Below are 47,783 nucleotides of genomic sequence, written 5' to 3' on the forward strand. Positions count from 1 at the left end.
GAGAGACCCAGGTCACAGACGCACGGTCAGAGGGTGTGCACCGGTCCGGTCAGCAGGTCGGCGAGGAGGGCGAGCACGTGCGCGGCCTCGTCCGGTCCGGCGACGCGGTGCCGGGCGACGGTCTCGCCCGGCCCCACCCTGACCGACACGTCTCCGTCGTGAAGGACGGCGAACGCGCGCTCGTCCGTCACGTCGTCGCCCATGTAGAAGACGGCCCGGGCGCCGGTCTCGGCGCGCAGCGTGTCGAGCGCCTGTCCCTTCGACGTCGCGACGACCCCCGTCTCCACGACGTCCTTGCCGCGCATGGCCGACAGGCCGAGCGACGCGGACGCCGCGACGGCGTCCAGAGAGGCACGTGCCGCGTCGTCGGGCGAGGCGAGGCGGACGTGGAGGACCGCCGCGGTCGGCTTGTGCTCGACCCACGCCCCCTCTGCGCCCTGCGCGATCGCCTCGAACGCGGCCGTGAGACGTGCCAGCCGCTCTGCCTTCTCCGTGTCCAGGGTGACCGGTGAGTGCTCGAGGCCCTCGGCGGTCATGTGTCCCCGCTCGGCTCCGTGGCTGCCCACGAGCAGCGTTCCCGCGGGGACGCGGGACACTCGCGCCAGGTCCTCGAGGCGGCGTCCGCTCACGAGGGCGAGGCGTGCCACCTCAGGAGCGCACGCCGCGAGGCGCGCGAGCGCGGCCGCAGCCCCGGAGGTCGGGCGGGACGCGTCGGGCTGGTCCACGAGCCGCGCGACGACGCCGTCGAAGTCGGTCGCGACGAGCACGGGGCCGCTCGCGACCCCGGACAGGCCGCGAGCGTCGGCCGCGAGTCGGAAGAGATCGCGCTCGAGACCGTCAGGGAGCTGGCGTGCTGGGTCAGGCACCGGCGTGCTCCAGCGCTTCCTCGGTCGTCGCCTCCGGGTCGGGCGCGCCGAGCGACTCTGCTGCGAGCTCGCGCGCAGCAGCGGGGGAACCCGGCTCGGGGACCGCCCTGAGCGTGTCGAGGAAGCTGCTCGCCCACGCGGCGACGTCCTTCTCCATGACGACGCGCCGCAACCTGCGCATGCGGCGACGCATCTCGCGCGGGTCCATCTGCGCCGCGCGGACCAGGATCTCCTTGAGCCCGTCGATGTCGTGCGGGTTGCACAGGAGCGCCCCCTTGCCGAGCTCGTCGGCGGCACCCGTGAACTCCGAGAGGACGAGCACGCCGCGGTCGTCCGAGCGTGCGGCGACGTACTCCTTCGCGACGAGGTTCATGCCGTCGCGCAGCGAGGTCACGAGGAGGACGTCAGCAGCCAGGTACAGCGCCGCCATCTCCTCTGCGGGGTAGGAGTGGTGCATGTAGTTGATGGCGCTGTGCCCGATCTCGCCGTAGTCGCCGTTGATGCGGCCGACGAGGCCTTCGACGTCTTCGCGGAGCTGCTGGTACGCGTCGACGTTCTCCCGGCTCGGGCTCGCGACCTGCACGAGGGTCGCGTCCTTGACGTCGAGGCGCCCGTCCGCGATGAGCTCCCCGTACGCCTTGATGCGGTGACGGATGCCCTTCGTGTAGTCGAGCCGGTCGACGCCGAGCATGACCACCTTGGGGTTGCCGAGCTCGGACCGGATCTCGCGGGCGCGCTCCTGGACCTCGGGCGTGCGGGCGAGCGCGTCGAACCGGGCGGAGTCGATCGAGATGGGGAAGGCCTGGACGTGGGCGAGGCGGTAGGCCGGGCCCGGGAGGGGGCCAGACGAGCTGCGCGGGGCCTTGGCCGGGACCGTAACGACCCGACCGCGGACGTTGTGCCCGGTGAGCCTGCGCGCGACGCGCAGGAAGTTCGCGGCGTCGCCGGCGCGCTGGAAACCGATCACGTCCGCGCCGAGGAGGCCTTCGATGATCTGCGTGCGCCACGGGAGCTGGCTGAAGATCTCGAGCGACGGGAACGGGATGTGGTCGAAGAAGCCGATGCGCAGGTCTGGGCGCAGCGTCCGGAGCATCGCCGGGACGAGCTGGAGCTGGTAGTCGTGCACCCACACCATCGCCCCCGGGGCGGCTGCGGCCGCGGCCGCGCGCGCGAAACGGTGATTGACGCGGCGGTAGGCGTCCCACCACTGCCGGTGGTAGGACGGCGTCTCGATGACGTCGTGGTAGAGCGGCCACAGCGTGTCGTTCGAGAAGCCCTCGTAGTAGCTCTCGACGTCCTCGGAGGTCAGCGTGACCGGGACGCAGCGGATCCCGCTCGCGTCGAACGGGTCGTGCTCGACGTCGGCCGTGCCGGACCAGCCGACCCAGGCGCCGTCGGCGCCCTCCATGACCGGCGCGAGCGCGGTCACGAGGCCGCCGGGGGACCGCTTCCAGGAGACGGAGCCGTCCTCGGCGGCGGTGAAGTCGACGGGCAGACGGTTGGCGACGACGACGAGGTCGTACTCGCCGGGCTCAGCGACGTCCGACGGGGACGGGGCAGAGCGGGGCGTCAGAGCGGTGCGCGGGTGCCCGGGGGCCGCCGGACCGCTCGGGGAGTCTCCCAGCGGGGTGGCGTTGTCGCTCGGGCTCGGGCGGGTCGGCATCAGTTCTCTCCCTGTCTCAGGTCCGCGGGTGGCGCGGCGGCGCTCCGCGGCCGATCTGCTTTGCGTGAAGTTGACCTGACTTTGCTCGCTTTTGGCGCTCCACGAGCATACCTGCGCCCTGTCGCCCCCGCCCGGCGAGAGGAAGAGGAAGCGGGGAGCGTCACACTCTTCGACGCCGGCGGGTCTTCTGCCTGCGGCTCCCCGCCGTTCACCCGGCAGGAGACGCGACCCCGCAGCGAGCCGCAGCGCGCGCCGCCCCGCGGGCGCCCGAGGACTCGACTACCGTGCCGTTATGGAGCGCAGCGAGAGGACTCCCGGCGACGACGTAGGCGGCTACACGATCGTGCGGCCGCTCGGCACAGGTGCGACCGGGACGGTCTACGTCGCCGAGGACGGCGGCGGCACCCAGGTCGCGCTCAAGGTCCTCCACCCCGCCTACGCGGCCACGCCCGACTCCCGCGACCGCCTCCTGCGCGAGGTCGCCTCGATGCGCAAGGTCCGCGACGACGCGTTCGTCACCGTCCTCGACGCCGAGGCGGACGGCCACGAGGCGTTCATCGTCATGGAGCTCGTCGACGGCCCGAGCCTCGAGGACGAGGTCCTCGGCGGCGGCCCCTTCGATGCCGAGGACCTGCTCGAGCTCGCCGAGAAGCTCGCGCGAGCACTGCGGTCGGTCCACGCGGCGGGACTCGTCCACCGGGACGTCAAACCGTCCAACATCCTGCTCGCCGAGCACGGCCCCGTGCTGATCGACTTCGGCATCGCGCAGGCGACCGCCGACTCCCGGCTCACCTCGCACGGGTTCGTCATGGGCACCCCGGGCTACCTCGCGCCGGAGCTGCTCGACGGCGCCGAACCGTCCCCCGCCGGGGACTGGTGGGGCTGGGCCGCGGCGCTCGCGTTCGCCGTCACGGGCCGTGCGCCGTTCGGCGTCCGCCCGCTCGAGGCCGTCCTCGGCCGGGTGCGTGCCGGCGAGGTGGACCTCGCGGGAGCAGGGCCCCTCACCGCGGAGGCGCTGCGCGGCGCGCTCGATCCGGACCCCGCTCGGCGGACCTCGCCCGACGAGGTCATCGAGGCGTTGCGTGACGCCGTCGGCACCGGCGAGGAGCACGAGCTCGTCCCGACCGCCTCCCCCGGCGTCCCCCGCCCGGTCGTCGTCACCGTCCCCCTCGACGCGGCGTCGGACCTGCCCGCGGACCTCGTCGAGCGCGAAGGTGTCGGCCCGTACGGCGAAGGGGTCTCCCGCGCCCCTCTGACAGGCGACGTGCCCGTCGAGCGGACCGCGGTCCTGCGCGTCCCCACCGGCGTGTTCGAGCAGCCCGCGGCCGACGACGAGGAGGACGCGGCCGAGCCCGGCACGGTCAGCGCGCTGCCGCCCTGGCAGGACATCGTCGACCGCGACCGCGTCCCGACGACCGCGCTCCCCGCAGACGGCCCCGGGCGCACGCTCGCCCTCCCGCAGCACGACGACACGGGTGCGGTCGCGCCCCCGGCCGGTCGCGTCGAGCCGGACCCGGACGAGCACGGCTCCGACGAGCGCGGCACGGTCGAGCCCGAGCCCGAGCCCGAGCACGACGGGTACGAGCGGCCGCACCACGGGCGCCGCCCCGTCGCCCTCCTGGCGCTCGCCGCACCGGTCTGCGCGCTCGCCGGGCTGTTTCCCGTCGCGACGTTCATCGGAATCGGCGTCCTCGTGCTCCTCCTGCGGTCGGTCTCCGTCACGACCGACGCCCTGCACACGCGCCGCGAGGATCGCGGTGTGCGCCGCGGCGATGCGATCCGGGCCGCAGGCGCCTACCCCTGGTACCTGCTGCGCGCGCTGACGACCATGACCCCCGGGCTGCTCGTCGCGGCGAGCGTCACCGTGACCGTGCTCGGCACGCTCTGGTGGCTGCTGCAGACCAACCGCTGGGTGCCCGTGCCGCGCGGTGAGGCGCCCGCCGCGGTGCTCACCGGCGGTGTGCTGCGCGGCCCGGACGGAGAGGTGGTCGCGGCTCTCGGCACGCAGAACGCGAGCTGGGTGTTCGTCGTCGCGCTCGCGGTCACCGCGCTCGTGACCCTGCTCGTCCTGTGGTTCGGACCCATGTCGTGGCCTGCGCGCGACGGCGCCCGCACGCTGCTCGGGCACCTCGCGCCCGGCCGCGGCGGGACGGTGTTCGCGGTGCTCGTCGGTATCGCGCTCACCGCCCTCCTCGTGCTGTGGGCGGTCGTCGACAAGCCGATCGTCTGGTGGCCGTTCGGCGGACCGCCCGACCTGTCCTGACGCCGACCGCCCGCCAGTCCGTGCCGGGTCGCGCTGGCGCAGGGGAGTGCCGTCTCCCAGTGCCGTGGGCTACCCTCGGCGCGTGGACCTGCGACTGCTCTTGACCGCGACGCGCGCCGTGCGCGTCGTGACCGCTGCGGTCTTCGTGCTGGTCGTCGTCGGGCAGACGTGCGCGAACGTCGGCGTCGCCCTCTCGCAGCGGGGCCTCGCCCTGACGAGCGGCTGCCTCTCCGACCAGCTCGGTCTCGGCTGGTGGGGAACCCACCTCGCGATGGTCCGGACGTCGGCCGAGTGCCCTGAAGGGACGCTCGCCGTCGGCGGCGAGCCTGGCGTCGCCGCCGCGGTCGTCGTGTCGGTCGCGCTGCCCGCCCTCCTCGCCCACGCCCTCGCCGCGCTCGTCAGCGCGGGAGCGCTCGGCGCCGTGCGCTCCGCCCTCCACGCCGTCGGGTACCTCCTCGGGCGCGCCACGGCGCGCCTCCCGCGCCCCGCCACCGTGCCCGACGTCGAGGCGCGGCCCGCCTTCGTGCGCACGGTCCACGAGCAGATCGCCCACACGTTGCGTCTCGCGCTCGCCCCCGTGCGCCGAGGCCCCCCGGTGCTCGTCCCCGCCTGACGGCCTCGCCGTCCCGGACCGACCACCCCAGCGCCGTCCCGGCGCCCCCAGACCTGAGGAAGATCATGGCCAAGAGCTCCAGCAACACCAACAAGCAGACTGCGCGCCAGCTGTCCGCGCAGATGCGCCAGGACGCAGCCCGACGCGAGAAGCGGTTCCGTCTCATCTCGATCGGCGTGCTCGTCGCCGCAGTCCTCGGCCTCGGCATCGCCGCCGTGCCGATCGTCAAGGGCTACCTCGACGAGAAGAACAAGTCCGCGCCCACGCTCGGCGACGTCACGCGTCCCTCGGTCGTCAACGCCGACGGCGGCATCACCGTCGGTGCTGACGGCGCCGCAGGCTCGACCGGCGGCGCGGACGCCGTCGAGGTGGCGACGTACGTCGACTACATGTGCCCGGCGTGCGGCGCGTTCGAGGACGCGACGGTCGGCCAGATGGACCAGCTCCGCGAGGCAGGCCTCATCACCCTCGTCGTGCAGCCCGTCGCGATCCTCAACCGCTACTCGCAGGGCACCGAGTTCTCGACGCGCGCCGGTGCCGCTGCCGTGTACGTCGCCGCGAACGCCCCGGAGCAGTTCCTCGCGTTCCACACGGCGATGTTCGCCAACCAGCCCGAGGAGAACTCCAAGGCGCTGACCAACAAGGAGATCGGCGCGATCGCGCTGACCGCGGGCGTCCCTGCCGAGGTCTCCGACGCGATCGCCAGCGACAAGGCGGAGGACGAGTACGCCGACTGGATCGACGCGCAGACGGCCGACGTCGCGGAGCGTCCCGAGCTCCAGTCCGAGCGGGGCTTCTCGACGCCGACCGTCACGATCGCGGGCAAGCGCTGGGACGGCAACTGGACCGTCGAGGGTGCGCTCGTCCAGGCCGTCAACGAGGCCTCCGGCTCGACCGAGGGCTGACGCAGGACGGTCCCGCACGGAGGCGGTGGTGCCGATCACCGCCTCCGTGCGGGCCCGCCCGTTTGGTAGTCTCGGCTCCGCGCCGCCTTAGCTCAGCTGGTAGAGCACCGCTCTTGTAAAGCGAAGGTCGTCGGTTCGAACCCGACAGGCGGCTCCGACACGAGAAGACCCCTGACCTGCGGCGACGCTGGCAGGGGTCTTCTTCGCACGACGTCGACCGTTCCCGCCGCACCCTGAAGGAGCACACGATGGCTACGACCGCACTCATCGTCGTCGACGTCCAGAACGACTTCTGCGAGGGCGGCACGCTCGCCGTCGCAGGCGGCAACCAGGTCGCAGCCGATGTCGCCGAGCTGCTCCGCACGAGCAGCTACGACCTCGTCGTCACGACGCAGGACTGGCACGTCGACCCGGGCTCCCACTGGTCGACCGAGCCCGACTATCGCGACACGTGGCCCCGGCACTGCGAGGCAGGCACCCCGGGGGCTGAGCTGCACCCTGCTCTCGCCGCCGCCGTCGCCGAGCTTCCGACCGCGCCGGTCGCCGTCCGCAAGGGCATGTACGAGGCGGCCTACTCCGGCTTCGAGGGCACCACGCCGACCGGCCGGTCTCTCGCCGACGTGCTCAGTGAGGCAGGCGTGACCGACGTCGACGTGGTGGGCCTCGCGTTCGACCACTGCGTGCGGGCGACAGCGATCGACGCGGTCGACGCGGGTGTCCGCAGCCGCGTCCTGACGAACCTGACGGCTGCTGTCGCGCCCGAGACCGCCGCGCTCGCCCGCGACGAGCTCACGGACAAGCACGTCGAGCTCGTCTGACGGCACGATGCTGGCAGGCAGGTCGACGCCCGTCCGGGCCAGGACCGCGTCGGTGCAGCAGCGTCAGGCGGGGCCTGTCTCCTCGATCAGCCGCAGCGCCGCGCTCACGCGCGGGTTCCGCTCGGGCGAGGCGTCGATGCCGAGCGTCGAGTAGATCGCGTTGACGTGGTTCTGCACCGACTTCTCCGCGATGCCCAGCTCGTGAGCGATGCCGCCGTTCGAGTAGCCAGCCGCGAGCAGGCGGAGCACCCCGTACTGGCGGTCGGTCAGCTGGGCGACCCGTGACCCCGCGCGGGGCTTCATCCGGTTGAGCAGGGCAGGGTCGAGCGTGGAACCTCCGGCAGCCGCGATGTGGATCGCGCGCAGCAGGGCGGCCGAGTCGTTCGTCGACGTCTTGGACAGGTAGCTCCACCCGCCGGCGATGTCCCGCGGCAGGTCGAGCATGAGGTCCATCGCGTCCTGCGCGCTGAGCAGCACGACCTTGATGTTCGGGTCGGCGCGGCACAGGATCACGCCGAGACCGATGCCGTTGCCGTCGGGGAGGTCGACGTCGAGCAGGACGACGTCCGTCGAGCCCGGCGTGATGCGGGCGCGAGCCTCGGTGACCGTCGCTGTCGAGCACGTCAGATCGAGGGCGTCGTCGTCCCCCAAGATCTTCTCGAGCATGCTGCGGAACAGGGTGTGGTCCTCGACCACAGCCACGCGAATCCGTGCGTCATCACTCGTCATCTTCCTAGTATTGCCGAAGATCGGCGCAATACTGGGTGGATGGACAGCACGCGCGGACTCGCGGCTTGGATCCGGCAGTCTGACGAACGCCAGGACAAGTGGGCGCTCGCGGCCTCGACGTTCGCGATACTCGCGCTCTTCTTCGTCGTCGGCGGGTTCTACGTCGCCACCGTCGCGGTGCTCTCAGACCCGGGGACGCTCGTGGGAGCGGGCGTGCGGGCGCTCGCCAACCTCGTCGTCTCGCTGTTCTTCTGCTTCCTGCTGTGGTTCAGCGGCGTCGTCCGGTTCCGGGCGTCGTGGCGCTCCGCAGGCAGGGTGCTGACTGCGGCCGCGATCGCCGCGCTCGCGCGCAACTGGGCGTTCGTCGCGACGGGCGTCGTCGACGAGCACAGCGGGCAGCTCCATGTGGCAGAGCTCGTCGCGGGGGTCGCCTTCTTCACGACGTCCGCCCTGCTCGGGCTGCGCTACATGGTCTCGCAGCACCAGCTCAGGCTCGAGGAGCGCCGACGCGCCCACGAGAACCTGCAGCGCGAGCTCGCCCTGCGCGCGCTCGAGAAAGAAGAGATCAAGGTCCGCCGGTCGATCGCCGAGGGGCTCCACGGGAGCCTCCAGCAGCGGCTCGTCATCCTCGCGGTGCGGCTCGACCAGCTCATCGAAGCAGCGGCGGAGCACGACGCCCCGCCCGGGATCGCGGAACAGCTCGCGGAGATGCGCGCCGACCTCGACCGCACGCGTGAGGACGACGTGCGCGTCATGAGCCGCATGCTCTACCCCGAGGGGCTCGAGATCGGCGTGGTCGCCGCCGTCCGCATGCTCTTGCGCCGCCTACCGACGGGTATCGCGACGCACCTCGAGGTCGGGGAGGCGCTGCGCGAGATCGACGAGCCCGGCAACTCGATGATCAGCGAGTCGGACCGGCTGCTCATCGTGCGCATCGTCGAGGAAGGCGTCACCAACGCGCTGCGGCACGGGCACGCCACCCAGTTCCACCTCGAGCTCGACGTCGTCGACGGGGCGGTGCTCGTGCACCTGTCCAACAGCGGCGACACGGTCGACAAGGCGCGCCTCGGTCAAGGATCCGTGCTCGCCCGCCTCCGCGAGCGCCTCGAGCTCGTGGGGGGGACGGTCGTCCTGACTGACGACCTGCACCGGCCGGGAGCCGACCTGACGCGCACCGAGAGGCTGCACGTCCATCTGCGTGGCGTCGTCCCGCTCGACCTCGAAGGGCACGACCGCCTCACGGCGGTCGAGGCGATCGATGTCCTCGAGGGTTGGACCGTGCGGGGCTTCCTCGACCCAGCGCGGCGCGACGCCGTCCCGACGCCGACGAGCCCGAGCGAGCCGGCCGCGGAGGCGCCCGAGGTCACGCGGGCCGACGACGCCCGGGAGCCGCTCGCATAGTCCGGGCGCTGCCGCTAGTCCTGGGAGCGGCGCACGGCACCGGGCACGGGCTGCTTCGCGACCCGGGAGTCTCCCGACGACTGGTGGCGCACCCGCCGCTGGACCCACGGGTACGCGTGCTCGCGGACCCACTGCGCGTTCTGGCGCACGCGGTCCGCCCACGCCTCGGCGTCGGGCGGCGGGAGCGGCGTGTCCCACTCGGGGTCGTCAGGGACGAGACCGAGCGCCTCGAGCGCGCCCTGCGCCATGCGCCGGTGGCCCTCGGGGGTCAGGTGGATGCGATCCTCCGACCACATCCGCCAGTCCTTGAGGAACCGCATGCCCCACAGGTCGAGGACGTACGCGTCGTGCCGGCGGGCGATCGACCAGATGTGCGAGTTGAAGATCGCGGTCTTGGACCGGGTCAGCTTGATGACGGGAGACTCGGCGGTGTCGACGCCTGTCGAGATCAGGACGTCGGCGCCGGTCTCCCGGATGCGCGCGACCGTCGACTCGAGGCGGTCGGCGAGGAGGTCGACGTCGGACCCGGGCCGCAGCACGTCGTTGCCACCGCCGATCACCGAGACGAGGTCAGGCTCGGACCGCAGCGCGGCTGGGACCTGCTCGGTGAGGATCGGCCGCAGGAGGCGGCCGCGCACGGCGAGGTTCGCGTACTCGAGGTCGCCGCCGCGGCGGGCGTCGAGGATCTCCGCGAGCCGGTCGGCCCAGCCGCGGCAGCGGTCCTCGTCGCCGGGGGTCGGGTCCCACAGGCCTTCGGTGAAGGAGTCGCCGACGGCGACGTAGCGCCGCCAGCGCGGGGTCGGGGCGCTCTCGTGGGCGGGGACGGGCCGGGCGGAGTCTGCAGCGGTCACAGGAGAGTCTCTCTCTGCTCGTGGGCGAGGGTCCAGTCGACCGGTGCGCTGCCTGCAGCCCGCAGGTGTGCGTCGACGGCGCTGAAGGGGTGCGACCCGAAGAATCCGCGGCGTGCGGAGAGGGGGCTCGGGTGCGCGCTCGTGAGGACGGGGTGCGGTGCGAGGCGCGGGGCGAGGCGTGCGGCGTCGGCGCCCCACAGCACGCCGACGAGCGGGGCGGGCCGCGCGGCGAGCGCGTCGACCGCGACCTCGGTGACCTCTTCCCAGCCGTGGCCGCGGTGCGAGCCGGCCTCGCCGGCGCGCACCGTGAGCACGCGGTTGAGCAGGAGGACGCCCTGGTCCGCCCAGGCTGACAGGTCGCCGTCGGGCGGGGGCGGCAGCCCGACGTCGTCGTGCAGCTCCGTGAGGACGTTGCGGAGCGATCGTGGCAGGGGGCGCACGGGGCGGTCGACGGAGAACGCGAGGCCGTGCGCGTGGCCCGGGGTGGGGTAGGGGTCCTGCCCGACGACGAGGACGCGCACGTCGCGGAACGGACGGCGGAACGCCCGCATGATGTCGGCGCGCGGGGGCAGGACCTGGTGGCCCGCGCGTTCCTCGGCGACGAGGAACGCGGCGACGCGGTCGAGCGCGTCCGTCGCCGGTGCGAGCGCGCGGGCCCAGCCGGGGTCGACGTCGTCGAGCAGGTGTGCCGCGGTGAGGTGTGCCACGGTTCGTGATGCTACGGCGCCCACCGGGGAGGGGGCGAGGGGAGCGGGCGAAGTCCGGACCAGCATGAATGACACGCGTGTCATTCGCGCCTACGATTGGACGTACGCATGCCGGAGACCAGGGAGGGGCGCGTGATGAACGACGAGCACGAGACGCACGAGGCGGCGGCGCCGCCAGCGTCCGGCATGTCGGACCGCGACCACAAGATCCTCGCCTTCGAGCGGCAGTGGTGGAAGTACGCGGGCGCCAAGGAGCAGGCCGTCAAGGAGCTGTTCGACATGTCCGCGACGCGCTACTACCAGGTGCTCAACGCGATCATCGACACCCCCGAGGCGCTCGCCGCCGACCCGATGCTCGTCAAGCGCCTGCGCCGTATGCGCGCGAGCCGCCAGAGGGCGCGCACCGCGCGTCGGCTGGGCATGGAGGCCTGATCTTCCGCCGACGGCGGTAACCTGTCCACCGTGACCGACTACCCGTACCCTGCCGACGAGTTCGACGAGGCGCCGGCTGGCGGCCAGTCCGCAGGCATCCACCGAGCGCCCGTCTCGCGCTGGAGCCGCGTCTGGCCCTTCCTCGCTGTCGTGCTGATCTTCGCGGCGCTCGCCACAGGTCTGTACGTGTGGTTCACGAGCCAGTCCCCGTCGACGCCCGCCTCCGCGCCGACCGTCACGGCGCAGGAGACGACTCCCGAGGAGCCCGCGACGACCGAGGAGCCGGCGACCACCGAGGAACCGACGACTCCCGACGAGACGACGACGGACGACGCGACCACGGACGACGAGACCACCGATGACGCGGCAGGCGACGACGAACCTGCCCAGGAGCCTGACCGCACGATCACGGTGCGCGTGCTCAACGCGACCCGCACGCAGGGCCTCGCCGCCGGGGCGGTCGCCGACGTCAAGGCGCTCGGCTACACGGACGTCTCGGGCGACAACTACCGCGGCGCCGCCGTCAGCTCGTCGCAGGTCTGGTACAAGGGCGCCGAGAACGCTGCAGCGGCGAAGGAGATCGCCGACAAGCTCGGGATCGCCACCGTCGACGAGGTCAGCTCTCTCGTCGGGCCCCTGTCGGTCATCCTCGCCAGCGACTTCGCATCCTGAACCCTCCTTCCCACGGGCTTTTCCAGCCCCTAGGCTGCGAACATGCCGTGCGACCGCACGGTTCGTAGGTGCCGGGCCGCGGCTCGGCAGCAGCATCTGCAAGGAGCATCCATGGCCCAGGGCACGGTCAAGTGGTTCAACGCTGAGAAGGGCTTCGGGTTCATCACGCCCGAGACCGGTGGACAGGACCTCTTCGTCCACTTCTCCGCCATCCAGACCGACGGTTACCGCACGCTCGACGAGGGACAGGCAGTCGAGTTCGAGGTCGGCCAGGGAACCAAGGGCCCGCAGGCCGAGCAGGTCCGCCCCCTCTGACATCCCCGCAGGTCGTCGTCCCGGCGCTGCAGCCGGGACGACGACGTGTGCGAGCATGAGCGCGTGAGCATCCTGAGCAGCGCCGCCGTCCTCGTCGAAGGGCCCGGCCGGTCCTCAGCCACCTACGGCCGCTGGCACGGCCCCGACGTCCCCGTCGTGTGGGGATCGGTCACGAAGCTCTTCCTCGCCGGAGCGGTGCGCGAGCTCGTCGACCGCGGCGTGCTCACCTGGGACACGCGAGTGTCGACGATGCTCGCCGCAGTGACGCCTACCGACGTCACCGTCCCGCCCATCACCGTCCGTCAGCTCGTCGAGCACACGTCCGGCCTGCCGCGGCTCCTGCCCGAGCAGATGAAGCTGGTGCAGGACCCGTACGGTCCGTACGACGACGCCCGCTTCGACGCCGAGATCCTCGGCCGGCTGGGCGACCTCCGCAACGAGTCGCTCGCCGACGGCGCGCCCCAGTACTCCAACCTCGGCTACGCGCTCCTCGCGCGCGCCGTGACCGTCGCGACCGGCAGGCCGTGGATCGACACGGTGCGCGAGCTCGTCGTCGCCCCCGCCGGCGTCGACCCCGCCGAGGTGTTCGTCGCGAGCGGCGACGCCCCGCGGCCGCGCGCGCAGGCGCGCACCCTCCGTGGGAAGGCACAACGCGACTGGAACCCCGCGTCCGGCCCGTTCGGCGGGGCGAGCGGCCTGTGGGCCAGCGCGACCGTCATGCTCGAGCTGCTGCGCAACGCCCTCGTCGAGGGCTCGCCGGTCGACCCGCGCCGCGCCCCGAACGCGTGGGAGGGCAGCGCGCCACGGCACACCGTGCACGGCGCCATCATGCGCCAGGGCGGATACGTCCTCGTCGACACCGACGAGCAGCTCGTCGCAGTCGGTCATGTCGTCGGAGGCACCCCCGGCCGCGGGTCGGAGCGCGCCGAGAAGCTCGTCCGAGCCGCGCTCAAGCGGCGCTAGACGGTGCGGTCGCGCTAGTCCTCGAGCGCGGCGAGGGCGAGCAGGACGTTCGACGCCGACCACGCGAGCGGTGCGACCGCGGCAGGCGACCCGTCGGCGAGCACCTTCTCCGGGATCGCGCCGGACGCCGTGCGGTGATCGTCGATCCAGTCGAGCCAGTGCTCAGCGGCGGTGCGGTCCCCCTGGGCGGCGGCAGCCAGCGCGTAGAGGGACGTCTGCGGCGTCCACGAGATGCCGTCCGTCTTCCACGACCCGCCCGGGGCGAGCCCGCCGGCCGGGCGCAGCATCTCCGCGACTGACGCCCGCCATGCCTCGACCGCTCCGTCGAGCGGCTCGTCGACGAACGGCGGCAGCACGAACGCCGTCGCCGCGTCCCGCGCCCCGCCCGTGACGTGGCGCGGGTACCCGCGAGAGCCGAACGCCCGCTCGATCGCCGCACGCAGCCGCGCCGCGCCCTCGGCGGTCCGCGCTACGAGGTCCCTCTCACCCAGGACGCCGTACGCGTCCGACGCCGCCTCGAGGCCCGCGAGCAGCGGCGCGGCCGTGCCGAGCGTGAGGTGCTTCTCCTTCACCTCCCAGTAGTCCGGGGACGCGGGCGGCAGAGCCGAGCGGTTCGCCACGAGCTCGAGCGTGCGCTCTGTCGACCGGTCGAGGAGGGGACGCAGGGTCGCGGCGGTCGAGCGCGCCGAGTCCTCGTCGAGCGTGTCGAGCACCTGCCCGATCGCCCACAGCGCCCAACCCGTCCCGTCCGCCTGCGGCGCGCGGTCGTCAGGCGGGCCCGCGCCGTCGAGCGTGTACCGCGCCTCGAACGAGCCGTCCGCACCCTGCACCTGCTCGAGGTGCGCGAGAACGCGCACGGCCTCCTCGAGGTGCCCCGTCCGGGCGAAGGCGACCGCCGCGAACGAGTTGTCGCGAGGCCACGAGTAGCCCCACCGGGGGTGCACGGCCGCGACCATCGCGCCGTCGTCGGCGAGCATCGCGCGCAGGTCCGACAGCGCCGCCGCCGCCATCGGCTCGAACCGCGTCCCCGCACCCGGCACGGTGCCCGCCGCGAGCCACGACGACTCCTGCGCCGCGAGGTCGGTGAGCGCCTCCCGCTCCGCGGGCGTCGCCGACCCCGCGGGCGCCGGGACGCGCGTGGCCCCGAGATACGCCTGGGCCGCGTCCGGGGCGAGCGTCGCGACCCCCGCGGGCGTCACGACGAGGCCGTCCATGTAGAGGTCGATGTGCGCGTTGTCCGTCGGTGCCACGTTGGCGCCCCACACGACGGCGAGCAAGGAGAGCGCGGCGAGGGCCGCGCCGACGCGCGTGCGCCTGTGAGGCCTCGTCATGGCGACGACCCTAACGGCTCCCGGCGGGGGGTATCGACACCGCCCCCGTGACCCGGCGCACGCTGGCGGCGCCGCCTGCGTGGTGTGATGGACGCGATCCGAGGAACGGCGGGAGGAGCGGGGATGCGAGACGTCGTCGTCGTGGGCTCCGGCCCGAACGGGCTCGCCGCCGCCGTGACGCTCGCACGCGCAGGCCTCGACGTCCTCGTCCTCGAGGCCGAGGCGACCGTCGGCGGAGGCGCCCGCACCGCGCCGCTCGGCCGCGACGTCGTCCTGCGCCCCGGCGCGGACGCGGACGCCGTCGCCGAGCTGCCGCACGACCTCTGCTCGGCCGTGCACCCGCTCGCCCTGGCCTCGCCCTTCTTCCAGGACCTCGACCTCGCCGCGCACGGCGTCCGCCTCGTCTCGCCCGAGGCGTCCTACGCGCACCCGCTCGCGGCGGGCCCGCGCGGCCGGGCCGCTGTCGCCTACCGCGACCTCGGCCGCACGCTCGAGCACCTGCGCGAGCTCGGCGGCGCCCCGGCCGCACGGGCGTGGGCGCGGACGTTCCGCCCGCTCGTCGACCAGCACGACGCCGTCGCGCGGCTGCTGCTCGACGACCGCCGTCGTGCGCTCCGGGCGGGTGGCGTCGCCAGGTCGAGCCTCGCTGCGGCAGCGGCCGTCGCGCGCGGGATCGCCGCGCCGCCGCGCTCGGGCGTCGCGGGTGCGCTGTTCGCGGGCGTCGCCGTGCACGCCATGGCGCCGCTCGCCTCCGCCGCTGCCGCAGGCACCGGCACGCTCCTCGGGACGCTGGGGCACGCGCGCGGCTGGCCCGTCCCCGTCGGCGGCTCCCAGGCGATCACCGACGCGCTCGTCGCCGACCTCGAGGCCCACGGCGGGACGGTCGTCACGGGCGTGCGGGTGCGCACGCGCCGCGACCTGCCACCCGCACGCGACTACATGCTCGACACGAACGTGCCGACCGCGCTCGCGGTCCTCGGCGACGACCTGCCCGTGCACGTCCGCGCCACCCTGCGCGGTTTCCGCGGCGGCCCCGCAGCCGCGACGGTCGCGCTGGTCCTCGACGGCCCGGTCCCGTGGGCCGACGACGCCGTCGGGCACGCGGGGACCGTGCACCTCGGCGGGAGCGCCTCGGAGATCAGCGCCGCGCAGGCCGACGTGAGGGCCGGTCGGCACGCTGCGCGCCCGGTCGTCCTGCTCGGCGACCCGACCGTCGCCGACCCAGGCCGGGAGCGGGGTGGGCTGCGCGTCGTGTGGGCGTACGCGCACGTGCCCGCAGGCTCGGACCGCGACGTCACCGAGGACGTCCTCGCGCACGTCGACCGGTACGCACCCGGTGTGCGTGACCGCGTCGTCGCGACACGTTGCGTGCCTGCCGCGCGCTTGTCCGCGCACGACGAGAACCTGCACGACGGCGACATCGCCTCGGGTGCGATCACGACGTGGCAGATGATCGCGCGGCCGCGCCTCGCACGGGACCCGCACCACCTCGGAGACGTCGGAGGCGGCACCCGCGCGTACCTCGCGTCCGCCGCGACGCCGCCCGGGCCCGGTGTGCACGGCATGGGCGGGTTCCTCGCAGCGCAGAGCCTCCTGCGGCGCAGAGGCGTCGGCACGGTCCTGGGCAGTGCTCGGACGTGATCTCGCCTGCGGCGAAATCTTGAGCCGGGGCGGCTCAGCCGTCTTGCACTCACCGGTCGCGAGTGCCAATAATGGCGTTAGCACTCGGCTCGATCGAGTGACAAAGACTCCACCGGGCGGGCACGCCCGCCCACCACCCTGGGTCGACCGGTGAGGCTCGAGCTCGGCGGCGTGACATGAACGCCGTCCGACCGAGCCGTCCGTCGCGGGCGCCGACCGACCTTCCCAGCGCCACAAGCGGAGGATCACACCCCCATGGCAAAGCTCATTGCCTTCAACGAGGAGGCCCGTCGCGGCATGGAGCGCGGACTCAACGTCCTCGCCGACACCGTGAAGGTCACCCTTGGCCCGAAGGGCCGCAACGTCGTCCTGGACAAGAAGTGGGGCGCCCCCACGATCACCAACGACGGTGTCTCGATCGCCAAGGAGATCGAGCTCGAGGAGCCGTTCGAGAAGATCGGCGCCGAGCTCGTCAAGGAGGTCGCCAAGAAGACCGACGACGTCGCTGGTGACGGCACCACGACCGCCACGGTCCTCGCCCAGGCGCTCGTCCGCGAGGGCCTGCGCAACGTCGCCGCCGGCTCCAACCCGATCGCGCTCAAGCGCGGCATCGAGAAGGCCGTCGAGGCGGTCACCGCCGAGCTCATCTCCGCCGCCAAGGAGATCGAGACGAAGGAAGAGATCGCGGCCACCGCTGCCATCTCCGCCGGCGACCCGGCGATCGGCGAGCTCATCGCCGAGGCGCTCGACAAGGTCGGCAAGGAAGGCGTCATCACCGTCGAGGAGTCGAACACGTTCGGCCTCGAGCTCGAGCTCACCGAGGGCATGCGCTTCGACAAGGGCTTCCTCGCCCGCTACTTCGAGACCGACCCCGAGCGCCAGGAAGCGGTCCTCGAGGACCCGTACGTCCTGATCGTCGAGTCGAAGATCTCGAACGTCAAGGACCTGCTGCCGCTGCTCGACCAGGTCATGAAGGCCGGCCGCTCGCTCCTCATCATCGCCGAGGACGTCGAGGGCGAGGCTCTTGCGACCCTCGTGCTCAACAAGATCCGCGGCACCTTCAAGTCCGTCGCCGTCAAGGCCCCGGGCTTCGGCGACCGCCGCAAGGCGATCCTCCAGGACATCGCGATCCTCACGGGTGGCCAGGTCATCTCCGAGACCGTCGGCCTCAAGCTCGAGACCGCCACGCTCGACCTCCTCGGCACGGCCCGCAAGGTCGTCGTCACGAAGGACGAGACCACGATCGTCGAGGGTGCCGGCGACGCCGACCAGATCGCCGGTCGCGTGAACCAGATCCGCTCCGAGATCGAGAAGTCGGACTCCGACTACGACCGCGAGAAGCTCCAGGAGCGCCTTGCCAAGCTCGCGGGTGGCGTCGCCGTCATCAAGGCGGGCGCGGCCACCGAGGTCGAGCTCAAGGAGCGCAAGCACCGCATCGAGGACGCTGTCCGCAACGCGAAGGCTGCCGTCGAGGAGGGCATCGTCGCCGGTGGTGGCGTCGCGCTCATCCAGGCGGGCAAGATCGCGTTCGAGTCCGAGGCGATCACCGCTCTCGAGGGTGACGAGGCGACGGGTGCGCAGATCGTCCGCGCCGCCATCGACGCTCCGCTCAAGCAGATCGCGATCAACGCCGGCCTCGAGGGTGGCGTGGTCGCGGAGAAGGTCCGCAACCTCCCGTCGGGCCAGGGCCTCAACGCCGCGACCGGCGTCTACGAGGACCTGCTCGCCGCTGGTGTGAACGACCCGGTCAAGGTCACCCGTTCTGCCCTGCAGAACGCGGCCTCGATCGCGGCCCTCTTCCTCACCACGGAGGCCGTCGTCGCCGACAAGCCCGAGAAGGCTCCGGCCATGCCGGGCGGCGACGAGATGGGCGGCATGGGCTTCTGAGCCTGTCCGACCACCGCACGCAGCACTGACACGAACCCCCTGGCCCGACGGGCCAGGGGGTTCGTGCATGCCCGCGGTGGGGCGACGCGCCTGCGCTCAGCGGGCGAAGAGGCCCTGCGCCGCGGACTCCGCCTCCTCGTACGTCGTCGCCGCGCTCGACAGCGCGGTGGCGATCGACGTCAGCGCGGCGCGCACGGTCGCCTGGGCGGTCAACCACTCCGAGTACGCGGAGTCGAAAGCCGTCGACGCCGTCCCGCGCCAGGACGCCTTGAGGTCGGTCAGGTGCGTCGTCATCGCGGCCGTCTCGGTCTCGATCGTCGTGCTGGTCGTCTGGACCTTCGTCGACGCCGTCGCGATCTGCGTGTAGTCGACCTGGAAGCTCGTCATGGGTTCCTCCTCGTCGCCGCGTCCGCGGCGTGCTCGCACGGCACCCCGGTGGCGCCGCGTGCCGACGAGGCTAGGCAGGAGACGGGAGCGGCACGACGCTCGGCGGCAGCACGTGCGAGGCCGTCCGCTGGCGACGAGGCTGTGGGCAGGGCAGTCCAGGTGGGCACGGCAGACGCGGGCGCGACGACCGAGGGCCCGGCAGGGGAGCGGGCCCGGGACGAGGTCTAGAAGTCGTCCTCGTCGATGTCGACCTCCGACCAGCCGCGGACCGGGCCCGGTTCGCCGACCGTCGGAGGTGACGCCGGGGTCGCCGTCCGGATCGCCGCAGGGCCGGGGCGGAGCGGGGACGTCGTCGTGCTCGGACCGATTGCGCCCGCGCGCGCAGCGCCAGGGGACGCCCCGCCCCGCATCGCCCCGGACGGACCTGCCTCAGGCGCCGCAGCCTGAGCGGGTGATGCTGGAGGGACCGACGCCGCGAGGTGACCGTCGTCCCCAGCCCCGGTCGGCGCGGGACGCGCCGGCACACCGGTGCTGTCCGTGCCCGTGACGCCCGCACCGGTGCTCTCCGCGACGAGCCGGAGCACGTCGTCCGTGCAGAGCAGGGCCGCGCCGTCGGCGTTGAGCTTCGCGAGCTCCTTCTTCAGCCGCATGAGCTCCGCCGCGACGTTCTGGCGAGCCGCGTCCTCCCACGCCGCGCCGAGCGGGCTCGAGAACAACGACGGGCGGCTGAGCAGCTTCGAGAGGATCGCGATACGTGCGCGGACGTAGTCCTCGGCGGGGATGTGCGCGTACTCCGCGCGGACGTCCTCGAGGTACGCCTTGTAGCGCTGCGGCTCCTGCGCGAGCATCCCCAGGTCCGCGTCGCACAGCACCGCGCAGTCGAAGTCCGCCGGGTCCGGGGCGTGCCGCAGCAGCGCCGTCACGAGCTGAGCGACGCGGTGCGCGCAGCGGTCCGGGACACCGAGAGCCGCGAGCTGCTCGTGCGCGAGCACCGCGCTCGCCGTCTCGTTCTCCCCGCCGCGCTCCGCGTACGCCGCCTTGCTCTCGGCGTCGAAGATCGCGCCGTGATACCAGGCCGCGAGCCTCACGAGAGACGGTTCGTGCGTCTCCTCCGCGAGCTCGTCGACACGGCTGAGGACGTCGCACAGGTGGCGCAGGTCGTGGAAACGACGCCGCGGGTCCATCCAGCGAGCCAGCAACGCCTCGCCGGTCTCCCGGACGTCGTCCGGCGCAGCCGTCGCGCCTGCCTCTGCGCACGCGCGCATCCACGAGGACAGGAGCCACTGCGGTGCGTCGGTATAGGAGACGCTCATCGCTCAGCCTTCTGTGCAACCACCGGGGCGCAGGCCCCGTCGCGGTCCGCATGACCGCCGACCGACCAGGCTACTACCGCCCGGCCGAGTTGGCACGGTCGTCTGCGAGGGGCAGCGACAGGCGCAACGTCGCACCACCGCCAGGCGTCTCACGGACCTCGACCTCGCCGTCGTGCACCGTCACGATGTCGCGGACGATCGCCATGCCCAGACCCGACCCTCCGGACGACGAGTTGCGGGACGGGTCCACCCGGTGGAACCGCTCGAAGACCAGGTCACGGTGCTCGGCCGGGATGCCCGGACCGTGGTCGCGGACCTCGGCGACCGCGCGTCCACCCACGACGCCGACCGCAACCTCGACAGCCGACCCCTCAGGCGTGTGCTTGACGACGTTGCCCATGAGGTTGGTGAAGACCTGACGGATCCGAGCCGGGTCAGCCATGACCGTCACAGGCGGAGGGGGCACCGCAGGAGACCCGTCGACCGTCGGGGGAGCCACGACGTCCGAGCCGTCGGGGGCGAGGGCGACCGACGCCGTCGGCCGCGTCGGGTCCATCGCGTGCAGGTCGGAGAGCGCGCCGCTCGCGACCTCCCGCAGGTCGAGCGCCTCGAGCGTCACCGGTCGGCCCTCGTCGAGACGCGCGAGAGAGAGAAGATCCTCGACGAGCGCCCCCATCTGGACGGCCGACGACTCGATGCGAGCCATCGACTCCCTCGTGTGCTCCGGGGTCGTCACCGCACCCATCCGGTACAGCTCGGCATAGCCGCGGATCGACACGAGCGGCGTGCGCAGCTCGTGGCTCGCATCCGACACGAACCGGCGCATGCGCGCCTCCGACGCGACCTGTGCGTCGAACGACTCCTCGATCTTGCCGAGCATGACGTTGAGGCTGCTCGCGACCGCCCCCACCTCGGTGTTCGGCGGCATCGGCGGGATGCGCTGGCTCATGTCACCGTCGGCGATCGTGCGAGCGGTGTGCTCGATCGTCCGCAACGGGCGCAGCGACCGACGCACAGCGAGGTAGCCGAGCGTCGCGCCGAGCAGCGCGATGCCCACGCACGTGAGCGTCAGGATCTTCCAGAGCTGCGCCGTCGTCGCGTGGATGTCCGCGAGCGGCAGCGCGACGATCAGCACGGCATCCTGCACCGCGAACGCCGAGCGGAGCTGGACGTCGCGAGCCACGACCCGCCACTCCGAGTACGCCTCACGCTCACCCGACGACGTCGACGCGCCCGGCACCGTGAACGGCACACCTTGCGTGGGCGCAGACGCCGGCTCGAGGGTGGGGATGCGCGGAGCGCCCCGCGACATCGTCGTGCCAGAGCTGACGGTGCGTCGCGTGCCGTCCTCGAGCTGGAGGAGGACGACGTAGTCGGACGGCAACGAGGGGTTCGAGCTCAGCGACGCGAGGTCCTGGACCTCGAGGATCGACTCCGCGGACGCGACCAGCTGGCGGTCGCGCTCGTCGAGCAGGTACCGCTTGAGCATCGTCGTCGCCGCGACCGTCGAGATCGTCAGGCCGACGACGAGGACGACAGCCGTGATGAGCGTCATCCTGGTGCGCAACGGCACGTGGTGCAGCCGGCCGCGCAAGAACGCCGGGAGCTGCTGGAGCCGACGGCGCCGCGACGGCGTCGGCTCGGGCGGTGCCGACTCAGACGGGGCCGACTCAGACGGTGCCGACTCAGACGGTGCCGTCTCGGGTGGCTCGGCTGCTGAAGGCGGTGGTGGCGGCGGGGCGGGGGTGGTCATGCGGGCTCAGCTGCCCGGCAGCTCGCGCAACAGGTAGCCCACGCCGCGCTTCGTCTGGATGAGCGGGCTGGGCTTGACGCCGTCGACCGGGGCGTCGATCTTCCGGCGCAGGTAGGAGATGTACGACTCGACGATGTTCGCGTCGCCCGCCCAGTCGTACTGCCAGACGTGGTCGAGGATCTGCGCCTTGGAGAGCACCCGGTTGGGGTTGAGCATGAGGTAGCGCAGCAGCTTGAACTCGGTCGGGGAGAGGTCGATCAGCCGACCGGCGCGGCGCACCTCGTGCGTGTCGTCGTCGAGCTCGAGGTCCGCGAAGCGCAGGACCGCGTCGCCGTCCGCCGCGTCGTCGCCGCGCGTGCGGCGCAGCACCGCGCGGATCCGCGCGATGACCTCCTCGAGGGAGAACGGCTTCGTGACGTAGTCGTCGCCCCCGACCGTGAGCCCCGTGATCTTGTCCTGCGTGTCGTCGCGCGCCGTGAGGAACAGGACCGGCATCGTCTGGCCCTTCTCCCGCATCCGCGTCGTGACGGTGAAGCCGTCCATGTCGGGGAGCATGACGTCGAGCAGCACGAGGTCCGGGAGCACCTCACGGGCAAGTCGCAGCGCGCTCGCGCCGTCGGCAGCCGTATGGATCTCGAAACCTGCGAACCTCAAGGAGGTCGCGAGGAGCTCACGGATGTTCGGCTCGTCGTCGACGACGAGAAGTCGCGCCTCGGTCGTGGTCATGCCACCAGCATGCTCCGTGTTTCTGAGAACTGCCTGAACCAGTGCTGAGTCGGCGGTGGGCGCGGCCCGCACCCGCCCGCCCCCGGGAGGCTCCTCCGGTTCCTCTGGACCTCCGGTCTGTCCCCTCCCCCCGGCTCCCCGGTCCCCCTGGTCCCCCCGGTCCCCCTGGTCCCCCCGGACCCCCCGGTCCCCCAGCCGAGAATGCGCATGATCTGCAGCAGATCGCAGCAGTTTGTGCGCATTCTTCGGGGACGGGGACGGGGACGGGGACGGGGACGGGGACGGGGACGGGGACGGGGACGGGGACGGGGACGGGGACGGGGACGGTGGGGACGGCCTGGTGTCCCGGGCGTCCGCGCTGGAGGTCGTCCACAGGCAGTCGTCGGGACGTCCGTCATCGACAGAGCGTGCCGCGCCGCCCGCCCGGCCGTTCGCTGCGGCACGGTGCGGAGATGACTCAGCTGTCCCCTCGGTGGGTACCTCCGGACGCACGCGGCGGCGTCTTCACGGTCGCGCAAGCTCTGGCGGGCGGCGCCAGCGCCGGGGTGGTCCGCTACCGGCTGGGCGCGGGCATGTGGGCCCGTGTGGTCGGAAGGGGGATCCGACTGGCCGACGACCCGCCGCATCGCCGCACCGACGCGTACGCGGCGTGGCTGACCTGGCCGAGCGCCGTGCTCTGCCGCGAGTCGGCGTTGCGGTTTCACCTGCCGCAGCTCCCGGCGGAGCTGCGCGAGCGACCCGTGCACGTCTGGGTGTCGCGTCCGATGCGCGAGGTCGGCGGCCTTGTGCCGCACCGGTTCCGGCTTCCGGTGGACGACGTCGTGGACCGGGACGGAGGGCGCGTCACCACAGTCGAGCGCGCCGCTGTCGACACGCTCGCCGGGCTCGGCGCACACGACGCCGGACGTCTGATCGCGTGGTTGTTCACCTGGAACGTCCTCTCGAGGGAGCACCTGCTCGATCGCCTCGAGACGCACCCGAAGATGTGGGGCAACGTGCAGCTTCGGCGACTCGCGGAGCTGACCCGGGGCGGGGCGCTGAGTCCGGCGGAACAGATGCTCCATGAGATCTTGCGAGCCGCGGGGCTCACCGGGTGGCAGCCCAACATGGCGGTCTTCGACGCGATGGGCGTGATCGGCTCGGTCGACGTGCTGTTCGACGTGGCGCGCGTCGCCATCGAGGTCGACGGGCGTGCGTATCACGGCGTCGACCGGTTCCAGTCCGATCGTGAGCGGGACAACCGGCTCGTCGGTGCCGGCTACGTCGTCCTCCACTTCACGTGGGAGGACCTGCACAGTCGGTCCGACTATGTGATCCACCAGGTCCGCGCGGCCCTCAGCAGGAGCAAGAATGCGCAGTATCCGTTGTGATCAGCAACAGATACTGCGCATTCTCGGGAGCTCGGGAGCTCGGGAGCTTGGAACTCGGGGTCCGGAACCCTGGGACCCGGGATCCTGGGGTCAGAGGTAGCGCAGCGGGTCGAACTCCTCGATCGGGATGATGCGCACGCGCGGCAGGAGCGTGTTGAACGCGTTGACGTCACCCTCGAGGTCGAAGAACTCGAGCCCCCGCTCCGCGAGCTCCGCCATGTGCGAGTTGACGAACTCGCGGAAGCACAGCAACGCCACGCGGCGCGTGCCGTCGAGCAGGGCGTCCACCTGCGGGATGAAGTCGCCGTCGTGGCTCGCGAGGATGACGTCCGCGTCGCGGGGGACGAGTGCCTCGAGGGTGCGCTGGATACCCATGTCGACGACCTTGAGGCCCGGACCGCCCGCGAGGGGGATCGGCCGGTAGCTCATCGCGAGCAGCGCCTGCACGAACGGCATCGGCATCTGGCCCGAGGTGGCGTTGAGGAAGAACAGTCCCTGGACCGGCTGGTCCCACACGCTCGCCGCGAAGTCGCTGATCCGGTCCCAGCGCGGCCGCTCGTCCGGGGTGGGCCGATGGCCCAGGACGTTGACGCCGAGAGTGGCGTCGATGTTCTCACCGTCGACGATGAGATAGGTCTTGCGTGGGGCCGAGCTCAGATCCGACATGCTCCGATCCTAGTGGCCCTGGGCATGCCGTCGGGCGGGCTGTGAGCGGGCGGTTTGCGCCGCAGAGCGCCGCCGCCTAGCGTCGCTCCCATGCCTGAAAGCCCTTCCACACAGCTGCGCCCGACGATCACGGTCGTCCAGAGCTGCGCGGACTCGCCCCTCGGGGCGCTCGCCGCGCCGCTCGAGGAGCGCGCGCACGTGCGGATCGTGCGTCCGTTCGACGGCGACGCGATCCCGGACGCTCGCGCGTGCGGCGCTGGTCTCGTCGTGCTCGGCGGGTCGACCGACGCGCTCGACGACGCGAACGCACCGTGGCTCCTGGCGATCCGCGCGCTGCTCGCCGACGCCGTCGCCACGGACCTGCCCACGCTCGCGACAGGCCTCGGCGCCCAACTGCTCACGGTCGCGTGCGGCGGCCGCGTCGCGCTCGACGCCCCGCCGGGGCTCGAGGCCGGCATCATCGAGGTCGCCTGGCGTCCCGAGGCCGCCGACGACCCGATGTTCGGCGAGCTCGCCCGCCGTGCCGGGGTCGACGACGGCGCGGGACCCGTCCGGCGCGGCGAGCCTACGCTCGTCGCGGCGATGCACTCCGACGCGATCGTCGAGCTGCCTGCCGGCGCCACCTGGCTCGCGTCGTCGGCCATGTACCCGTTCCACGCATTCCGTCTCGGGGTGGCTGTCGCCGTGCAGTTCCGGCCCGAGGCTGACGCCGACCTCCTCGCGTCCTGGGCCCGTGCGGCGGGCCTCGACGCGACCGCGATCGAGATGGACGCGATCGCCCACGCTGAGCGTCTGAGCGACCTGACGTGCACGATCACCCGAACGTTCGTGGAACACGCCCCCGGAGTGTCGTCCGGGATGTCCACTGTTGTGTGACACTTCTTCCGTTGCCTGCGGCGGCTGGCCCCCGACAGCCCGCCCGGTACGGCCGTGGCCCCGACGCGTCTGAAAGACGTATCGGGGCCACGTTGCTCTGCGGGGCGCTTGCTCAGCCCTGCTCGGGCGCCTCGATCTGAGCGGCCTGGATCCCGCCGATCGCACCGCGGTTCTTGAGGGCTGCGAGACGCGCCTCGATCTCGATCTGACCGGCGTCGGCCTCGAGCTCGGCGAACTGCGAGTCGAGCGACGATGCCGCGAGCTCTGCGTGTCCCTGCGCGAGCGCCTCCTCGCGCCGCACCTTCTCCTCGAACCGCGAGAGCTCGCTCGTCGGGTCGAGCACGTTGATCGAGGAGATGGCGCCCTGGACGGCGTTCTGCGCCTGCGCCGACTTCTGGCGGGCGACGAGCTGGTCGCGACGGCTCTTGAGGTCGACGAGCTTGTCCTTCATGAGCGCGAGACCGCTCTTGAGCTTCTCGACCGTGTCGTTCTGCGCGGCGATCATCGGCTGGGCCTGCTTCGCCTCGGTCTCGGAGGCGATCTGCTTGGACAGCGCGACCTTGGCGAGGTTGTCGAACTTGTCGGCCTCGACCGTGTTGCCCTGCGCGCGGAACTGGTCGGCGCGGCTCGAGGCGGCGAGCGCCTTGTTGCCCCAGTCGGCGGCTGCGGCGACGTCCTCCTGGTAGTCCTTCTCGGCGAGACGCAGGTTGCCGATCGTCTGCGCGACGGCCTGCTCGGCCTCGGCGATGTTGTTCGTGTAGTCGCGGATGAGCTGGTCGATCATCTTCTGGGGGTCCTCGGCCTTGTCGAGGAGCGCGTTGATGTTGGCCTTCGCCAGCTGGGTGACGCGTCCGAAGATGCTCTGCTTCTCAGCCATGGTGTCGCCTTCCTGATACGGGATGCTGCCGGTCTGTGCCTGGTTGGTCTGTGGGGCCGGGGCCCGGGTGGATGCTCGCGCGCGTCGTCAGAAGCGGCCGCCGCCTCCGCTGAAGCCGCCGCCACCGCCGCCTCCGAAGCCGCCGCCTCCGAAGCCGCCGCCCCCGAAGCCGCCACCGCCGCGGTGCCCGCCCCCGAGGATCTCGCCGAGGATGATGCCGCCCAGGAGGAGGCCGGCGTTGTTGTTGCCACCGCCTCCGAACGGGGTGTTCTGGTTGTTCTGCCAGCGGTCGACGTCCTGGCGGGCCATCGTCTGTGCTTGCGTCGCGAGCTGCTGGGCGAGCTGCGCGGCCGCGAGGGCCTGCACCGGGTCCGAGGGGCGCAGCTGGTGTGCGTTGCCCAGGTGGCGGATCGCCTCGGAGAGTCGCGTGCGAGCCTCCGGCCCGACAGCGCCGCGTCGCGTCTCGATGAACTGGTTCGTCGCGCGGATCTGCGAGTCGACCTGCCCGAAGAGCGAGTCCAGGAGGGCCTCGGCGCGACGGCGCTGCTCGTCCGCCTCCCGGTAGGTCGCCAGGACCTCGTCGATGTGCGCCTCGGCGCGGGTGAGCTCGGCGAGCGCGGCGAGCGGGTCGCCGCCTGACTGCGCGGAACGTCCCAGCGCCACGGCGTCGCGTGCACGCTCGACGGCCGAGCCCACCGCGGCGTCCTCCGGGGCGAGACGCGCGGCGTCGTCGAGGTCGGAGCTGATCGACGCGAGGGCCGCCTGGAGGCGCGGGCCAGCGCTCGCAAGGTCGTCGCCAGCCTGCTCGACGGCGTCGAGCAGGGCGGCGGCCTGGCCGATCGCCTGCTGCGCGCTGCGGGCGCGGACGACCGCCGTGGGCCGGTCGTCGCGAGCGAGGTCGCCGCGGGCGTTCGTGACGGACTCGGCAGCGCCCGCGAGGAGCGCCTCGACCTGGGCCGGGTTGGTGCTGATCGAGGCGAGCGTTGTCGCTGGGTACCGGCGACCGAGCTCGTCGAGCGCCGCACGTGCCGTCGTCAGCCGCGCCCGGACCTCGTCGCCCCGCTGGTCGAGCTCGTCGAGCAGCTGCGGAGCGCGCGCCTGCATGTCGCGCAGCTCCTCGAACTCTGACGTCTGCGCGTCGAGCGTCGTGGCGACCGTGCCGCAGAGGTTGATGATGTCGACGAGCATCGTGCGCTTGACGTTCTCGGGCTCCGGGATCTCGTCGTCGAGCTGCTGCTGGATCGCGAACGCACGCTGCGCCGTCGTGCGAGCCTCGGTGAGCGCCGCGGAGAACTTGTCGGTCGCCTGGAGCCCGAACTGCGCCTGTGCGAACGCGAGCTCCTGCTCGGACGTCTTGACGGCGTCGTCCACCTGGACCAGTGCCGCGCCTGCGCGGCGCGCGAGCTCCTCCGTCGGCAGCGCGTCGAGCCCCTCGAGCCGGGGGGCGGACTTCTTGGACCGCACGACCGCCCAGACCACGATCCCGATGAGGGCGACGATGAAGAGGAACACCACGACGCCGAGGAAGCCGCCGGAGCTGGAGCCGTTGACGGCGTCCGCGGTGGCCTCGGCGAAAGCGACCGCGGCGCCCGACCAGTCATCGTCACCGAGCGGGCCGGCCACGGCCTTCTGGATCGCCGAGACGTCGGACTGGTCGAGCGGACCGTCGTTGGCGCGGCCCACGCCGTAGCTGCGTTCCTCGACCGCGACCGCGAAGACGGCGTTCTGCGCGCCCATGTTGGACTCGCTCATGGTCGCGGCGGCCCACTCCTCGCCACTGAGCCCGTCGAACTCGTCCGTGAAGACGACGAACGCCACGATGTCCGCCTCCTCGGCGAGCGTGTCGAGCGCGTCCTCGATCTTCGCCTCGTCGGCCACCGAGAGTACGTCCGCATTGTCCGTGACGCGATCCTGCAAGTTGACGGGCGGCTCGGCGGGGATTGCCGTAGCAGTCGCAGCCGGTAGTCCGAGGAGCATCGTCAGGAGGGCGAGCAGACCGGCGGTGGTCGCCGCCGCCAGCCGGCGCGCACGTCCGTGCCGCGCAGGCGCAGCGATGCGGCCGGTCCGCGAGGGCGCGGCGTGGTGGGAGTCGGGAGTCAAACTCGTCGTCGTCACCCCTCGATCATCGGGGTCGAGCGCGCAGGACGCAAAGAAAACGCAAAGCCACGGTGCACGCTCAGAGCGAAACCGCTCGCCCCCACGGTCGCACGCGCGGCGTCAGGGCACGTCAGCGATGCGCTGGCTCGGTGGCCGACGACGGCGTCAGGACTGCAGCGATCGCCTCGACCGCAGGCGTGAGCTCCGCCCAGGAACGTGCGTAGAGGGCGTCGTCCCCGCGGTACGGGTCGATCACGTCGTCCTCGGCTGCCCGCTCGGCGGGAAGGACCGCGCCAGGCGCCGTCCGGCTGGCCTGCGCACGCGCGATCAGCTCGACGACGCGTTCCGCAGGGTCGGCGGGCAGACCCCCGAGGTCGGCGAGAGCGAGCAGCCGCGCGAGCTCGCGCAGCGTGAACGTGCGCCGCAGCGCCGCCGGCTCGAGGCGCACGACCGCCGAGCGGTGCTTCCGCGTGAGCGCGAGCACGAGCGAGGCGTCACGGACCAGCTCACGGGTCAGCTGTTGGGCGACGAAGCCCCGCGTCGCGATCCCTGCTCCGTCGAGGAGGGTGGCCATCGGGGGGCTCACCGGCGCCCCGACGACCGCACCGACACCAGCGCTCGCCACGTCGACGTGCGCCCCCAGACGGTCACGGAGCAGCAGCTCGACGGCAGGGGAGCGACAGATGTTGCCCGTGCACACGGCGAGAACGCCGGCGCGGCCCGGGCCGGAGGTGGACATGTCCATGGTCTGTCTCACGTGACGGCAGGTCCGGCGGCGCAGCCAGCCCGGCTCAGGCGCCGAGCACCGCCGCTGCGAAGCCGTCCGACGCGCACGCCGCCGCCCAGCGCTCACGCCAGTCGCCGATGGGCGCGACGCCCACGCGCTCGAGCTCGTCGTGGCCGAGCACGGAGTACGACGGTCGCGGCGCAGGGCGCACGAACGCATCCGACGTCGTGCGGCCGACGATCGCCGGGTCCAGACCGGCCGACCCGACCGCAGCCTGAGCGAAGTCGAACCAGGAAGCGACGCCGCCGGACGTCGCGTGGAACGTCCCGCCAGGCACGTCCGCGGCGACGAGCCGCCAGACGAGGTCCGCGACGTCGCCCGTCCACGTCGGTTGGCCGACCTGGTCGGTCACGACGCTCACGGCGCCGCGCTCGCGGGCGACCTTCACGATCGTGCGCGGGAAGCTGCCGCCGCCCGCCCCGTACAGCCACGCGGTGCGCAGCACGAGGTGCCGCCCCGCGGGGTCCTCGGCGCGCACCGCCCACTCGCCGGCTGCCTTCGTCCGTCCGTACGCCGAGCGTGGGGCGATCGGGGCGTCGGCGGCGTACGGCGTCGTCGCCTCGCCGTCGAACACGTAGTCGGTCGAGATCTGCACGAGGCGCGCTCCTGCCGCGGTCGCTGCCCGGGCGAGGTTGGCGGGGCCGACGGCGTTCGCCCCGAATGCAGCGCCCTCCTGCGTCTCGGCGTCGTCCACCGCGGTCCACGCCGCGCAGTTCACGACGACGTCGAAGCCCTCGACGGCTGACGTGCACGCGGCGGCGTCGGTGATGTCCAGGTCAGCCTGCGTGCTCACCGAGACATCCTGGTCTGCGGCGCGCAGCCTCGCGACGACGTCCTGCCCGAGCATGCCCGCTCCACCCACGACCAACCAGCGCACGTTCCACCTCTGTCCTCGATGATGATTGCGACCATTGTGCCCCGCGGCGCGGAGCGCGCCCAGCGGGCGGCGGCGGGGCGGCCGATAGGGTGACCCGGTACCGCCCAGCCGGCGCAGTGCCGGCCGACGACCGAGGAGAGACCCCGATGGAGTACCGCGAGCTGAGCATCCCTGGCGCGTGGGAGATCACGCCGAAGCAGTTCGGCGATCCGCGCGGCGTGTTCCTCGAGTGGTTCAAGGACGCGCCGTTCGCGCAGGCGACCGGGCACTCGCTCGACCTCCGGCAGGCCAACATGTCGGTGTCCGCGGCAGGTGTCCTGCGCGGTATCCACTTTGCGGACGTCCCGCCCGGGCAGGCCAAGTACGTGACGTGCCCGAAGGGTGCGGTGCTCGACGTCGTCGTCGACATCCGCGCCGGGTCGCCGACGTTCGGGCAGTGGGACAGCGTGCTGCTCGACGACACCGACCGTCGCGCGATCTACCTCTCGGAGGGTCTGGGGCACGCGTTCCTCTCGCTCGAGGACGACTCGACCGTCGTGTACCTCTGCTCGACCGGGTACAACCCGGGCCACGAGCACGGCATCCACCCGCTCGACCCAGAGGTCGGCATCGACTGGCCGACGGTCGCGCGGGACGGCTCACCACTGACCTACCAGCTCTCGGACAAGGACACGGCGGCGCCGAGCCTGGCCGAGGCCCGGGAGTCGGGTCTCCTGCCGACCTCCGAGGCGGTCGCGGCGTTCCTCGGAGGACTGCGCTCGCGCAGCTGACGTCGGCAGGACCACGTCCTCGTCTGCCTCTACCCTTGGACCGTGGATACCCCTGTCAGCACGATCGAACGAACCCGAGAGACGCGAGAACGGCGGATCCACCCGACCAGCTTTCGCCCTGACATCCAGGCGCTGCGCGCCGTAGCCGTCGGTGGCGTGCTCCTCTACCACCTGTGGCCCAACCGCCTCACCGGCGGCTACGTCGGCGTCGACGTGTTCTTCGTGATCAGCGGGTTCCTGATCGCGGAGCACCTCGTGCGGGAGATCGAGCAGACCGGAAGCGTCCGGCTCGGCGCGTTCTGGGCCCGCCGCGCCAAGCGGCTCCTGCCGGCCGCGCTCCTGACGATCGTGGTGACCGCCGGGGCGACCCTGCTGTGGGCGCCGCGCGCACTCTGGGAGCAGTTCTACGGTGAGATGATCGCTGCCACGCTCTACGTGCAGAACTGGAAGCTCGCTGGGGACGCTGTCGACTACCTCGCCGCAGACAACTCGCCCTCACCCGTTCAGCACTACTGGACGCTCTCGGCGGAAGAGCAGTTCTACGTCGCCCTGCCGATCATCCTTCTGCTCGCCCTCCTCGTCTCGCGACGCATGCGCACCGAGTTTCACCGCACCGCGGTGACCTTCGTCACCGTCGTGCTGGTGTCCTCGCTCGTGTGGTGCGTGGTGCAGACCGGCTCAGCGCCCGGGACGGCCTACTTCTCGACGCTGACGCGGGCGTGGGAGTTCCTCGCCGGCGTGCTCCTCGCGCTGCTCGTGTCGCGGTTCCGGCCGCGAGGCCGGACTGCGACCGTCGGTGCCGCCGCTGGACTGCTCCTCGTCCTGGCCGCGTTCGTCGCGTTCGACGACCAGACCACGTTCCCCGGGGCGATCGTCGCCGTGCCCGTGGTCGGGTCGCTCCTGATGATCGCTTTCGGCAGGACGACGTTCCTCGAGCGCGCCGGGGCGTTCGCACCGGTCGCGCACGTCGGGCGCGTCTCCTTCTCTATCTACCTGTGGCACTTCCCGCTGATCGTGCTGCTGCCTCACGTCACGGGGCACCCGCTGACGACCGTGGACAAGATCGCCATCGCGCTCGCGTCGCTCGCGCTCGCGACCGCGTCGACGCTGTGGATCGAGGACAAGGTGCGCTTCTCGCCACGCCTGCTCGGGACGCGTCGACCCGCCACCGTCGGGATCGTGTCCCTCGCGATGATGTCCCTCGCGCTGGTCGCGACGGCGTTGCCCCTGCAGGCGGCGCGAGAGACGTCGGCACGGCAGGCCGAGCTCGCCGCCGAGCTGCTCGCCGACCTCCCCGACTGCTTCGGCGCGGCCACCATGGTCGAGGGCTCGGACTGTGCCGAGCTCGTGCACAGCGATGCGTACGTGAGCTCGTCGTCGCTCGCGGGCAAGGACGCGAACCGTGCCGAGTGCTGGACGACCGGCGGTGAGATGACCCTGCGGTCCTGCACGCTCGGGCCGCAGACCGGCTACACGAAGCACCTGATCGCCGTCGGCGACTCGCACAACAACGCGCTGATCGACACCTACGAGGCGATCGCGTTCCAGAAGGGATGGAGGATCGACGTCGCGGGGCGGCGCGGCTGCTACTGGACCGACGCCCACCCGGTCCACCCGTCGGACGCGATCCGCGAGGAGTGCGCCTTCTGGCGAGGCGAGCTGGCCCAGCTGATCGACAGCCTGGGACCGATCGACGGGATCGTGACCACGCACGCACGCTCGAACGGGCGGGTCGTCGCCGAGGCGGGGCGGACCTTCGAGCAGACCGTCGTCGAGGCGCAGGTGAGCGCGTGGGGACGCCGGGCGCACCCCGAGGTCCCGATCATCGCGCTCGTCGACAACCCCCACCTCCCGAAGAGCGCGATCGACTGCGTGACGTCCGGAACGCCGTCGCCTGCGACGGCGTGCGCGGTGCCGCGGAAGAAGGCACTCGCCGACACCGACGGGCTTGCCGAGGCCGCGGCCATCGACCCGAACGCCCGGACTGTCGACCTGACGGACCTGTTCTGCACCGCGAGAGTCTGCTCGCCCGTGATCGGCGGGGCGCTCGTCTACTCGGACGGCAACCACCTGACGGACACGTACGCGCGCAGCCTCAGCCCCTATCTGGCGGAAGGCATCGAGCGCGCGCTGGCGGAGGGGTAGCGACGACGCCCCCCGCCGGGCGTGGAGCACCAGACGGAGGGCGTCGTGATGACGGCTGCTACTGGCCTGCGGCCGCGTACTTCGCCTCCGTCGCGGCCTTCGCCGCTCGCCACCAGGGCTCGTTGTCGCGGTACCACGCGACGGTGTCGCGCAGGCCGTCCTCGAAGCTCGTGAAGCGCGGCTCCCAGCCGAGCTCCTCGCGCAGCTTCGTCGAGTCGATCGCGTAGCGCAGGTCGTGGCCGGGGCGGTCCTTGACGTGCTCGAAGTCGTCGGGCGCGAACCCGAACTCCTGCAGGATGAGCTGCACGACCTCGAGGTTGTTCTTCTCGCCGTCAGCCCCGATGAGGTAGGTCTCGCCGATGCGGCCCTTGTCGATGATCGCCCACACGGCCGAGTTGTGGTCCTCGACGTGGATCCAGTCGCGCACGTTCTCACCGTTGCCGTACAGCCGGGGCTTGACGCCGTCGATCAGGTTGGTGATCTGCCGCGGTATGAACTTCTCGACGTGCTGGTACGGGCCGTAGTTGTTCGAGCAGTTCGAGAGCGTCGCCTCGATGCCGAACGAGCGCGCCCAGGCGCGCACGAGCAGGTCGGACGACGCCTTGGTCGAGGAGTACGGGCTCGACGGGTTGTACGGGGTCGACGCCGTGAACTTGGCCGGGTCGTCGAGCTCGAGGTCGCCGTAGACCTCGTCTGTCGAGATGTGGTGGTAGCGCACGCCGTGCTTGCGCACGGCCTCGAGCAGCGAGAACGTGCCGACGACGTTCGTCTGCACGAAAGGCCACGGGTCGTTGAGCGAGTTGTCGTTGTGCGACTCGGCGGCGAAGTGCACGACGAGGTCGGACTCGGCGACGAGCGAGTCGACGAGCTCGAGGTTCGCGATGTCGCCCTCGACGAGCCGGACGCGCTCGAGGCCCTCGATCGACGACGCGTTGCCCGCGTACGTGAGCGCGTCGAGGACCGTCACGTCGGCGTCGGGGCGCTCACGGACTGTCTGCCGGACGAAGTTCGCGCCGATGAAGCCGGCTCCGCCGGTGACGAGGATGCGCACGTGTTGACTCCTTGTGTCACGGGCCCGGACGAGCCCAACCGTCTGGCCTGAGACACGCAGCCAGCCCGTCGAGGCTACCAACGACACGTGCGCCCGCGCTGCGACCCGTGACGGGCGGCACCGGGTGCCGGGGTGAAGATCGCGCAGGCGCGAGTGAGGCGCGGAGTGAGACTCGTCGCGGCGGCAGGCATCGGTGGTTGGCTCGACCACATGACCTCGACGCGCGTCCCACCGTCTGCGACCGTGACGAAGCCGGAGCGGCTCGCATGGCCTGACGTGATGCGTGCCGCGTGCGTGTGCCTGGTCGTGGTGTTCCACGTCGAGCTGTGGGTCGGGGAGACGACAGGCCTGCCGGTGGTGGGAGACACGAGCCGCTGGTGGGACCTGGCGCACGGGATCATGGACCGCTTCCTCATGCCTGGCCTCTTCCTGCTGTCGGGGATGCTCGTCTCGCGCAGGCTCCTGACGGCGGGGCGTACGCGGATCGACGCGACGAGCGTGCGCCGCGCGGTCTCGTCGTACTACCTGTACGTGGTGTGGCTCGCCGTGTACTGGGCGGTGTTCGCAGCCGCTGTGGCGGTGCGTCCGTCGACGACGGGCTACCCGCACGCGTTCACGTCGGCCGCGGACGCGGTGCAGCAGCTCGTCGCCCCGGCGACGTCACTCTGGTACCTGTTCGCGCTCGCCTGCTATGCCCTGGTGATGATCGTGATCGTGCGCCTTCACGTGCCTGCTCTGGTCGTGATCCTCGCCGCGGGCGCGCTCGCGGTCCTCATCCGCGGCTGGGACGTGTGGGCGGCCGAGCGGATCGGGTTCAACTTCGTGTTCTTCGTCGTCGGTGTGTACCTCGCGCCGCACGCGGCGGCGTTCGCGCGCCTGCGCTGGTGGTGGCTGTTCCCGGCGGCCGGGGCGTTCGTGCTCGTCACGGTCGCGGGGACGCTCGCGGACCTCACGTCGTCGGTGTTCGCGGTCGTCGCGCGCCTCGCCACGGTGCCGATCGTGGTCGTGGTGTGCGTGCTCGCGTCGCGGGTGGCGCCGCTCGCGCGGCTCGGCGCCTTCGTCGGGCAGCGGACGCTGTCCGTGTACGTGCTGCACCCGCTCCTGCTCGTCCCGTTGTGGTGGTGGGCGACGGGGGACCACGCGAGCGCGGTCGCCTTCACGAGCAACCCTGCGGGGCTCGCGCTCCTCCTGTACGGAGGCGGGGCGGTCGTCGTCGCGCTCGCGCTGCTCGTCGAGGCGGCGCTGCGCCGCCTCGGGGCGAACGCGCTGTTCGCGCTCCCCGCGGCCGTTCTCCCGTCCCGGGTGCGAGAGGTCGACGCCGTCCGCCGCTGAGCTGACGGCGTCGCCGGGGAGGGCGGGGCTGCGCCCGCACCTGCGCTCGACGACCGCGGTGCGGCCGCGCACGTCCACCCTGGTGCGCCCGCGCACGCGGCTGGACCCGGCCCGGTATCCTGGACACGCATGCCCGATGTCGGCGCCGCGCGCCGGATCCCTACGAACATCCCGAGGTTCACGTGCCCACCGGCAAGGTTAAGTGGTTCGACACTGAACGAGGTTTCGGTTTCATCGCGTCCGACGACGGCGACGAGGTCTTCCTGCACGCCTCCGCGCTGCCCGAGGGCGTGTCGCCCAAGCCCGGCGCGAAGGTCGAGTTCTCCGTCGCCGACGGCCGCCGCGGCCCGCAGGCGCTCGCGGTGACTCTCACCGACCCGGTGCCGTCGGTCGCCAAGGCTGCGCGCAAGCCGGCGGAGGACATGGCGGTCATCGTCGAGGACCTCATCAAGGTCCTGGACAAGGTCGGCAACGACCTGCGTCGTGGCCGCTACCCCGAGAAGGCGAGCGGCACGAAGGTCGCAGGAGCCCTGCGGATCGTCGCCGACAGTCTCGAGGCATGAGCGTGATGGCCACGGCCGTCGCCAAGTCGTCCCGCGCCCGCACGGACGCCGTCCTGTCCGGCGCCGTCGACCTCGCGCGTGCTGCTGCCGAGGAGGTCGCGGACCGGGCGGAGCACGTCGGCGCGCACGAGGGGGCGACCATCGTGTCGGAGCGCCTCGTCGAGCACCGTTTCGCGTGCACGATGCCGGGCTACCGCGGCTGGTCGTGGACCGTGACGCTCGCGCGCGTGCCGCGCGGCCGCAGCGCGACGGTGTGCGAGGTCGAGCTGCTGCCGGGGGTCGACGCGATCCTCGCGCCGGAGTGGCTGCCGTGGTCCGAGCGTCTGCGTCCGGGGGACATCGGACCGGGCGACGTCTTGCCGTTCCGCGCGGACGACCCGCGCCTCGAGCCCGGCTTTGTCCCGACCGGTGACGACGAGGTCGACGAGGTCGCGATCGGCGAGCTTGCGCTCGCTCGGGCTCGCGTCCTCTCCCACGACGGGATCGAGGAGGCGGCGCAGCGCTGGTACGACGGCGCAGCGGGCCCGCGCAGCCCGCACGCGGTCGCCGCGTCCGCGGACTGCCAGACGTGCGGGTTCCTGGTGCCGCTCCAGGGCGAGCTCGGGCAGATCTTCGGCGTGTGCACCAACCCGTGGTCGCAGGACGACGGTCGCGTCGTCGCGTTCGACCACGGTTGCGGCGCGCACTCCGAGACCGACGTCCCCGCTCACGCCGCCGACTGGCCCGAGCCGGCACCGATCATCGACGAGATGAGCCTCGAGGTCGTCGACGTCGCTCCGCGCGCGACGGTCGCGGCCGCCACCGAGCCGCAGCCCGACGGTGTGCGCGCTGACGAGACGCTGGTCGACGCCGTGGCTCAGGACGAGGCCACGCCCGCCGAGGTCGACGCGGCTGCGGCTGAGGACGTACCGGCCGGCGAGTGATCGCAGCGCCGCGATGAGCCCGCACGCGCACGACCCGGCGGACCCCTTCGGGACCGCGCGCCTGCGTGCTGCGACGCTCGCCGCGTGGCTCGCCTCGCCCGACCGCTTCCGCGAGGACGCGAACACCGAGGAGGACCACGGACGCGGCTACTACCGCGACCGCGTCGTCACCGAGCTGCTCCAAAACGCGGCCGACGCCGCGCAGTCGCCGTCCGCCTCCCTGGCTCCGGCTGGCCGGGTGCTCCTGCGGCTCGACCCGCAGGCGCGGGTCTTCGAGGTCTGCAACACCGGGGCGCCGCTGACCGCCGACGGGGTCCGGGCCCTCGCCTCGATGCGCGCATCGACCAAGTCCGCGCCCTCCGCGGCCGAGGGCCGCCTCGAGGGTTCACCCGCCTCGAGGCCGGGTCCGGTCGCGTCGGTCGGACGGTTCGGCGTCGGCTTCGCCGCGGTGCGCTCGGTCGCCGACGAGATCGAGGTCGTCACGACGGACGCCTCGGGTGGCTCGGCCGGGGTGCTGTTCTCGACCGTCCAGACGGCCCAGGTGCTCGCGGACGCTGCCGCCGGGACGAGCGACGCCGGCGACGAGCGTCGCCGCGCCCTCGCGGCTGCCGTCGCCGCACGCCACGGCTCGCTGCCGGTGCTGCGGCTCCCGTTCGTCAGCCCTCCTCACGACGGGGTCGCCGCCGAGGCCGCGGCCCTCGAGGGCGGCTGGACGACCGTCGTCCGGCTCGTGCTCCGTGACGACGACGCCGTCGCGTCCGTCCGGTCCCAGCTCGACGCGCTCGACCCTGTCACGCTCCTCGCGCTCCCGGCCCTCCACGACGTCCGGGTCGAGGACGGAGCGACGGATCGGACGATCGAGCCGCCGCACGACTGGGACGTCGTCACGGTCACGGGCGAGCACGACCCCGCCGACCTCGCCGACCGACCCGTCGAGGAGCAGAGCCGAACCTCGTGGGCCGTGACGTGGGCGCTCCCGCCCGGCGCCCGTGCGGGCGACGGCGGCCTGGCGCCCGGTACGGACGGCTCCCGCGCGACGGGCGGGCTGGGCCGCGTGCACGCGCCGACACCGACCGACGAGCCGTGCACGCTCCCGGCGGTCCTCGTCGCGTCGCTCCCGCTCGACCCGACCCGTCGGCACGTCGCCCCCGGGCTCGCTACGGACGCGGTGCTGCGCGCGGCGGGGGAGGCGTACGCGCGTCTCGCCGAGCGGGTCGCACGGCGCGGCGGTGACGCGCTCGGTCTCGTGCCGACCGCGCTGCCCGCGGGTGCGGTCGACGCGGCACTGCACGAGCACGCGCTCGAGGCGCTCCGGTCAGCGCTCGTGCTTCCCGTCCCCGCCACGGGAGACACGGCCGCACGGCTGGTCGCGCCAGGGGACGCCGTCATGCTCACCGACGGTGACGCCGCGGACGATCCCGCGCTCGTCGCTGCGCTCGCGCGGCACGTCGACGGGCTCGTGCACGTGCCGCGTGCACGTCGTGCCGCGGCACGCCGGGCGGGTGCCCGGTACCGCACGCTGACGGACGTCGTCGACGAGGTGCCGTTCGCGGACGGCCCGCTGCTGCGCGCGCTGCGGCCGCACGCTCGAGGCCGCGACGTGGAGGCGTTCGCCGGGCTGCGTGTCGCGCTCCTGGGCGGCGCGGTCGCCCCCGGACCGCGCGACGTGCTCCTCCCGCCTGACAGTCCTGCGGACGACGGGCGGCTCACCGACGCGCTGCGCCTCCTCGGCGCGAGCGTCGCCGACCCCGGGCACGCGCCAGCGGACGTGCACGACGTGCTCGAGCGGCTGGGCGTCGTCGTCGCGTCTCCTCGCGTCCTCCTCGACGGCGCTGCGGCGCGCGCAGCGGTCGCGACGCTCGACGACGCCCTCGACGAGGCGGCCGACCCGCAGGACCTCACCGCGAAGGAGACGGGGCTCGTCGAGGCGCTCCTGACGATCGTGGGCGCCGTCGCGGACGTCGACGGCGACGCGCGGTTCGCGCACCTCGACGGGCTGCCGCTCGAGAACGAGGACGGCGAGCTCATGGCCGCCCGCGACCTGTCGCTGCCCGGCTCGGTCGCCGAGGACCTGTTCGATGGCCTCGTGCCGGTCGCTGCGCACGTCGTCGAGCGTCACGGCGCGGCCCCGCTCGTCGCCGTCGGCGTGCGTGCGGACGTCGTCGTGCGGACGGTGCCCGACGTCGTCGCGACGCTCGACGCCGACCTGGCCGACGACGAGGGGCCGGACCGCTGGGGCGACTACCTCGCCGTGCTCGCGCACGCTCTCGGCGACGGGCAGGAGGTGGGCGACGTCGCCGTCGTCGCCGACCTCGACGCGGTCGCCGACGACCGCTGGGGCCGCCTCCTCGAACGCGTCGCAGGCGACCGCGACGCGCGCGCCGCGCTGCTCGTGGGCCCGGGAGCGCTGCCGAGCTACACGGCGTGGTGGCTGCGCGAGCGGCACGGGGGACCGTGGTCCCGTGGCGAGCGTGCCGCGGGTGCGTCGCTCCTCCCGAGCGTCCCCGACGCCCTCGCGGACGCGCAGGTGGACGACGCCGTGTGGCGCACGCTCGGCGCGGTCGACGGTGCCGGGGACCTCGCCGCGCTCGACGTCACCGCGTGGGCCCGCGTGCTCGAGGACCTCCCGGAAGCCGGGGCGGCAGTGCCGGCGGACGAGGCGACGGCGCTGTGGAAGGCGCTGGCCGACGTCGCGCAGCTCGGCGAGGAGCCGCCCGAGCGCGTCGTCGCCGCCGTGCCGGTGGCGGACGGCGCGGGCTCGCGCCCCACGGACGCGTCCCTCAGGATCCGCGCGGTCGTCGTGGATGCTGCTGACGTCGTCGTGGGAGACGACCCCGCCTGGGCTCAGGTGCGCGCCGTCGTGCCGGGCGGTCCGGACGTCGCCGACCTGCTCGATGCCCCGTTCGTCGACGAGCTGCCTGAACCGGCGGTCCACGCCGAGGGGGCGCACCCTGGGCAGCCCGTCGCGGGACTGCCCGGCTGGACGCGCTGCGACAGGATCACCGTCGATGGCGTCGACGTCGCGTGGTGGCCTGGAGACCCCGTGCTCGCGCGCGACGAGGCGGGCGCCGCGCGCGGTCTCGCTCTGGCCGCAGGCGACTGGGCGGACCGGCACCGCATCGAGGCGGTCCTGCGGGCAGCCGAACCGGAGACGCTCGCGCTCGAGGCCGGCTGGTAGAGCAGGCCCGGGGACGACGAACGCGCGGCGCCACCGGTCGTGGCCCGCGCGTTCGTGGGATGGTCGTGCGTGCTAGTTGTTGGCCGTCGCGAGAACGGTCGACAACGCCCACGGGATCGCCTCGAGGTAGGCGAGCGCGACAGCCTCGGGGGACAGGCCGGCGAGCGCGACCCCGTCAGGGTCGTGGTGCTCGTGCGCGATGACCGCCTGGAGGATCCGACCGAGCGGGCCCTCGTGCAGGATGAGCGCTGCCGACGCCTCGCGCGAGACGCGCGTGCGCTCGGCGAGCGCACGCGGCGGGATGCCGGTCTCGTTCGCGAGCGCGGACAGCAGACCCACCGTGTACGCGGCGTCGTCGCCTCCGGCCAGCTCGCGGCACGCAGCGCCGCGGGCGATGAGCAGCCACAGGTTGTCGATGTTCTTGACGGTCGACGAGATCAGCGAGGCCATGACGAGGCCCGTGATCTTGGTCGCGCCGAGCAGGACGATCGCCTGCTGCAGCGAGTCGACGCGGTTCGGCAGGCCCTCGGTCGAGGCGTTGACGAGGTGGAGCAGACGCATGACCATCTCGGGGTCCGTGCCCAGGACGGTCGCGATCTTGGACGGCTCGACGTCGTCCTCCGCGAGCAGGCGCACGGCCTCGAGGCACGCGAGCTCGTTCGGCGAGAGCTGACGCTCCGTCTCGTGCTGCTGCGCGCCGTAGCGCGCGTCCATGACGAGCTGTGCGCCCGTCGGCCAGGCCGAGCCCTGGAGCCCGCCCGGAAGACCCTCGGCGATGACCTTCACGCCGGCCGCAGACGCGCGCGCGACGAGATCCGCGTGGTCGAGGACGTCCGACCCGAACGAGACCTGGACGTGGCTCGCGAACGGGAGCAGCTCGTCCTGCCGCTCCCCGCCGCGGTAGTCGCTGAGGACGGTGAGCACGCCCTCGTTGCGCAGCCGGCGCATGTGCTCCTCCGCGCTGGGAGCCTTCAGGAGCTCCGGCGGGATCACGAGGCCCAGGACACCGTCGTGGGAGGGCAGCCTGACGCTCCCGTCGAGGAGGTTCATGGTGCCGGGCACGAGCAGGGGGCGTGTGTAGGCGAGCTTGTCGAGGTCGAGCTGGTGCAGCGCAATCTCGAGCTTCTCCTCGTCCCCGGCGCGAGTCTTCGTCGGGTCGACGACCGCGAGGCAGTAGCCCCACACCAGACCGTCCGCCGCGATGAGCGGCATGCGGTTGAAGAACACGGCTGGCTCGTCTTCGAGGATCTGCGACTCGAGCTGCCTGAGGGCAGCACTGAGGCTGTCTTCGCTGGTGGGGTTCTCTGAGTAGGCCACAAGGTCTCCGTGGTCAGGCGTAGGAGTGGGCGAGGGTCAGGCCGCGTGCAGTGTCGCGCGCAGGGGCCAGGAGCCGTCGTCGAGGACGACCTGGAGCGCGTTGCCCGTCGTCGTGTCGATCACGACCGGTGCGAGCAGGTTCGCGGTGGTGTCCTGGGGCGCGGCGCCAGGGTTGAGCACGACGAGGACCGCGAGGTTCTCGGGCGTGGTGGGTGCTCCCGGCGCGCCGAGCGCGGCGAGGGTCTCGTCGCTGATCGTCGGCTGGTAGTCGGGGAAGTAGACGCCGGGGTGGATGAGGAACAGCCGCGGAGCGACTCCGCCCGCGAACGAGGCGTCCGCGCCCTTCGCGGTGAGCGAGAACAGGGCGCCCTCGGCGCTCAGCGAGCGCAGCGAGAAGTCGTGGAGGCCGTCGAGGCCGGGAGGGGCGACGACGAACGTGATCGAGCTCGGCTCGGTCTCGGCCTGCACCACGGGGTCTGCCATGCTCAGCGCTCCCATCATCGGATGAAGTCCAGCAGCGTCGGCTGCAGGACCCGGCTCGTGGCACCGAGCGCCGCCTTGTAGGCGACCTCCTGGGCCTGGAGGTTGACGAGCGTCTCGGCGAGGTCGACGTCCTCGACCGCGGAGATGTCCGCCTTCACGGCGAGCTTCTTGCTCGAGTTCGCCTGGAGCTGGGCCTCGATCTGGTTGGTGCGAGCACCGATCGTCGCCGTCTCCTGGAGGATCGCGTCGTGGTGCGCGTCGATCTCGTCGATGTAGCCAGACACGTCTGCTCCTGCCCGAAGGTCTGCCGCGAGGCGGTCGAGCGTCGCGAACACCGAGGTGGCGCCGGTACCGAACACGGCACCACCGTTCCCGTCGACGCGAACCGTGACGTCCTCGGCGATGCGGCGCTCGACGGTGCCCGCGCTGCCGTTGTAGGTGTACGTCCCGGTGAGGGGGTCGCGCTCGAAGGCGGCGGAGGCGTCAGAGGTGCCGGCGAAGACGGCGCGACCGAGGTAGGTCGTGTTCGCCTGCCCGAGGAGCGCGTCGCGTGCTGCCTCGATCTCCTGGGCGATGGCCTCGCGCGACTGCGCGTTCATCGTGCCGGAGTTGGAGCCCTGGATGGCGAGCGTGCGGGCGCGGGTGAGCTGCGTCGACGCGGTGGTCAGCGCGGTGTCGACCGTGTTGAGCCAGGCGGCGCCGTCGCTCGCGTTGCGGTCGTACTGGCTCAGCGCGCGGCTCTCGGAGCGCAGGCGCAGGGCCTGGGCCGTGCCGGCCGGGTCGTCCGAGGGCTTCTCGATGCGGCGCAGGCTCGACGCCTGGCCCTGCAGCTTGGACATCGCGCGCAGGTTCGTCTGGATGTTCTCCAGCGACGTGCGCTGCGTCATCTGGTGCGTGATGCGCGTGATCATCGGCCGACGACCCCCGTCCGGTTGATGAGCGTGTCGAGCATCTCGTCGACCGTCGTCATGACGCGCGCGGCGCCCTGGTAGGCCCGCTGGAAGGCCAGCATGTTGATGGTCTCCTCGTCGATGTCGACGCTCGTCTGGGCGAGCTGGATCTGCTCGGCGGTCGAGCGAGCGTTCTCGGCGACCGTCGCGGAGCGGACGGCGGACTGCGTGTTCACGCCGAGGTCGACGACGAAGCGCTGCCAGTCACGGTCGGGGCTGTCGACGGCGGTGCCGATCTGCGCGATGCGGTCGGCGATCGAGCCGTCGAACGCGCCGTTGCCGGGTGCCGCCGCAGCGATGGTGCGGTAGTCGGTCGACGCGAGCGTGAGCGCGATCGACGGCGGGACGGCCGGGTCGGTACCGAGCGTGTAGAAGGCGCCTCCGGGGGCGCCCGTCGTCGTGACGCCGGTCGAGTGGATGGCGTTGACCTTGGTCGCGAGCGACGTGGCGAGGGAGTCGTAGGCGCGCGCCGCCTCGGCGAGCATGCCGCCCGTGCCGCCAGCGTTCGCCGGGGCGAGCGCCGAGACCATGCCGGCGAGCGTGCCGCCGTCGAGGGAGACGGGACCGGCAGAGTCACGGTCCCAGGCGAGGAGCGGGACGTCGGACGCGGCGCCCGTCATCTTGGTCGCACCCTCGAGGTGCAGGCCGTACGCACGGTCGCCCGACACGACGGGGTTGCCGCCGATGGAGACGGTCACGGTGCCGTCGTCCATCGGGCGGGCGGTCGCGCCGGTCAGCTCGGACATGCGCAGGATCAGCATGTCCCGCTTGTCCATGAGCTCGTTGGCGTTGCCGCCCGAGACGGTGACGGAGCGGATCGAGCTGTTGAGCTCAGCGATGCCGTTCGCGGTCGTGTTGACCTCGGTGACGAGGGCGCTGACCTGGGTGCGCATCTCGGTCCACTGCGTGTCGACGGCCTGGTAGCCGGCGCGGATCGCGTCGGAGAGCATGGTCGCCGCCTCGAGCACGACCTGGGCGGGCGCGGCCTCGCCGGGGTTGTTGGAGAGGTCCTGCCAGGACGCCCAGAACTGGGCGAGCTGTGCGCCGACGCCCTTGTCCGACGGCTCGGTGATCGTGGACTCGAGGCGCGTGAGCGAGTCGGCGCGGGCCAGCAGGTCGGAGGCGAGCGACGTCGAGGAGCGGACGCGGGCGTCCGCGAAGATGTCGCCGAGCCGGGAGACGCCGGTGACGGTGACGCCCTGGCCTACGGGGAGGCCGGAGGAGAAGCGCGAGGCGGAGGCGATGGCGGAGACGGACGCGGTCTCCGCTCGCTGGCGCGTGTAGCCGACGGTGTTGACGTTGGCGACGTTCTGGCCGGCGACGTCGAGCGCGGCGCGCTGGGTCGTCAGGGCGCTCAGGGCCGTGGACAGGGTCGAGAAGGAGGTCATCGCGGGCTTTTCTCCTAGAGCGTCTCGTCGAGCAGGGACGCGGAGCCGGTGGCCTGACCGGCGTGGCCGGTGGCGTCGTACGTCTGCACAGCCTCGGTGACCGCCATGAGAGTTTCCTGGGCGGCCCGGTGCGAGGCGGTGAGTAGGGTGCGGTTGTCCGCCGCGAGGCTCTCGATCTGACCGGTGAGGTCGATGAATGCGTCGCGGTGCTCACGCAGGAGGCCGTCCCACGGCGCGGGGGCGGCCTCGGCGAGCTGGGCGAGGGTGGAGCCGGGGGCGAGGCCGAGCTGTGCAGCGACCGCGTCGGACTCGACGGCGTGGCCGAGCTCGGTGGTGCGGATCTGCTCGAGGACGCGCTCGACCTCGTCGGTGGCGTGCGCGAGCCAGCGGCTGCGACCGCTCGTGAGCAGGAGCTGCTCGACCTCGAGCTTGAACAGCAGCAGCTCGAGCAGCTGCCGCTCGCGCCACAGCATGGCGGACAGGCTCTGCATTCCCATGGCGCTCCTCGGGGTTCTCTGTCGGAGGCTGCGTGCGCTCCGGGGGTCAACTGTGATCATCGGGCAACAGGCAGGGGGGATGAGTGTTTTGCTGGCGCGATTCACCCGGCTGCCCAGGTGGCGCGGTCCGTGGCGCTGCGCCCGGCACGCCACAGGGCCGGGGTTGTCCGAGTTTGACCAGGTCAAACGATTCGATCGCCGGTTTGCGGGGCTTCGCGCGGGTGTATCTGGCGCGGTTGTGGTGTCTCCACGATGCGCGCGGTGTGAGGTGGTGCACAAGTTCGGGTGACTCGAAACGTTTCAATCGGGCTGAACAACCTGGGTGGTACCACCCATGTGCACGCGAACAAGTTCCGGCCCGATTGAGAATGTGACGTGCGTCACAGTGATTAGTTCAGTGGCTAGACAATTGGGTGCTCTGACCTGGGCAGATGGAGGGGATGCGTCCGTTTGTGGCGAGTGTGTGGACGACTCATGCCTCAGAACGACTTAACACGGGATGGATCGTGAGGTTGTTCGCATGATGAGACTTGCCCATGGCAGTCAACGACAACCGCAACGCCCTGGTGGAGGAGCACCTTCCACTCATCGGGTACCACGTCAACGAGATGATGGCTCGTGTCCCGCGTCACGTCGCTCGCGACGACCTCGCGTCGGCCGGCGCGCTCGCCCTCGTCCGCGCCGCCGAGGGGTACGACCCTGCGACCGGCGTCCCCTTCAACCGCTACGCGGCCATCCGCATCCGCGGCGCGCTCGTCGACGAGCTCCGCTCGATGGACTGGGCCTCCCGTGGCGCACGCACCAAGGTCCGCCGCCTCGCGGCAGTGACCGACGAGCTCACCGCGACGCTCGGCCGGGCGCCGTCCCGTGAGCAGCTCGCCGAGGCCCTGGGCGTCGACGTCGCCGAGGTCGACCAGGTCCGCGACGACGCCTCCCGCCGCGTGCTCAGCATCGACGGCTACGACAACGCGATCGCCGACATCCTCCCCGACCGCGCTCCCGACCCCGAGGAAGCAGCGCTCAACGCCGAGCGCCTCACCTACCTCCACGCCGCGGTCGAGGCGCTCCCCGAGCGTCTGCGCGCCGTCGTGCGCGGCATCTTCTTCGAGGACCGCGCCGTCACCGAGATCGCCGCCACGCTCGGCGTCACGCAGTCGCGTGTCAGCCAGCTGCGCAGCGAGGCGATGTCCCTCCTCAAGGACGGCATGAACGTCCACCTCGACCCCGAGCTTGTCGAGACGCCGGCCAACCCCGCCGGTGTCGCGCACCGTCGCCGCGAGGCCTACTTCTCCGCGGTGCGCGAGCACGTCGAGTCCGTGGACGTCGCCGCGACCGCCCGCGCGGCCGCGACCGCCCTCTCCGGCACGATCGGCGCCGCCGCACAGCTCGGCGCCGCCGACGGTGTCCCCGCAGCACGCTTCGCCGCTCTCGCCTGAGAGCACCTCGAACCCCCGACGACGACGCCCGGCCCTCCCTGACTGCCATCAGGGGCCGGGCGTCGTCGTGTCCGGAGCGCCTCCGGGTGCCCGGCCTCCGCCGCCCGGACCCGCACCGGGGCCGACAGCGGCGGTCCGGCCGCTCAGCATCGGCACGGAACGGACGATAGGGATGGCTGACGGGCACGCGCGGACGCCCGGAAGAGCCTCAGGACCAGGAGACGACGTGCAGAAGAACGCCCGGACCACCGTCAGCGTGGTGATGATCGTCAAGGACGAGGAGGCGGTCCTCGCCAAGAGCCTCGAGTCGACGACGTGGGCAGACCAGGTCGTCGTGTACGACACCGGCTCGACCGACGCGACGCGCGAGATCGCGGCCCGCTACTCCGACACCGTCGTCGAGGGCTACTGGGACGACGACTTCGCCGGGGCCCGCAACCGCGCCCAGGCGCACGCGACCGGCGACTGGATCCTCGTGCTCGACGCCGACGAGGTGTTCCTCGGCGACGCCAAGCTCCTGCGCAAGCGTCTGGACCGTGGCCCCGAGGACACGTTCCTCCTGCGCGTCGAGGGCGAGGACGACGGCGTCGTCGTCCCGCTCACGAACCACTTCAGCGACACGGTCATCACCGGCGTGCGCATCTTCCGCCGCGGTACGCGCCAGTGGCAGGGCAAGCTGCACGAGCAGCCCGTGCAGACGGGCACGAGCACCGGCTCCGCGCTCCTCCACACCTGCGCGATCCGGCACTCCGGGTACACCGCCGAAGCTGTCCTCGCGCACGACAAGGGCGCGCGAAACCTGCGGATCGCGCAGCGCAACCTCGAGAACGTCGAGGCTTCGGGCACTCCCGCCGAGATCGCCGCAGCCAAGGTCCACGTCGCCCGGTCGCTCGTGCTCGCCGACGAACCCACCGAGGCGCTGCGCTATGCGGAGCAGATCCTCCCGGACCTCGCTGACCGTCGGCAGCGCTGGCTGCTCGGCTTCGGCATGAGCGCCGTGGCCGTCAACTCCGGCACCGAGGAGCAGGTCCGCCTGTGGCTCACCGAGTGGGAGCAGCACGACGAGTCGCCCGTCTTCGCGCAGGCCCTGCGCGCCCGCTACGAGATGAGCCGCGGCAACGCCGAGGCGGCGCTCGAGCAGCTCGAGAAGATCCCGTCGACCACCGTGACCAGCCAGGGGCAGCGCCTCGACCGGCTCGACCTCGCCCCGGTCGAGGTCGCCGCGCTCGCGAAGCTCGGTCGACGCCGACCGGCGCAGCTCCTCGCGCGCCGGGCCGTCGAGCGGGACATCGCCCCGGGCGCGCCGGCCATCCTGGTCGAGTGCTTCACCGAGGAGCAGCTCTCGGGGATCCTCGCCAAGGCGTCCCCACGACTGTGGCGCGAGCTAGTCCAGGCGTGCGTGCTCGGTGCGCACCACGCCGCGGTGCGCGAGTTCCTCGGCGTCATGTACCGGACCCGGCCGGGCGACGTCACCGTGCTGTCCGCGGCGAGCATGCTCGCCCCGGTGATCGATCTCGAGGACGCCGCCTACTGGTCGGCCGAGCTGCGCCGCCACGGCGCCGAGGAGCAGTGCCTCCTCGTCGTGCTCGCGCAGGACACCGTGCGCTCTGCCCGTGACCGCGCGGTCGCGGCAGCGCTCGCGATCAGCGCGTACGGCGACGAGCGTGCTGTCCCCGCGCTCGAGGACGCGCTCGCGCTCGTCGCTCCCGAGGACGAGGCCGCCTTGCTCGCCGAGCTCGACATCGTCGCGCCCGGGCTCGTCGGCACGAACGCCTGACCTGCGGGCAGCCGCGCCCCGGACGGCACGACGAGAACCCTCGCGGAACTCTTCAATCGGGCACGGCCTGACCGATGTGCTGGATGTCGGCCCATGGACGGGCCGGTGTCTCGGGCCACGTCAAGGAGGAGAACATCATGGCTCTCTCGGTCAACACGAACATCGCGGCGCTCAACTCGTACCGCAA

The 47,783-nt window shown here is 72.4% G+C and carries 42 protein-coding genes and 1 tRNA gene; 22 read left to right on the forward strand and 21 right to left on the reverse strand.

The features are described 5' to 3' along the window. Positions 1-26 precede the first annotated feature (26 nt). Complete coding sequence (otsB, locus tag AC4F3Q_RS09435; protein ID WP_491039735.1) at positions 27-866, reverse strand: trehalose-phosphatase; 840 nt, start codon at positions 864-866, stop codon at positions 27-29. Then, positions 859-2,529: an alpha,alpha-trehalose-phosphate synthase (UDP-forming) gene (locus tag AC4F3Q_RS09440; protein ID WP_491039736.1), complete on the reverse strand. Its 1,671-nt coding sequence runs from the start codon at positions 2,527-2,529 to the stop codon at positions 859-861. Before AC4F3Q_RS09440 ends, otsB begins: the two co-directional genes overlap by 8 nt. A gap of 292 nt (positions 2,530-2,821) precedes the next feature. Between AC4F3Q_RS09440 and AC4F3Q_RS09445 the strand changes: the two genes are divergently transcribed. The 5 genes from AC4F3Q_RS09445 to AC4F3Q_RS09465 all read left to right on the forward strand — a co-directional run bounded on the left by AC4F3Q_RS09445 (position 2,822) and on the right by AC4F3Q_RS09465 (position 7,128). Next, a complete protein-coding gene (locus tag AC4F3Q_RS09445) occupies positions 2,822-4,792 on the forward strand; it encodes a serine/threonine-protein kinase (RefSeq protein ID WP_491039737.1) in 1,971 nt (656 codons plus the stop codon). Positions 4,793-4,874: 82 nt separating this feature from the next. Further along, on the forward strand, positions 4,875-5,405 hold the full coding sequence (locus tag AC4F3Q_RS09450; protein ID WP_491039738.1) for a hypothetical protein: 531 nt from the start codon (positions 4,875-4,877) through the stop codon (positions 5,403-5,405). A gap of 65 nt (positions 5,406-5,470) precedes the next feature. Further along, a complete protein-coding gene (locus tag AC4F3Q_RS09455; protein ID WP_491039739.1) occupies positions 5,471-6,310 on the forward strand; it encodes a DsbA family protein in 840 nt (279 codons plus the stop codon). Positions 6,311-6,391: 81 nt separating this feature from the next. Beyond that, positions 6,392-6,464 (forward strand) — tRNA-Thr (locus tag AC4F3Q_RS09460). A gap of 94 nt (positions 6,465-6,558) precedes the next feature. After that, positions 6,559-7,128, forward strand: a complete 570-nt coding sequence (locus AC4F3Q_RS09465; protein ID WP_491039740.1) for an isochorismatase family protein — start codon at positions 6,559-6,561, stop codon at positions 7,126-7,128. A 63-nt stretch (positions 7,129-7,191) separates the two neighbouring features. Here the strand turns inward: AC4F3Q_RS09465 and AC4F3Q_RS09470 are convergent, their stop codons facing one another. Continuing rightward, positions 7,192-7,857 carry a response regulator gene (locus AC4F3Q_RS09470; RefSeq protein WP_491039741.1) on the reverse strand — a complete coding sequence of 222 codons (666 nt, stop codon included), beginning with the start codon at positions 7,855-7,857 and terminating at the stop codon, positions 7,192-7,194. A 39-nt stretch (positions 7,858-7,896) separates the two neighbouring features. Here AC4F3Q_RS09470 and AC4F3Q_RS09475 point away from each other — a divergent pair, with 39 nt between their 5' ends. After that, complete coding sequence (locus AC4F3Q_RS09475) at positions 7,897-9,258, forward strand: sensor histidine kinase (RefSeq protein ID WP_491039742.1); 1,362 nt, start codon at positions 7,897-7,899, stop codon at positions 9,256-9,258. Between the two features lie 14 nt (positions 9,259-9,272). Here the strand turns inward: AC4F3Q_RS09475 and AC4F3Q_RS09480 are convergent, their stop codons facing one another. Together AC4F3Q_RS09480 and AC4F3Q_RS09485 are read right to left on the reverse strand one after the other, a co-directional pair. Further along, positions 9,273-10,109 carry an SGNH/GDSL hydrolase family protein gene (locus AC4F3Q_RS09480; protein ID WP_491039743.1) on the reverse strand — a complete coding sequence of 279 codons (837 nt, stop codon included), beginning with the start codon at positions 10,107-10,109 and terminating at the stop codon, positions 9,273-9,275. Beyond that, the gene (locus tag AC4F3Q_RS09485; protein WP_491039744.1) at positions 10,106-10,816 is read right to left on the reverse strand and encodes a uracil-DNA glycosylase; all 711 of its coding nucleotides are present in this window, start codon (positions 10,814-10,816) and stop codon (positions 10,106-10,108) included. The genes AC4F3Q_RS09480 and AC4F3Q_RS09485 overlap by 4 nt, the downstream gene beginning before the upstream one ends. 135 nt (positions 10,817-10,951) lie before the next feature. Here AC4F3Q_RS09485 and napA point away from each other — a divergent pair, with 135 nt between their 5' ends. From napA to AC4F3Q_RS09505, 4 genes are all read left to right on the forward strand, one after another. Beyond that, a complete protein-coding gene (napA, locus tag AC4F3Q_RS09490) occupies positions 10,952-11,248 on the forward strand; it encodes a nucleoid-associated protein NapA (protein WP_491039745.1) in 297 nt (98 codons plus the stop codon). A gap of 30 nt (positions 11,249-11,278) precedes the next feature. Next, positions 11,279-11,920 (forward strand): LytR C-terminal domain-containing protein, encoded by a 642-nt coding sequence (locus AC4F3Q_RS09495; protein WP_491039746.1) that lies wholly within the window; start codon positions 11,279-11,281, stop codon positions 11,918-11,920. A 111-nt stretch (positions 11,921-12,031) separates the two neighbouring features. Further along, positions 12,032-12,235, forward strand: a complete 204-nt coding sequence (locus AC4F3Q_RS09500) for a cold-shock protein (RefSeq protein ID WP_098458421.1) — start codon at positions 12,032-12,034, stop codon at positions 12,233-12,235. 63 nt (positions 12,236-12,298) lie between these two features. Then, on the forward strand, positions 12,299-13,198 hold the full coding sequence (locus AC4F3Q_RS09505; protein WP_491039747.1) for a serine hydrolase domain-containing protein: 900 nt from the start codon (positions 12,299-12,301) through the stop codon (positions 13,196-13,198). Between the two features lie 14 nt (positions 13,199-13,212). On the opposite strand, the gene AC4F3Q_RS09510 is transcribed toward AC4F3Q_RS09505, so the two are convergent. Beyond that, positions 13,213-14,529, reverse strand: coding sequence for a glycoside hydrolase family 15 protein (locus AC4F3Q_RS09510; protein ID WP_491039748.1), 1,317 nt, complete (start codon positions 14,527-14,529; stop codon positions 13,213-13,215). A gap of 123 nt (positions 14,530-14,652) precedes the next feature. Here AC4F3Q_RS09510 and AC4F3Q_RS09515 point away from each other — a divergent pair, with 123 nt between their 5' ends. Both AC4F3Q_RS09515 and groL read left to right on the forward strand, forming a co-directional pair. Next, positions 14,653-16,170, forward strand: coding sequence for a phytoene desaturase family protein (locus AC4F3Q_RS09515; RefSeq protein WP_491039749.1), 1,518 nt, complete (start codon positions 14,653-14,655; stop codon positions 16,168-16,170). 255 nt (positions 16,171-16,425) lie between these two features. After that, positions 16,426-18,057, forward strand: a complete 1,632-nt coding sequence (groL, locus tag AC4F3Q_RS09520) for a chaperonin GroEL (protein WP_491039750.1) — start codon at positions 16,426-16,428, stop codon at positions 18,055-18,057. A gap of 96 nt (positions 18,058-18,153) precedes the next feature. On the opposite strand, the gene AC4F3Q_RS09525 is transcribed toward groL, so the two are convergent. The 4 genes from AC4F3Q_RS09525 to AC4F3Q_RS09540 form a co-directional block, all read right to left on the reverse strand. Further along, a complete protein-coding gene (locus AC4F3Q_RS09525) occupies positions 18,154-18,444 on the reverse strand; it encodes a WXG100 family type VII secretion target (protein WP_491039751.1) in 291 nt (96 codons plus the stop codon). A 224-nt stretch (positions 18,445-18,668) separates the two neighbouring features. Further along, positions 18,669-19,757, reverse strand: a complete 1,089-nt coding sequence (locus AC4F3Q_RS09530) for an HD domain-containing protein (protein ID WP_491039752.1) — start codon at positions 19,755-19,757, stop codon at positions 18,669-18,671. Positions 19,758-19,830: 73 nt separating this feature from the next. Further along, positions 19,831-21,312, reverse strand: coding sequence for a sensor histidine kinase (locus AC4F3Q_RS09535; protein ID WP_491039753.1), 1,482 nt, complete (start codon positions 21,310-21,312; stop codon positions 19,831-19,833). A 204-nt stretch (positions 21,313-21,516) separates the two neighbouring features. Continuing rightward, positions 21,517-22,236 (reverse strand): response regulator transcription factor, encoded by a 720-nt coding sequence (locus AC4F3Q_RS09540; RefSeq protein ID WP_168448279.1) that lies wholly within the window; start codon positions 22,234-22,236, stop codon positions 21,517-21,519. A 452-nt stretch (positions 22,237-22,688) separates the two neighbouring features. Between AC4F3Q_RS09540 and AC4F3Q_RS09545 the strand changes: the two genes are divergently transcribed. Next, positions 22,689-23,606: a DUF559 domain-containing protein gene (locus AC4F3Q_RS09545; RefSeq protein ID WP_491039754.1), complete on the forward strand. Its 918-nt coding sequence runs from the start codon at positions 22,689-22,691 to the stop codon at positions 23,604-23,606. Positions 23,607-23,696: 90 nt separating this feature from the next. On the opposite strand, the gene AC4F3Q_RS09550 is transcribed toward AC4F3Q_RS09545, so the two are convergent. After that, a complete protein-coding gene (locus AC4F3Q_RS09550) occupies positions 23,697-24,272 on the reverse strand; it encodes an NYN domain-containing protein (protein WP_168448281.1) in 576 nt (191 codons plus the stop codon). Positions 24,273-24,362: 90 nt separating this feature from the next. Between AC4F3Q_RS09550 and AC4F3Q_RS09555 the strand changes: the two genes are divergently transcribed. Further along, positions 24,363-25,148: a type 1 glutamine amidotransferase gene (locus tag AC4F3Q_RS09555; RefSeq protein ID WP_491039755.1), complete on the forward strand. Its 786-nt coding sequence runs from the start codon at positions 24,363-24,365 to the stop codon at positions 25,146-25,148. Positions 25,149-25,260: 112 nt separating this feature from the next. Here AC4F3Q_RS09555 and AC4F3Q_RS09560 read toward each other — a convergent pair whose 3' ends face one another. From AC4F3Q_RS09560 to rfbD, 4 genes are all read right to left on the reverse strand, one after another. After that, positions 25,261-26,025, reverse strand: coding sequence for a PspA/IM30 family protein (locus AC4F3Q_RS09560; RefSeq protein ID WP_491039756.1), 765 nt, complete (start codon positions 26,023-26,025; stop codon positions 25,261-25,263). An 87-nt stretch (positions 26,026-26,112) separates the two neighbouring features. After that, complete coding sequence (locus AC4F3Q_RS09565; RefSeq protein ID WP_491039757.1) at positions 26,113-28,140, reverse strand: TPM domain-containing protein; 2,028 nt, start codon at positions 28,138-28,140, stop codon at positions 26,113-26,115. 112 nt (positions 28,141-28,252) lie between these two features. Next, positions 28,253-28,867, reverse strand: a complete 615-nt coding sequence (locus AC4F3Q_RS09570) for an arsenate reductase/protein-tyrosine-phosphatase family protein (protein ID WP_491039758.1) — start codon at positions 28,865-28,867, stop codon at positions 28,253-28,255. A gap of 46 nt (positions 28,868-28,913) precedes the next feature. Further along, entirely contained in the window at positions 28,914-29,786 is an 873-nt protein-coding gene (gene rfbD / locus AC4F3Q_RS09575) for a dTDP-4-dehydrorhamnose reductase (protein WP_491039759.1), read from the reverse strand. A gap of 146 nt (positions 29,787-29,932) precedes the next feature. Here rfbD and AC4F3Q_RS09580 point away from each other — a divergent pair, with 146 nt between their 5' ends. Next, positions 29,933-30,556, forward strand: coding sequence for a dTDP-4-dehydrorhamnose 3,5-epimerase family protein (locus AC4F3Q_RS09580; protein WP_491039760.1), 624 nt, complete (start codon positions 29,933-29,935; stop codon positions 30,554-30,556). Positions 30,557-30,598: 42 nt separating this feature from the next. Next, a complete protein-coding gene (locus AC4F3Q_RS09585) occupies positions 30,599-32,701 on the forward strand; it encodes an acyltransferase family protein (RefSeq protein ID WP_491039761.1) in 2,103 nt (700 codons plus the stop codon). A 58-nt stretch (positions 32,702-32,759) separates the two neighbouring features. Here the strand turns inward: AC4F3Q_RS09585 and rfbB are convergent, their stop codons facing one another. Further along, on the reverse strand, positions 32,760-33,752 hold the full coding sequence (gene rfbB / locus AC4F3Q_RS09590; RefSeq protein ID WP_168448288.1) for a dTDP-glucose 4,6-dehydratase: 993 nt from the start codon (positions 33,750-33,752) through the stop codon (positions 32,760-32,762). A gap of 210 nt (positions 33,753-33,962) precedes the next feature. Between rfbB and AC4F3Q_RS09595 the strand changes: the two genes are divergently transcribed. The 4 genes from AC4F3Q_RS09595 (at position 33,963) to AC4F3Q_RS09610 (ending at position 39,748) form a co-directional block, all read left to right on the forward strand. Then, positions 33,963-35,084: an acyltransferase family protein gene (locus AC4F3Q_RS09595; RefSeq protein ID WP_491039762.1), complete on the forward strand. Its 1,122-nt coding sequence runs from the start codon at positions 33,963-33,965 to the stop codon at positions 35,082-35,084. 182 nt (positions 35,085-35,266) lie between these two features. Beyond that, entirely contained in the window at positions 35,267-35,647 is a 381-nt protein-coding gene (locus AC4F3Q_RS09600; protein ID WP_168448290.1) for a cold-shock protein, read from the forward strand. Continuing rightward, positions 35,644-36,570 (forward strand): DUF3027 domain-containing protein, encoded by a 927-nt coding sequence (locus tag AC4F3Q_RS09605; RefSeq protein WP_491039763.1) that lies wholly within the window; start codon positions 35,644-35,646, stop codon positions 36,568-36,570. Before AC4F3Q_RS09600 ends, AC4F3Q_RS09605 begins: the two co-directional genes overlap by 4 nt. A gap of 13 nt (positions 36,571-36,583) precedes the next feature. Beyond that, the gene (locus tag AC4F3Q_RS09610) at positions 36,584-39,748 is read left to right on the forward strand and encodes a sacsin N-terminal ATP-binding-like domain-containing protein (RefSeq protein WP_491039764.1); all 3,165 of its coding nucleotides are present in this window, start codon (positions 36,584-36,586) and stop codon (positions 39,746-39,748) included. A gap of 72 nt (positions 39,749-39,820) precedes the next feature. On the opposite strand, the gene AC4F3Q_RS09615 is transcribed toward AC4F3Q_RS09610, so the two are convergent. From AC4F3Q_RS09615 to flgN, 5 genes are read right to left on the reverse strand one after another with little or no spacing between them, the layout of a single operon-like run. Beyond that, positions 39,821-41,065: an EAL and HDOD domain-containing protein gene (locus tag AC4F3Q_RS09615; protein WP_491039765.1), complete on the reverse strand. Its 1,245-nt coding sequence runs from the start codon at positions 41,063-41,065 to the stop codon at positions 39,821-39,823. Positions 41,066-41,101: 36 nt separating this feature from the next. After that, entirely contained in the window at positions 41,102-41,548 is a 447-nt protein-coding gene (locus AC4F3Q_RS09620) for a flagellar assembly protein FliW (protein WP_491039766.1), read from the reverse strand. Between the two features lie 14 nt (positions 41,549-41,562). Next, positions 41,563-42,459 carry a flagellar hook-associated protein FlgL gene (gene flgL / locus AC4F3Q_RS09625; protein ID WP_491039767.1) on the reverse strand — a complete coding sequence of 299 codons (897 nt, stop codon included), beginning with the start codon at positions 42,457-42,459 and terminating at the stop codon, positions 41,563-41,565. Beyond that, a complete protein-coding gene (gene flgK, locus AC4F3Q_RS09630; protein ID WP_491039768.1) occupies positions 42,456-43,886 on the reverse strand; it encodes a flagellar hook-associated protein FlgK in 1,431 nt (476 codons plus the stop codon). Before flgK ends, flgL begins: the two co-directional genes overlap by 4 nt. 14 nt (positions 43,887-43,900) lie before the next feature. Next, positions 43,901-44,383 carry a flagellar export chaperone FlgN gene (gene flgN / locus AC4F3Q_RS09635; protein ID WP_491039769.1) on the reverse strand — a complete coding sequence of 161 codons (483 nt, stop codon included), beginning with the start codon at positions 44,381-44,383 and terminating at the stop codon, positions 43,901-43,903. Between the two features lie 536 nt (positions 44,384-44,919). On the opposite strand from flgN, the gene AC4F3Q_RS09640 reads away from it, so the two are divergent. Together AC4F3Q_RS09640 and AC4F3Q_RS09645 are read left to right on the forward strand one after the other, a co-directional pair. After that, on the forward strand, positions 44,920-45,819 hold the full coding sequence (locus AC4F3Q_RS09640) for a sigma-70 family RNA polymerase sigma factor (protein WP_168448297.1): 900 nt from the start codon (positions 44,920-44,922) through the stop codon (positions 45,817-45,819). A 226-nt stretch (positions 45,820-46,045) separates the two neighbouring features. Further along, positions 46,046-47,596 (forward strand): glycosyltransferase family 2 protein, encoded by a 1,551-nt coding sequence (locus AC4F3Q_RS09645; RefSeq protein WP_491039770.1) that lies wholly within the window; start codon positions 46,046-46,048, stop codon positions 47,594-47,596. Positions 47,597-47,783: the final 187 nt, after the last annotated feature.

It is taken from the genome of Flavimobilis sp. BM9 (genome assembly GCF_058313055.1).

What these genes read in the sequence shown, in the direction of transcription:
- flgK (WP_491039768.1), bottom strand. Translation starts at nt 43,886, where the DNA reads ATGACCTCCTTCTCGACCCTGTCCACGGCCCTGAGCGCCCTGACGACC.
- AC4F3Q_RS09475 (WP_491039742.1), top strand. Translation starts at nt 7,897, where the DNA reads ATGGACAGCACGCGCGGACTCGCGGCTTGGATCCGGCAGTCTGACGAA.
- AC4F3Q_RS09500 (WP_098458421.1), top strand. Translation starts at nt 12,032, where the DNA reads ATGGCCCAGGGCACGGTCAAGTGGTTCAACGCTGAGAAGGGCTTCGGG.
- napA (WP_491039745.1), top strand. Translation starts at nt 10,952, where the DNA reads ATGAACGACGAGCACGAGACGCACGAGGCGGCGGCGCCGCCAGCGTCC.
- AC4F3Q_RS09595 (WP_491039762.1), top strand. Translation starts at nt 33,963, where the DNA reads ATGACCTCGACGCGCGTCCCACCGTCTGCGACCGTGACGAAGCCGGAG.
- AC4F3Q_RS09440 (WP_491039736.1), bottom strand. Translation starts at nt 2,529, where the DNA reads ATGCCGACCCGCCCGAGCCCGAGCGACAACGCCACCCCGCTGGGAGAC.
- AC4F3Q_RS09510 (WP_491039748.1), bottom strand. Translation starts at nt 14,529, where the DNA reads ATGACGAGGCCTCACAGGCGCACGCGCGTCGGCGCGGCCCTCGCCGCG.
- flgL (WP_491039767.1), bottom strand. Translation starts at nt 42,459, where the DNA reads ATGATCACGCGCATCACGCACCAGATGACGCAGCGCACGTCGCTGGAG.
- AC4F3Q_RS09530 (WP_491039752.1), bottom strand. Translation starts at nt 19,757, where the DNA reads ATGAGCGTCTCCTATACCGACGCACCGCAGTGGCTCCTGTCCTCGTGG.
- AC4F3Q_RS09545 (WP_491039754.1), top strand. Translation starts at nt 22,689, where the DNA reads ATGACTCAGCTGTCCCCTCGGTGGGTACCTCCGGACGCACGCGGCGGC.
- AC4F3Q_RS09455 (WP_491039739.1), top strand. Translation starts at nt 5,471, where the DNA reads ATGGCCAAGAGCTCCAGCAACACCAACAAGCAGACTGCGCGCCAGCTG.
- AC4F3Q_RS09515 (WP_491039749.1), top strand. Translation starts at nt 14,653, where the DNA reads ATGCGAGACGTCGTCGTCGTGGGCTCCGGCCCGAACGGGCTCGCCGCC.
- AC4F3Q_RS09620 (WP_491039766.1), bottom strand. Translation starts at nt 41,548, where the DNA reads ATGGCAGACCCCGTGGTGCAGGCCGAGACCGAGCCGAGCTCGATCACG.
- AC4F3Q_RS09465 (WP_491039740.1), top strand. Translation starts at nt 6,559, where the DNA reads ATGGCTACGACCGCACTCATCGTCGTCGACGTCCAGAACGACTTCTGC.
- AC4F3Q_RS09550 (WP_168448281.1), bottom strand. Translation starts at nt 24,272, where the DNA reads ATGTCGGATCTGAGCTCGGCCCCACGCAAGACCTATCTCATCGTCGAC.
- AC4F3Q_RS09540 (WP_168448279.1), bottom strand. Translation starts at nt 22,236, where the DNA reads ATGACCACGACCGAGGCGCGACTTCTCGTCGTCGACGACGAGCCGAAC.
- AC4F3Q_RS09610 (WP_491039764.1), top strand. Translation starts at nt 36,584, where the DNA reads ATGAGCCCGCACGCGCACGACCCGGCGGACCCCTTCGGGACCGCGCGC.
- AC4F3Q_RS09470 (WP_491039741.1), bottom strand. Translation starts at nt 7,857, where the DNA reads ATGACGAGTGATGACGCACGGATTCGCGTGGCTGTGGTCGAGGACCAC.
- AC4F3Q_RS09605 (WP_491039763.1), top strand. Translation starts at nt 35,644, where the DNA reads ATGAGCGTGATGGCCACGGCCGTCGCCAAGTCGTCCCGCGCCCGCACG.
- groL (WP_491039750.1), top strand. Translation starts at nt 16,426, where the DNA reads ATGGCAAAGCTCATTGCCTTCAACGAGGAGGCCCGTCGCGGCATGGAG.
- AC4F3Q_RS09535 (WP_491039753.1), bottom strand. Translation starts at nt 21,312, where the DNA reads ATGACGCTCATCACGGCTGTCGTCCTCGTCGTCGGCCTGACGATCTCG.
- AC4F3Q_RS09560 (WP_491039756.1), bottom strand. Translation starts at nt 26,025, where the DNA reads ATGGCTGAGAAGCAGAGCATCTTCGGACGCGTCACCCAGCTGGCGAAG.
- AC4F3Q_RS09640 (WP_168448297.1), top strand. Translation starts at nt 44,920, where the DNA reads ATGGCAGTCAACGACAACCGCAACGCCCTGGTGGAGGAGCACCTTCCA.
- AC4F3Q_RS09525 (WP_491039751.1), bottom strand. Translation starts at nt 18,444, where the DNA reads ATGACGAGCTTCCAGGTCGACTACACGCAGATCGCGACGGCGTCGACG.
- AC4F3Q_RS09570 (WP_491039758.1), bottom strand. Translation starts at nt 28,867, where the DNA reads ATGGACATGTCCACCTCCGGCCCGGGCCGCGCCGGCGTTCTCGCCGTG.
- AC4F3Q_RS09580 (WP_491039760.1), top strand. Translation starts at nt 29,933, where the DNA reads ATGGAGTACCGCGAGCTGAGCATCCCTGGCGCGTGGGAGATCACGCCG.
- flgN (WP_491039769.1), bottom strand. Translation starts at nt 44,383, where the DNA reads ATGGGAATGCAGAGCCTGTCCGCCATGCTGTGGCGCGAGCGGCAGCTG.
- AC4F3Q_RS09445 (WP_491039737.1), top strand. Translation starts at nt 2,822, where the DNA reads ATGGAGCGCAGCGAGAGGACTCCCGGCGACGACGTAGGCGGCTACACG.
- AC4F3Q_RS09555 (WP_491039755.1), top strand. Translation starts at nt 24,363, where the DNA reads ATGCCTGAAAGCCCTTCCACACAGCTGCGCCCGACGATCACGGTCGTC.